Source organism: Robertmurraya mangrovi, from assembly GCF_034427655.1.
Taxonomy (GTDB): domain Bacteria; phylum Bacillota; class Bacilli; order Bacillales; family Cytobacillaceae; genus Robertmurraya_A; species Robertmurraya_A mangrovi.
Window position 1 is genome coordinate 1 of record NZ_JAXOFX010000002.1, and the last position, 57,671, is coordinate 57,671.

General features: G+C 36.9%; 51 protein-coding genes, 1 tRNA gene, 1 riboswitch and 2 other annotated features (1 of these 55 running past the window's edge). Of the genes, 47 read left to right on the top strand and 5 right to left on the bottom strand.

What is annotated here, in order from left to right:
- Positions 1–349: 349 nt before the first annotated feature.
- From SM124_RS03105 to SM124_RS03115, 3 genes are read left to right on the top strand one after another with little or no spacing between them, the layout of a single operon-like run.
- Entirely contained in the window at positions 350–562 is a 213-nt protein-coding gene (locus SM124_RS03105) for a helix-turn-helix transcriptional regulator (RefSeq protein ID WP_322445279.1), read from the top strand.
- A complete protein-coding gene (locus tag SM124_RS03110) occupies positions 555–1,004 on the top strand; it encodes a hypothetical protein (protein WP_322445280.1) in 450 nt (149 codons plus the stop codon). Before SM124_RS03105 ends, SM124_RS03110 begins: the two co-directional genes overlap by 8 nt.
- A 12-nt stretch (positions 1,005–1,016) precedes the next feature.
- Complete coding sequence (locus SM124_RS03115; protein WP_322445281.1) at positions 1,017–1,466, top strand: small multi-drug export protein; 450 nt, start codon at positions 1,017–1,019, stop codon at positions 1,464–1,466.
- Positions 1,467–1,592: 126 nt separating this feature from the next.
- On the opposite strand, the gene sspI is transcribed toward SM124_RS03115, so the two are convergent.
- A complete protein-coding gene (sspI, locus tag SM124_RS03120) occupies positions 1,593–1,799 on the bottom strand; it encodes a small acid-soluble spore protein SspI (RefSeq protein WP_322445282.1) in 207 nt (68 codons plus the stop codon).
- A 190-nt stretch (positions 1,800–1,989) separates the two neighbouring features.
- Between sspI and SM124_RS03125 the strand changes: the two genes are divergently transcribed.
- From SM124_RS03125 to pheT, 3 genes are all read left to right on the top strand, one after another.
- On the top strand, positions 1,990–2,742 hold the full coding sequence (locus tag SM124_RS03125) for a TrmH family RNA methyltransferase (protein WP_322445517.1): 753 nt from the start codon (positions 1,990–1,992) through the stop codon (positions 2,740–2,742).
- Positions 2,743–2,849: 107 nt separating this feature from the next.
- Positions 2,850–3,090, top strand: a binding site (T-box leader).
- Between the two features lie 298 nt (positions 3,091–3,388).
- Positions 3,389–4,426: a phenylalanine--tRNA ligase subunit alpha gene (gene pheS, locus SM124_RS03130; protein ID WP_322445283.1), complete on the top strand. Its 1,038-nt coding sequence runs from the start codon at positions 3,389–3,391 to the stop codon at positions 4,424–4,426.
- A gap of 23 nt (positions 4,427–4,449) precedes the next feature.
- A complete protein-coding gene (gene pheT / locus SM124_RS03135) occupies positions 4,450–6,864 on the top strand; it encodes a phenylalanine--tRNA ligase subunit beta (RefSeq protein WP_322445284.1) in 2,415 nt (804 codons plus the stop codon).
- A gap of 81 nt (positions 6,865–6,945) precedes the next feature.
- Here the strand turns inward: pheT and rnhC are convergent, their stop codons facing one another.
- Positions 6,946–7,872: a ribonuclease HIII gene (gene rnhC / locus SM124_RS03140; RefSeq protein WP_322445285.1), complete on the bottom strand. Its 927-nt coding sequence runs from the start codon at positions 7,870–7,872 to the stop codon at positions 6,946–6,948.
- 163 nt (positions 7,873–8,035) lie between these two features.
- Here rnhC and zapA point away from each other — a divergent pair, with 163 nt between their 5' ends.
- From zapA to SM124_RS03205, 13 genes are all read left to right on the top strand, one after another.
- Positions 8,036–8,311 (top strand): cell division protein ZapA, encoded by a 276-nt coding sequence (zapA, locus tag SM124_RS03145; RefSeq protein ID WP_407691372.1) that lies wholly within the window; start codon positions 8,036–8,038, stop codon positions 8,309–8,311.
- 11 nt (positions 8,312–8,322) lie between these two features.
- Entirely contained in the window at positions 8,323–8,862 is a 540-nt protein-coding gene (locus SM124_RS03150) for a CvpA family protein (protein ID WP_322445287.1), read from the top strand.
- Between the two features lie 159 nt (positions 8,863–9,021).
- Complete coding sequence (gene polX / locus SM124_RS03155) at positions 9,022–10,737, top strand: DNA polymerase/3'-5' exonuclease PolX (RefSeq protein ID WP_322445288.1); 1,716 nt, start codon at positions 9,022–9,024, stop codon at positions 10,735–10,737.
- Positions 10,738–11,005: 268 nt separating this feature from the next.
- Positions 11,006–13,366: an endonuclease MutS2 gene (locus SM124_RS03160; RefSeq protein ID WP_322445289.1), complete on the top strand. Its 2,361-nt coding sequence runs from the start codon at positions 11,006–11,008 to the stop codon at positions 13,364–13,366.
- A gap of 32 nt (positions 13,367–13,398) precedes the next feature.
- The gene (locus SM124_RS03165; protein WP_322445290.1) at positions 13,399–13,806 is read left to right on the top strand and encodes a DUF350 domain-containing protein; all 408 of its coding nucleotides are present in this window, start codon (positions 13,399–13,401) and stop codon (positions 13,804–13,806) included.
- 292 nt (positions 13,807–14,098) lie between these two features.
- Positions 14,099–15,802 carry a long-chain-fatty-acid--CoA ligase gene (locus SM124_RS03170; RefSeq protein WP_322445291.1) on the top strand — a complete coding sequence of 568 codons (1,704 nt, stop codon included), beginning with the start codon at positions 14,099–14,101 and terminating at the stop codon, positions 15,800–15,802.
- Between the two features lie 217 nt (positions 15,803–16,019).
- Entirely contained in the window at positions 16,020–16,604 is a 585-nt protein-coding gene (fadR, locus tag SM124_RS03175) for a fatty acid metabolism transcriptional regulator FadR (protein ID WP_322445292.1), read from the top strand.
- A 64-nt stretch (positions 16,605–16,668) separates the two neighbouring features.
- Positions 16,669–17,442 carry an enoyl-CoA hydratase gene (locus SM124_RS03180; protein ID WP_322445293.1) on the top strand — a complete coding sequence of 258 codons (774 nt, stop codon included), beginning with the start codon at positions 16,669–16,671 and terminating at the stop codon, positions 17,440–17,442.
- 121 nt (positions 17,443–17,563) lie between these two features.
- A complete protein-coding gene (locus SM124_RS03185) occupies positions 17,564–18,337 on the top strand; it encodes an electron transfer flavoprotein subunit beta/FixA family protein (RefSeq protein WP_322445294.1) in 774 nt (257 codons plus the stop codon).
- 109 nt (positions 18,338–18,446) lie between these two features.
- Positions 18,447–19,424 (top strand): electron transfer flavoprotein subunit alpha/FixB family protein, encoded by a 978-nt coding sequence (locus tag SM124_RS03190; RefSeq protein ID WP_322445295.1) that lies wholly within the window; start codon positions 18,447–18,449, stop codon positions 19,422–19,424.
- 404 nt (positions 19,425–19,828) lie between these two features.
- Complete coding sequence (gene trxA / locus SM124_RS03195) at positions 19,829–20,143, top strand: thioredoxin (protein ID WP_322445296.1); 315 nt, start codon at positions 19,829–19,831, stop codon at positions 20,141–20,143.
- A gap of 265 nt (positions 20,144–20,408) precedes the next feature.
- A complete protein-coding gene (gene uvrC, locus SM124_RS03200) occupies positions 20,409–22,181 on the top strand; it encodes an excinuclease ABC subunit UvrC (RefSeq protein ID WP_322445297.1) in 1,773 nt (590 codons plus the stop codon).
- A 63-nt stretch (positions 22,182–22,244) separates the two neighbouring features.
- Positions 22,245–22,425: riboswitch (Lysine riboswitch) on the top strand.
- A 249-nt stretch (positions 22,426–22,674) separates the two neighbouring features.
- A complete protein-coding gene (locus SM124_RS03205; protein ID WP_322445500.1) occupies positions 22,675–23,901 on the top strand; it encodes an aspartate kinase in 1,227 nt (408 codons plus the stop codon).
- 313 nt (positions 23,902–24,214) lie between these two features.
- On the opposite strand, the gene SM124_RS03210 is transcribed toward SM124_RS03205, so the two are convergent.
- The gene (locus SM124_RS03210) at positions 24,215–24,652 is read right to left on the bottom strand and encodes a YslB family protein (protein WP_322445298.1); all 438 of its coding nucleotides are present in this window, start codon (positions 24,650–24,652) and stop codon (positions 24,215–24,217) included.
- Between the two features lie 385 nt (positions 24,653–25,037).
- Here SM124_RS03210 and SM124_RS03215 point away from each other — a divergent pair, with 385 nt between their 5' ends.
- The 4 genes from SM124_RS03215 to SM124_RS03230 all read left to right on the top strand — a co-directional run bounded on the left by SM124_RS03215 (position 25,038) and on the right by SM124_RS03230 (position 28,791).
- Positions 25,038–25,646, top strand: coding sequence for a succinate dehydrogenase cytochrome b558 subunit (locus SM124_RS03215; protein WP_322445299.1), 609 nt, complete (start codon positions 25,038–25,040; stop codon positions 25,644–25,646).
- Between the two features lie 87 nt (positions 25,647–25,733).
- A complete protein-coding gene (sdhA, locus tag SM124_RS03220; protein WP_322445300.1) occupies positions 25,734–27,494 on the top strand; it encodes a succinate dehydrogenase flavoprotein subunit in 1,761 nt (586 codons plus the stop codon).
- Positions 27,495–27,496: 2 nt separating this feature from the next.
- Positions 27,497–28,258, top strand: a complete 762-nt coding sequence (gene sdhB / locus SM124_RS03225) for a succinate dehydrogenase iron-sulfur subunit (protein ID WP_322445301.1) — start codon at positions 27,497–27,499, stop codon at positions 28,256–28,258.
- Positions 28,259–28,401: 143 nt separating this feature from the next.
- Entirely contained in the window at positions 28,402–28,791 is a 390-nt protein-coding gene (locus SM124_RS03230) for a hypothetical protein (RefSeq protein WP_322445302.1), read from the top strand.
- Positions 28,792–28,794: 3 nt separating this feature from the next.
- Here SM124_RS03230 and SM124_RS03235 read toward each other — a convergent pair whose 3' ends face one another.
- Positions 28,795–29,952 (bottom strand): CAP domain-containing protein, encoded by a 1,158-nt coding sequence (locus tag SM124_RS03235; RefSeq protein ID WP_322445303.1) that lies wholly within the window; start codon positions 29,950–29,952, stop codon positions 28,795–28,797.
- 361 nt (positions 29,953–30,313) lie between these two features.
- Here SM124_RS03235 and SM124_RS03240 point away from each other — a divergent pair, with 361 nt between their 5' ends.
- The 23 genes from SM124_RS03240 (at position 30,314) to yihA (ending at position 55,694) form a co-directional block, all read left to right on the top strand.
- Positions 30,314–30,781, top strand: coding sequence for an acyl-CoA thioesterase (locus SM124_RS03240; protein WP_322445304.1), 468 nt, complete (start codon positions 30,314–30,316; stop codon positions 30,779–30,781).
- A gap of 179 nt (positions 30,782–30,960) precedes the next feature.
- Positions 30,961–31,185: a spore germination transcription factor GerE gene (gene gerE / locus SM124_RS03245; protein ID WP_322445305.1), complete on the top strand. Its 225-nt coding sequence runs from the start codon at positions 30,961–30,963 to the stop codon at positions 31,183–31,185.
- A gap of 208 nt (positions 31,186–31,393) precedes the next feature.
- The gene (locus SM124_RS03250) at positions 31,394–31,846 is read left to right on the top strand and encodes a MarR family winged helix-turn-helix transcriptional regulator (RefSeq protein WP_322445306.1); all 453 of its coding nucleotides are present in this window, start codon (positions 31,394–31,396) and stop codon (positions 31,844–31,846) included.
- Positions 31,847–31,856: 10 nt separating this feature from the next.
- Complete coding sequence (gene racE, locus SM124_RS03255; protein ID WP_322445307.1) at positions 31,857–32,669, top strand: glutamate racemase; 813 nt, start codon at positions 31,857–31,859, stop codon at positions 32,667–32,669.
- Positions 32,670–32,805: 136 nt separating this feature from the next.
- Positions 32,806–33,858, top strand: coding sequence for a GerMN domain-containing protein (locus SM124_RS03260; RefSeq protein ID WP_322445308.1), 1,053 nt, complete (start codon positions 32,806–32,808; stop codon positions 33,856–33,858).
- A gap of 200 nt (positions 33,859–34,058) precedes the next feature.
- On the top strand, positions 34,059–34,835 hold the full coding sequence (rph, locus tag SM124_RS03265; RefSeq protein ID WP_322445309.1) for a ribonuclease PH: 777 nt from the start codon (positions 34,059–34,061) through the stop codon (positions 34,833–34,835).
- Entirely contained in the window at positions 34,832–35,428 is a 597-nt protein-coding gene (locus tag SM124_RS03270; protein ID WP_322445310.1) for an XTP/dITP diphosphatase, read from the top strand. Before rph ends, SM124_RS03270 begins: the two co-directional genes overlap by 4 nt.
- Before the next feature lie 33 nt (positions 35,429–35,461).
- Entirely contained in the window at positions 35,462–35,983 is a 522-nt protein-coding gene (locus SM124_RS03275) for a metallophosphoesterase (protein WP_322445311.1), read from the top strand.
- Positions 35,984–36,124: 141 nt separating this feature from the next.
- Positions 36,125–36,201, top strand: a tRNA-Arg gene (locus tag SM124_RS03280).
- 522 nt (positions 36,202–36,723) lie between these two features.
- The gene (gene ilvE, locus SM124_RS03285; protein ID WP_322445312.1) at positions 36,724–37,629 is read left to right on the top strand and encodes a branched-chain-amino-acid transaminase; all 906 of its coding nucleotides are present in this window, start codon (positions 36,724–36,726) and stop codon (positions 37,627–37,629) included.
- Between the two features lie 16 nt (positions 37,630–37,645).
- Positions 37,646–37,897: a binding site (T-box leader), on the top strand.
- 120 nt (positions 37,898–38,017) lie between these two features.
- Complete coding sequence (ilvB, locus tag SM124_RS03290) at positions 38,018–39,736, top strand: acetolactate synthase large subunit (RefSeq protein WP_322445313.1); 1,719 nt, start codon at positions 38,018–38,020, stop codon at positions 39,734–39,736.
- The gene (ilvN, locus tag SM124_RS03295) at positions 39,733–40,251 is read left to right on the top strand and encodes an acetolactate synthase small subunit (protein WP_322445314.1); all 519 of its coding nucleotides are present in this window, start codon (positions 39,733–39,735) and stop codon (positions 40,249–40,251) included. The genes ilvB and ilvN overlap by 4 nt, the downstream gene beginning before the upstream one ends.
- A gap of 52 nt (positions 40,252–40,303) precedes the next feature.
- Positions 40,304–41,326 carry a ketol-acid reductoisomerase gene (gene ilvC, locus SM124_RS03300; protein ID WP_322445315.1) on the top strand — a complete coding sequence of 341 codons (1,023 nt, stop codon included), beginning with the start codon at positions 40,304–40,306 and terminating at the stop codon, positions 41,324–41,326.
- On the top strand, positions 41,313–42,854 hold the full coding sequence (locus tag SM124_RS03305) for a 2-isopropylmalate synthase (protein ID WP_322445316.1): 1,542 nt from the start codon (positions 41,313–41,315) through the stop codon (positions 42,852–42,854). The genes ilvC and SM124_RS03305 overlap by 14 nt, the downstream gene beginning before the upstream one ends.
- A gap of 73 nt (positions 42,855–42,927) precedes the next feature.
- Positions 42,928–44,040: a 3-isopropylmalate dehydrogenase gene (gene leuB, locus SM124_RS03310; protein WP_322445317.1), complete on the top strand. Its 1,113-nt coding sequence runs from the start codon at positions 42,928–42,930 to the stop codon at positions 44,038–44,040.
- 84 nt (positions 44,041–44,124) lie between these two features.
- Entirely contained in the window at positions 44,125–45,534 is a 1,410-nt protein-coding gene (gene leuC / locus SM124_RS03315) for a 3-isopropylmalate dehydratase large subunit (protein WP_322445318.1), read from the top strand.
- Positions 45,535–45,552: 18 nt separating this feature from the next.
- A complete protein-coding gene (gene leuD / locus SM124_RS03320; protein ID WP_322445319.1) occupies positions 45,553–46,134 on the top strand; it encodes a 3-isopropylmalate dehydratase small subunit in 582 nt (193 codons plus the stop codon).
- Between the two features lie 113 nt (positions 46,135–46,247).
- Entirely contained in the window at positions 46,248–47,297 is a 1,050-nt protein-coding gene (locus tag SM124_RS03325; protein WP_322445320.1) for a tetratricopeptide repeat protein, read from the top strand.
- Between the two features lie 126 nt (positions 47,298–47,423).
- Positions 47,424–48,710 carry a trigger factor gene (tig, locus tag SM124_RS03330; protein WP_322445321.1) on the top strand — a complete coding sequence of 429 codons (1,287 nt, stop codon included), beginning with the start codon at positions 47,424–47,426 and terminating at the stop codon, positions 48,708–48,710.
- A 490-nt stretch (positions 48,711–49,200) separates the two neighbouring features.
- Positions 49,201–50,469, top strand: coding sequence for an ATP-dependent protease ATP-binding subunit ClpX (clpX, locus tag SM124_RS03335; RefSeq protein ID WP_322445322.1), 1,269 nt, complete (start codon positions 49,201–49,203; stop codon positions 50,467–50,469).
- Positions 50,470–50,761: 292 nt separating this feature from the next.
- On the top strand, positions 50,762–52,429 hold the full coding sequence (gene lonB, locus SM124_RS03340) for an ATP-dependent protease LonB (RefSeq protein WP_322445323.1): 1,668 nt from the start codon (positions 50,762–50,764) through the stop codon (positions 52,427–52,429).
- A gap of 359 nt (positions 52,430–52,788) precedes the next feature.
- Positions 52,789–55,116, top strand: coding sequence for an endopeptidase La (gene lon / locus SM124_RS03345; protein ID WP_322445324.1), 2,328 nt, complete (start codon positions 52,789–52,791; stop codon positions 55,114–55,116).
- On the top strand, positions 55,113–55,694 hold the full coding sequence (yihA, locus tag SM124_RS03350; protein WP_322445325.1) for a ribosome biogenesis GTP-binding protein YihA/YsxC: 582 nt from the start codon (positions 55,113–55,115) through the stop codon (positions 55,692–55,694). Before lon ends, yihA begins: the two co-directional genes overlap by 4 nt.
- 424 nt (positions 55,695–56,118) lie before the next feature.
- Here yihA and SM124_RS03355 read toward each other — a convergent pair whose 3' ends face one another.
- On the bottom strand, positions 56,119–56,604 hold the full coding sequence (locus SM124_RS03355; protein ID WP_322445326.1) for a LiaI-LiaF-like domain-containing protein: 486 nt from the start codon (positions 56,602–56,604) through the stop codon (positions 56,119–56,121).
- A gap of 301 nt (positions 56,605–56,905) precedes the next feature.
- Here SM124_RS03355 and hemA point away from each other — a divergent pair, with 301 nt between their 5' ends.
- Positions 56,906–57,671, top strand: partial view of a glutamyl-tRNA reductase gene (hemA, locus tag SM124_RS03360; RefSeq protein WP_322445327.1) — the 5' portion only. The gene runs 581 nt beyond the window's last position; 766 of the gene's 1,347 nt are visible here — the first part of the coding sequence; its start codon is at positions 56,906–56,908; its stop codon lies off the right edge, out of view.

The following is a 57,671-nucleotide window of genomic DNA, read 5'->3' on the forward strand; positions in this document are numbered from 1 at the left end:
TGGTAGTAAGCTAAAGAAGGAGATCATTTAGCCTAAAGGCTCATAGCTTAACTTAGTAAAGAAGCCGAATATAGCTTCTCTTATTAAAGATGCCTAAAAACAACCTATATACCAATGTTGAGTGGGGCCTTGACAGTTTCGTTCATATCAGGAGGCTCGACTTCCTCCCCGAGGAAAGCAAGTGCCTGGACCGGAAATCAACGGACAAAATTACAAGAACGAAAAAATACCAGCAGCAGATCCCTTTATTATTGAAGTAAACCATACCAAACAAAATGTTAAGTAAACTTGACATTTTGTTTAGTATGGTTTACATTATAATTACTAATAATTGGAACAGGAGGTTTATATGTTAAAAAATCGTGTCCGTGAGCTCAGAGCCCGTTTCAATTTAACTCAAGGGGATTTAGCAAAAGAAATGGGAGTTACAAGACAAACGGTTGGTTTTATTGAGAAAGGTGATTATGCACCATCCATTACACTGGTATTAAAAATGGCTGAAGTTTTCAATGTAAGTGTCGAAGAAATATTTTGGTTAGAAGAGGTGAATAAAGATGAGTGAAAAGGTGTTACGCTCGCCTATTTGGTCTTTAATGTTTATCTGGCTTGCAGGATCCATCTATCTTTTTTTAACAATCTATGAAATAACTGAACTATCAAACCTTGCCATTGGAATCCTTTCTATATTTAGTTTACTAGTGCTGATCTTTACACTAGTGTGGTTCGCTTTAATTGCTAAATTTAATAAAAAGAATCCAAAAAGGAAGATTTCTATCTTTTCTATTGTTCCTGTGGAGTTTAGAGAAGAAGATGAGGGAATGCAGTGGTTAACGAATCGAGCATGTAGGAAGGTATATATGTTTTTCTACTCAGCATTACCGCTCAGCTTTCTATTACTCTTTTTCCTTGATGATATTAAAGGTTTACCGGTAATTATTATCATTGGTTTAGCTACAGGTCAGTATATTATTTATTGGTCTGAAATTCGAAAAGCCAATTCTTAAGTGAGGTGCTCTATGGTTTGGGAATATGTATTGGTCTTTGTATTGGCTGCCATTCCTTGGATTGAGATCGCTGCTGTTATCCCGTTAGCCATTATTAAAGGATTACACCCGTTTTGGGTAGCTGTACTATCTTTTACTGGAAATTTTATCACGGTACTGTTATTCGTATTGCTCTTTGACCGTTTTAAAAAATGGCGTGAAAGAAAGAGAGAAAAAAGTCAGGAAAAAACGTCCTCCCGTTCAGAACGAGCACGAAAAATTTGGAATAAGTACGGACTGCCTGGTTTGGCTCTGGCCGCACCGCTTCTAATTGGAACCCATATTGCGGCTGGTATCGGTATGTTTCTTGGTGCTAAAAAACAATGGACGACGATTTGGATGACAATTAGCTTAGCTTTATGGAGTAGTATATTAGCCATTGGCTCCTACTATGGTTTAGGTTTTATCGATTTTATTAGATAGCGGAGGAAAAAGAAATGAGTTGGTATATGTGGATAGCTATATTAGTGCCCATCATTGCTGGTACATACCAATCTTCAAAGAAATTCAAGAAAAACTAGCTGCCCTAATATTAGAGCAGCTTTTCTTTTACTTTAATCCACTTGCAAGAGTTTGAAGCATTTCTTGTTTATTATCTTCGGAAGAATTGTTCCAAATGACCTCAAATAATACGCCTAAACCTGGTAACATTTTTTCTTCACCATTTTGAATAGCATCTACGATCGTGTCTTTAAGCTCATCTTGTGAATTGCCACTAACATTCTGGATAATTGCATTTCTTAAATTTAAGTTCACTTCATCTGCACCCCTTATCTATTTACTGAAAGACTCTTTAGTTACCTTTGAAATATACTCTCTCTACACAAATTGAAAGAGTTTCGTTAATATCTTTTCTATTTTTGGATTTATTATGTATATGAGTTAGGCTATAATAAGAAAATTGATTATATGTAAAATGAAATGTATTGGTAAAGGAGAGAAGATGTTGAAACACATTACCTCTGCGAAAAATCCTCAAGTAAAAGAGTGGAAAAAATTATTAACGAAAAAAGAAAGAGACAAAACGGAAACTTTTTTAATAGAGGGTATTCATTTAGTGGAAGAAGCACTAAAGGCAGATAAAGTATTAGAAATTATCATAAGTGAACAGAGCCATTTCATTCAAAAGATTAATTTTGGTGATACACCGGTAACTACTGTCACAGAAGAAATTATTAAGACATTATCCGATACAGAGTCTCCTCAAGGGGTATTTGCTGTTTGTGAACAAGAAAAAATAAACCTGAATGAAATTACAGGAAAGACATTCTTACTACTAGATGCTGTCCAAGATCCAGGTAACTTAGGAACGATGATACGGACAGCTGATGCAGCAGGAGTGGATGTTGTTGTCGTGGGCCAAGGTAGTGTGGATCATTACAACCCTAAAGTACTTCGTTCGGCACAAGGAAGTCACTTTCACTTGCCTGTTTTAAAGGGAGATTTATCGGAGTGGGTGGAAAAGTTAAAAGATGAAGGAACACCCGTTTATGGGACTGCATTAGAAAATGGTCAAGTATATACGGAAACTACTCCTAGTCCCACGTTTGCCTTACTAGTTGGTAATGAAGGGAACGGTGTAAATAAAGAATTACTGGATCAAACGACTAAAAATTTATATATACCGATCCATGGAAAAAGCGAATCACTTAATGTTGCAGTTGCTGCAGGAATTTTGTTATATTACTTAAGAGCATAAAAATGGGCTATAAATTTTGTAAAAGCGTTTGATATGAAGGGAATTATATAATATAATTTATTCAATTTCACAATTGCATTTATGCAATAAACGCAAAAATTGCATACGAAAAGACTAAGACGGAGAAAAGTAACTTACTGTATTTTTAAAGGGAGAAAATGCCTAGACTGAAAGCATTTTCATTAAGAAAGTAAGCGAAGTTCACCTCCTGAGTCGGCATCGGGACCATTCTTGTAATGTAAAGATGCATCGGAACAATCCGTTATCCAAATGAAGTGAGCACATCAACATTCTTTTTGTTGTGTGTTAATAAGGGTGGTACCGCGAAAACAAAACCTCGTCCCTTTTTTGGGATAAGGTTTTTTTTATTTGTCTATTTTAAGATGGTTGTTGATGATTTAGTTATTATATTAACCATCTGAGTTGATTGGAGCGGAGGGCACTTGACTCCTGCGGGAAGTAGAGGGAATGGGAGACCCCACAGGCGGTAACGCCGAGGCTCCCATCCAGGAAGAATTCGCCTTTTGAAAAAATCGGCTTCTGGATTTTTTCTTTAATTCTTCCAACTCCCCGCGGAAAGCAAGTGCCTGGAGCGGAAATCAACGGGTCACTTTAACGAACCCAAAGAATAAAGGAGGAAAAAACCATGCAAGATCGTTTAAAAGAACTTCAACAAGAAGCACTTAATAAAATCCAACAAGCGTCTGACCTTAAAGAATTGAACGACGTACGTGTTTCTTACTTAGGGAAAAAAGGACCCATCACAGAAGTATTAAAAGGAATGGGAAAGCTTTCAGCTGAAGAACGTCCTAAAATGGGAGCACTCGTCAATGAAGTAAGAGACGAAATTTCCGCAGCTATCGAACAAAAACAGCAAGTATTAGAAGCAGAAGCGGTAGAAAAGCAACTCGCTGGTGAAACCATTGATGTTACCCTACCAGGCCGCCCTGTTAGCAAAGGTAACCATCACCCACTAACTCGAATTATCGAAGAAATTGAAGATCTATTCATTGGAATGGGCTATACGATTGCAGAAGGTCCTGAAGTAGAAAAAGATTATTACAACTTTGAAGCATTAAACCTACCTAAAGGTCACCCTGCTCGTGATATGCAAGACTCATTTTACATTACAGAGGAAATTCTTCTTCGCACACATACATCGCCTATGCAAGCTAGAACGATGGAGAAAAACGAGGGTAAAGGCCCAGTAAGAATTATCTGTCCTGGAAAAGTGTATCGCCGTGATAACGATGATGCGACACACTCACACCAATTCATGCAAATTGAAGGATTGGTCGTTGATGAAAATATTCGCATGAGTGATTTAAAAGGTACATTAGACGTATTTGCGAAAAAAATGTTCGGAGAAGACCGTGAAATTCGTCTTCGCCCAAGTTTCTTCCCATTCACTGAGCCTTCTGTAGAAATGGACATTTCTTGTAAGATTTGTAGCGGAAAAGGCTGTAGCGTATGTAAAGGTACTGGCTGGATTGAAATTTTAGGTGCAGGAATGGTTCATCCGAATGTACTTGAAATGGCTGGATACGATTCGAAAAAGTACACAGGATTTGCGTTTGGTATGGGTCCAGAGCGAATTGCGATGTTGAAATACGGTGTAGATGATATTCGTCATTACTATACGAATGATGTACGTTTCTTAAAGCAATTTCACATTCACGAATAAGGGTTAAGATAGGAGGAATAAACATGTTTGTTTCATATAAATGGCTACAAGATTATGTAGACTTATCAGGAATTACAGCAAATGAGTTAGCTGAAAAGATCACCAAAAGTGGGATTGAAGTCGAAGGTGTAGATGTACTAAATGAAGGCATGAAGGGTTTAGTTATAGGACACGTATTAGAACGTGAACAACATCCAAATGCTGATAAACTAAATAAATGTTTAGTTGACGTAGGAGACGAAGAACCTGTTCAAATTATTTGCGGTGCACCAAACGTCGATAAAGGCCAAAAGGTTGTTGTTGCAAAAGTTGGAGCTGTGTTACCTGGTAATTTTAAAATTAAAAAAGCAAAGCTACGTGGTGAAGAGTCAAACGGAATGATTTGTTCTCTTCAAGAGTTAGGAGTTGAGAGTAAGCTAGTAGCTAAGGAATTCTCTGAAGGAATCTTTGTTTTTCCGAATGAAGTGACCGTTGGGGAAGATGCTCTAGCTGTACTTAACAGAGACGATCAAGTTTTAGAATTAGGTTTAACACCTAACCGTTCGGACTGCTTAAGCATGCTAGGAGTTGCTTATGAAGTAGCAGCTATTTTAGGGAGAGAAGTGAAGCTTCCTCAACCGGAAGTCGCTACATCAAATGAAAAGGCTTCTGACTATATTGAAGTAAAAGTGGAAGCATCTGAAGATAATCCATTATATGTGGCAAAAGTGATTAAAAACGTTAAAATTGCTCCATCACCAGTATGGATGCAAACAAGATTGATGGCAGCAGGTATCCGTCCTCACAATAATGTGGTTGATATCACAAACTATATTTTGATTGAATACGGTCAGCCATTACATGCATTTGATTACGATCGTCTAGGCTCAAAGGAGATTTTAGTTCGCCGTGCTCAAGCTCGTGAAGAAATGGTTACTTTAGATGACGCAAAACGTGTGTTATCGGAGGACCACTTAGTGATTACAAATGGTCAAGAGCCAGTTGCTCTAGCAGGTGTAATGGGTGGAGCAAACTCAGAAGTTCAATCTGATACAACAACGGTTCTATTAGAGTCAGCGTACTTTAAAGGTGCAACCGTTCGTAAAGCTTCAAAAGACCATGGCTTAAGAAGCGAAGCAAGTACTCGTTTTGAAAAGGGAGTAGATCCTGATCGCGTTCGTGCTGCTGCTGAGAGAGCGGCTGAATTACTTGCTCTTTATGCAAATGGTGAGGTGCTAGAAGGTTCAGTTGAGGTTGATACTTTAACGGTAGAACCGGCTGTGGTTTCTATTACTTTAGAAAAAATTAATCGCGTACTTGGTACGAACATCACTACTGATGAAGTTAAATCTATTTTCAACCGTTTACAGTTTGAAGTGAGTGTAGAAAGTGATGAAGTTACGGTAACAGTCCCAACTCGTCGTGGCGATATCACAATCGAAGAGGACTTAATTGAAGAAGTGGCACGTATTTATGGCTATGACAATTTACCAATGACATTACCGATTGGGGCTTCAACACCAGGTGCTTTATCTGAATACCAAAAGAAACGTCGTGTCATTCGTCGTTACTTAGAGGGTGCCGGCCTTTACCAAGCTGTGACTTACTCTCTAACTAGTGAGGCAAAAGCGACTCAATATGCGATTGAAAAGCGTGAGCCAATTCGCTTAGCAATGCCAATGAGTGAAGATAGAAGCATGCTGCGTTTAAGCATTGTGCCACAATTACTTGAAGTACTTAAGTACAATGTTGCTCGTCAAATGGATAGTGTAGCTGTTTATGAAACAGGTACGGTATTCTTATCGACGAATCAAGATGAGTTACCTGAAGAGCGTGAGCATTTAGCTGCAGCAATTACAGGGCTATGGCATCTACACCCATGGCAAGGAGAAAAGAAAACCGTTGATTTCTTCGTGTTAAAAGGAATATTAGAAGAAATGTTTGCCACTCTTGGATTAACCAATTTAGTTGAATACAAACAAGCTTCTATTGATGGTATGCACCCTGGTAGAACAGCAGAAGTATATCTTGCAGGTCAAAACATTGGGTTCATTGGTCAAGTACACCCAACGGTTCAAAAAGACTTAGATTTGAAGGAAACTTATGTATTCGAAATCTCGCTAAAAGCTCTGTTAGAAACAGAAACAGCTCCATTACAATATGAAGCCATTCCTAGATATCCTTCTATTACAAGAGACATTGCTTTAGTGGTTAGTAAGGAAATTGTCTCTGGAGAATTAAAAGGAATTATTGTTGAAGCAGGCGGAGATTTATTGAAAGAAGTTTCTGTGTTCGACCTTTATGAAGGTGAACGTATGGAAGCGGGTAAAAAATCAATTGCCTTCTCATTAAGATACTACAACCCTGAGAAAACTTTAACAGATGAAGAAGTAACGAAAGCACATGATAAAGTGTTAAAAGCGGTTGAAGAAAAAACAGGTGCGGTTTTAAGAGGATAAAGCAATTAGGGACTCTCATTTTATGGAGAGTCCCTAAATTTTTCGAAATTAGAAATTAAGGGTGCATTTTTTATTATAAATTTATCTCCTAACTAATTTCATCGCTTTTTCCGTATTAGCAAAATGAAGTTTAACGAAATTGGGTAGCACTGCTTCGCCTTTTTCTTTAATTAATCTTGCTGCGGCAACATCTACTTGCGCACCAGCTCCTTTAGGTAAAGTAAACCCAGCATTTTTAGATAGATTTTCAAAGTGACGGACAAAAGCATACCTTGCAAGAATGGAAGCAGCAGCGACGGAGAGATGGACTCCTTCTGCTTTTGTACTAAAATAAACGTCCTCTCTTTGAATACTCTTTTGTCCCTTTAAGTATCCATAATAGACGTCTTTCTGAGCAAATTGGTCAATTAAAATGGCTTCAGGCTTTACAGGTTTAATTTTATTTAATACGTGTTCGATCGCTTGGTTATGTAAAAGTGCCTTAAGCTTTCCTTGAGACATCCCTGATTTTTGGAGTTTATTATATTTTTCATTATGTAGAGTCAATAAGCTATGTGGAACAATGTCCTTTATTTGTTTGGCTATTGAAATAATTTTTTCATCATTTAATCCTTTAGAATCCTTTACACCTAGTTCTTTCAGTAAAGGAATGTCTTCTTTTTTTACGTAAGCTGCTACTACAGTTATAGGGCCAAAAAAGTCTCCAGTCCCTACTTCATCTGAACCAACAACAGACAAGTTTGCAAAATTAGCAGGAAGCTGATTTTGAACTGCTTTGGTTTTCTTAGTTTCTTGAGACGTTTCAGTTGTCCCCCATCTGCTTGCTTCAGCTTCACTTCCTCCCCCTTGAAATAATACTTTTCCTGATTTATAAGCTGTAATGGAACAGTTGGAAGTCTTAGCTGCAAAAACCGCTCCAGGTGGCAATTTACTGATTAGACTGTTTTGATAAGAAACCTTCATTTTTTCAATTTCATTCGTCGTTAATTTTAAAACTACATGACTCATTTTTTTTTGTACACCCCAATGTTTATAAATTTTTAAACAGACAACTCATGCATGACTTAAAGATTAGATCCGCAGTCCTCAAGCAAAATCTGATGATTTTTGACATCCTTTGACTTCCCACTATAGTATGTTCATGTTATGATTATGTTTAGGATTCGTTTGAATGGGGGCAAAGGGGTTGACAGAAATAGATAAAACGCGCACAACTGTTGATATTTACGGACAGCAATATGCGATAATAGGCACTGAAAGTTCAAGTCATGTTCGACTTGTAGCCTCTTTGGTCGATGATAAAATGCGTGAAATAAGCTCTAAGAATCCTTCGCTCGATATAACGAAATTAGCCGTTTTAACAGCTGTTAATGCTGTAAATGATTATATAAAATTAAAGCAACATTATGAACGGCTTGAAAGCGAATTAAAAAGAGTAAAGGACTGAAAATAAAAGTCATGCTAGATCTCGCCATCATCATTATTTTATTTTTTGGATTTTTAATAGGTTTAAAAAGAGGGTTTATCCTCCAGTTTATCCATCTTGTTGGATTTATCATTTCTTTTATTATAGCTTATATGTATTACGATAAGCTTGCTCCAAAGCTTACCCTTTGGGTGCCTTACCCGAATATCGGGAATGACTCAATAAAATTACTTTTTGAAAATACTAACTTAGAAGATGCTTATTATCGTGCAATTGCATTTGTTGCTATCTTTTTCGTTGCAAAAATTGCACTTCAAATTATCGGAAGCATGTTAGATTTCGTTGCTCACTTACCAATATTAAAAACATTGAATGTTTGGGCTGGTGGAATTTTAGGGATTATTGAAGTATATCTAATCATCTTTATTTTACTATATATTGCAGCGCTGCTTCCAATTGGAGCCATTCAAGTATACTTAAATGATTCAACCTTAGCAAAAGGAATTATTGAACATACTCCCATTATGTCAAATCAAATTAAAGAACTATGGTTTGAATATATCGCTGCCTAAAACTTCTCTTTAAAGAGAAGTTTTCTTTATGAGCATAGGTTTTTAAGTTGAATTGAAAACCTTTTAAAATCCTAAACGTATATATGGACATACTAGAAGCTAACTGAGTTAATAGAGTAGATGACTTTTATATTGTAATCACAGGCAGGTGTGAAATAGATGAATATAAACAAAAAAGATGTAATCCGTTTATTAGAAACAATCGCGATCTATTTAGAATTAAAAGGGGAAAATACCTTTAAGGTAGCTGCGTTTAGAAAGGCGGCCATTGCTCTTGAAACAAATGAAAATAGTTTGGCTGAAATAAATGATTTTACTACGATATCAGGGATTGGGAAGGGAACGGCAGCTGTAATTCAAGAGTTTATAGATGAGGGCACGTCTACTGTATTAAAAGAACTACAGCAAGAAGTACCACAAGGTTTAATTCCGTTACTTCAGCTTCCTGGCTTAGGTGGTAAAAAGCTTGCAAAGTTAAACCAAGAACTTGGAGTAGAAGACATAGCTGATTTAGAAAAAGTATGTCGTGAAGGAAAAGTTCAGCAACTAGCTGGGTTTGGAAAGAAGACCGAAGAAAAAATCTTAGCAGCTATTATGAATGCTGGGACTAGACCGGAAAGACTTCCTTTAGCTTATATGTTACCAGTGTCTGAGATGATTGAAGATGTCATTAAAGATATGAAGGATATTGACAAATTCTCTCGTGCAGGTAGCCTAAGAAGAATGAAGGAAACGATAAAGGATTTAGATTTTATTATCTCTACAACTAATCCAGCTTCGGTAAAAGATCAGCTACTTGAGCTGGCTAATATTAAAGAAGTGATTGCTGCTGGAAATACAAAAGTTTCTGTTACCCTTGGTTTGGACTATGATGTTTCCGTCGATTTTCGTATTGTTACACCAAAAGAATTTGCTACTACCCTTCATCATTTTACTGGATCCAAGGATCACAATGTTCGAATGAGACAACTGGCAAAAGAACGTGGGGAAAAAATAAGTGAATATGGTGTGGAGAATACGGAAACTGGAGAGGTAAAAACTTTTCAATCGGAAGAGGAGTTTTACCAATATTTTGGTTTGCCATTCTTTCCACCGGAAATTAGGGAAGACGGAAGAGAAGTTGATGACTACAAAACCGATATGGAACTAATCTCCATTGAACATATAAAGGGAGACCTTCATATGCATTCTACTTGGAGTGACGGTGCTCACACGATAGAAGATATGGTAGAAGCATGCCGGAAACGAGGATATCGTTATATGGCCATTACCGATCATTCACAATTTTTAAAAGTGGCAAATGGGTTAACTCCAGAAAGGCTAAGAAGACAAAAAGAGGAAATTAGAATATTAAATGAGAAATATGATGATATCACCATTTTATCAGGTGTAGAAATGGACATTCTCCCCGATGGTACGTTAGACTATGATGATGAATTATTAGCAGAATTAGATATTGTCATTGCTTCTATTCACTCATCTTTCTCCCATTCAAAAGAGAAAATAATGGAGCGCCTCAAAACTGCTTTGGTAAATGCTCATGTCGACATCATCGCCCATCCAACGGGTAGAATCATTGGTAGAAGAGAAGGCCATGAAACGGATATTGATATGCTAATTGAGCTAGCAAAAGAAACAAACACAGCACTAGAACTGAATGCTAACCCATACCGCTTAGACTTAGCCCCTGAATACTTAAGAAAAGCTCAGGAGGCGGATGTAAAGATTGTAATTAACACAGACGCCCACAAACTTGATACACTAGTACATATGGAAATAGGTGTATCCAGTGCTAAAAAAGGCTGGATCAAAAAATCCTCCGTCTTAAATGCCATGGAAACGGAAGAATTGTTGGAGTTTTTACATCGGAGATAACAAAGTCTTTAATTGAGGCTGAATAATAAAGCTTTTTGGCAACCTGACTATAGATTACTGAGTTGATTGGAGCGGAGGGCACTTGATTCCTGTAGGGATAGATGGTACGGGAGACCCCACAGGCGGTAACGCCGAGGAGGCTCCCGGCCATCCCTACGGAAAGCAAGTGCCCGGAGCGGAAATCAACGGGCAAAAATTAAAAGTTATTAAATATAGACAGTATTTTTATATAGAGCATTAAAGTGTTAAATGAAAGGGAGGGACCTCCATGCAAGAACGTGTTTTAAAAGTATTGGAGTTCATAAAAGTTAGAGAACAGCTTCTTGAACATGTTTCTTCATCATTAGGAAGGGATAAAGCCTCAAAGCTTTTACCATCAACTAACTTTGAAGAAGTCGTCCAAAGACAAGAAGAAACAGACGAAGCAGCAAAAGTACTACGAATAAAAGGAAATGTTCCCTTAGGTGGAATTTTCGATATTAGACCACAAATAAAAAGAGCTTCCATCGGTGGAATGTTATCCCCACACGAATTAATGCAAGTGGCGAGCACCATCCACGCAAGCCGTATGATAAGAAAATTTATTGAAGATTTATCTGAACAAGGTATGGATGTTCCCATTTTAGTTGGATTCGCTGACCGCATCATTGTTCTAGCAGAATTGGAGCAATCCATCAGAATAGCCATTGATGACAATGGAGAGGTTCTAGACTCTGCAAGCATCACATTACGTTCTATTCGTAACCAACTCCGTACAAAGGAAGCAAGAGTAAGAGAAAAACTTGAAAGCATGATTCGCTCTTCAAATGCACAAAAAATGCTTTCTGATGCCATTGTAACAATTCGAAATGACCGTTTTGTTATACCGGTAAAACAAGAGTATCGGGCACATTATGGCGGTATCATACATGACCAAAGTTCCTCTGGACAAACTTTATTCATTGAACCTCAGGCAATCGTCGAGTTAAATAATGACTTACAAGGTTTACGTATGAAAGAACAAGAAGAAATTGAAAAGATTCTTGTTGAGCTTTCCGGAAAAGTTGGAGAGTGGAACGGAGAACTTGAAACCATTGTTGAAGTACTGGCTGAACTTGATTTTATGTTTGCAAAAGCACGATACGGAAGTAGAATAAAAGCTTCAAAGCCAAAAATGAATAATGAGGGTAGGATTGTCCTTTTCAAGGCGAGACATCCTTTAATTTCAATTGATGAAGTGGTTCCAAATGACATCGTTTTGGGTAAAGATTTTTCAACGATTGTCATTACCGGTCCAAATACGGGTGGTAAAACGGTAACATTAAAAACGGTTGGTCTGTGTACATTGATGGCACAAGCAGGATTACATATTCCTGCCTTAGATGGCTCTGAAATGGCTGTATTTAGCTCCGTATATGCTGATATTGGTGATGAACAATCGATTGAACAAAGTTTAAGTACGTTCTCCTCTCATATGGTTAACATTGTTGATATATTAAATAAGGTTGATTTTGAAAGCTTAGTTTTATTTGATGAGCTAGGAGCAGGAACAGATCCTCAAGAAGGAGCAGCGCTTGCTATTTCCATATTGGATGAAGTTCATAATAGAGGGGCAAGGGTCATTGCTACCACACACTACCCTGAACTAAAAGCTTATGGCTACAATCGTGAAGGGGTTTCAAATGCGAGTGTAGAATTTGATATTGAGACATTAAGTCCAACCTATAAACTTTTGATAGGTGTACCAGGTCGAAGCAACGCTTTTGAAATTTCCAAACGACTTGGATTGAAAGATAAAGTAATAGATAAAGCACGAACTTATATTGGTGCAGATAGTAACGAAGTAGAAAGTATGATTGCTGCTTTAGAAGATAGTAAACGTCAAGCTGAAAAAGAACTTGAAGAAGCGCATGATTTCTTGAAACAAGCAGAAAAGCTGCATAAAGACCTTCAAAAACAAACAGTGGAATACTATGATAAGAAGGATCTTTTACAAGAAAAAGCAGAACAAAAAGCATCAGAAATTATTGAAAAAGCTAAAGCTGAAGCGGAAGAAATCATCCGTGAGTTAAGAAAGCTAAGAATCGAGAAGAATGCTGAAGTAAAAGAACATGAACTAATCGATGCAAAAAAACGTTTAGAAGAAGCCGTGCCAAAAACGACAAAATCGAAAAAAACTGTAGGTAAACAAACATCACAAAAACGTACTCTAAAACCTGGAGATGAAGTAAATGTCTTAAGTTTTGGCCAAAAAGGACATTTAGTGGAAAGAGTGTCTGACAGTGATTGGCAAGTACAAATCGGAATTTTAAAAATGAAAGTAAAAGAATCAGATTTAGAATTTATCAAGAGTGAAAAAGTGGTTGAAACTAGACCAATGGCAACTGTGAAGGGGAAAGACTTCCATGTTAATCTTGAACTTGACTTAAGAGGAGAAAGATTTGAAGATGCTCTCTCAAGAGTAGAAAAATACGTGGATGATGCACTGTTAGCTGGATACCCAAGAGTTTCCATCATACATGGTAAAGGAACGGGGGCTTTAAGACAAGGCGTTCAAGAATATCTACGTAACCATCGTTCTGTCAAAAAGATTCGCTTTGGAGATGCCGGAGAAGGTGGGACAGGGGTTACCATCGCTGAGTTAAAATAAGATGATAAATATTTATAAATAGGGAGAAAACGATGATGAATTTTTGGGAGAATGAGTTCATTCAAACAGCCGCTTACTGTAGCGTCGTGATTCTTTGTATGATAGTTTTCTTAGCCATTTTTGAACTTGTTACAAAGTATAAAAATTGGGATGAAATAAAGAATGGAAATGTTGCTGTTGCTATGGCGACCGGCGGAAAAATCTTTGGGATTGCCAATATCTTTAGACATTCTATTTTGCAGCACGACACGTTATTAAACATGATTAGTTGGGGAGTATTTGGATTCTTTTTATTGTTAATTGCCTATTTCATATTTGAATTTTTAACACCAAAATTCAATATTGATGTAGAAATAGAAAATGACAACAGAGCGGTTGGTTTAATATCCCTAATCATCTCGATCGGACTATCGTTTGTAATCGGAGCGGGAATTTCTTAAGGAGAGAACTCGATTGGAAAAGTTAGCTAAAATTTTGCTCATCCTATGTGGGGGATTTTTTGCCCTTGGTTTAATATATTTGCTCTTTTTTGCATAAGAGAAGGAGTCTCGGCAAAAAAACATATTACAAAAAGTCGCTAGTATTCAATTGGCGACTTTTTTCTAATTAGTTAGTCCTAAACCGAATAGATAAATCGTATCAGGTTGTGATTGTAACAAATTGTTCACTATATTATAATAAAAAGAGAACAGTTTGAATGTTCTAAAAATTATCTAAAAAGGGGGTTAATCAATGTCAGATTTAAAACCATGGCTGAAAAATTATCCGGATGAAATCCCTGCTACGTTATCCTACACAAATGAGCCGGTGCAAAAGTATTTAAAAAACACAGCCGAAGAGTTTCCAAATAAAGTCGCTATTCACTTTATGGGGAAGGAATACACGTATCAAGAGGTATATGAGCAGTCATATAAGCTTGCTGGGTATCTTCAAGATCTTGGAATTGAAAAAGGAGACCGAGTAGCTATCATGTTACCGAACTGCCCTCAAGCTGTTGTAAGCTATTATGGAATACTGATGGCTGGTGGAATCGTTGTTCAAACCAATCCTTTATATATGGAACGAGAGCTTGAGTATCAAATGAAAGACTCTGGAGCGAAAGCCATTGTAACGATGGATATCTTATTCCCTAGGGTTACAAAGGTGATGGCTAACACCGAACTTAAACACGTAATTGTAACCGCTATCAAGGATGCCCTTCCATTCCCAAAAAATTTAATTTACCCTTTTATACAGAAAAAGCAGTACGGCATATCTGTTACGGTCAAACATGAAGGAAATCATCATCTACTAACGGAAATCTTAAAACAACCTAATCGAAAATTAAAAGAATTAGAGTTTGATTTTGAAGAAGATTTAGCTCTTTTACAATATACAGGAGGAACAACTGGTTTTCCTAAAGGAGTAATGCTTACACATAAAAACTTAGTAGCGAATGCTACGATGTGTAATGCTTGGCTTTATAAGTGTAAAAAAGGTGAAGAAGTGGTCTTAGGAATTCTTCCATTTTTCCATGTATATGGAATGACAACGGTGTTAATCTTATCCGTTATGCAAGCACAAAAAATGGTCCTTCTTCCAAAGTTTGATCCAACGACAACACTAAAAACCATTCAAAAACAGCGTCCAACTTTATTTCCAGGGGCACCTACTATTTATATCGGTCTACTTAATCATCCAGATTTACAAAAATACGATCTATCTTCTATAGATTCATGTATCTCAGGTTCAGCTGCACTCCCAGTAGAAGTTCAACAAAAGTTTGAAGAAGTGACAGGTGGTAAGCTTGTTGAAGGATATGGTTTGACAGAATCATCCCCAGTTACTCATTCGAACTTCCTATGGGACCGTCCAAGAATAAAAGGTAGTATTGGAGTACCTTGGCCAGATACGGAGGCAGCCATATTTTCATTAGAAAATGGCGAACGACTGCCTGTTGGTGAAATTGGTGAAATTGCTATAAATGGTCCGCAAATCATGAAAGGTTATTGGAATAGACCTGAGGATACAGAGCAAACACTAAGAGATGGATGGTTGTTAACGGGTGATCTCGGTTATATGGATGAAGAAGGTTATTTTTTCGTAGTAGACAGAAAGAAAGACATGATTATCGCTGGTGGCTATAATATCTATCCGCGTGAAATTGAGGAAGTCTTATACGAACATCCTGATGTACAAGAGGTAGTGGTAGCGGGTATTCCTGATCCGTACAGAGGTGAAACGGTTAAAGCGTATGTTGTTCTAAAAGAAGGGGCAAAATTAACAGAAGATGAATTGAATAAGTACGCACGAAAGTATTTAGCAGCGTATAAAGTACCAAGATCTTATGAATTTAGAGAAGAGCTGCCGAAAACCGCTGTAGGGAAAATTTTAAGAAGAGCATTAGTAGATGAAGAAAAGAAAAAGTTGCAAAATGATGAAGAGAAACGGGCTTAAACTTTATGGTAGAGACCGATTCAATCGGCTCTAATTTTTTGTGCAAAATAAACTTGTCCTAGATGGCCGGTAATGACATAATGAGTATAGTTTTTATATGAATCTCTCCTTGACAGATAGGGGTTGTAATACTATTATAAAAATATGAATGACGATTCATTCATTTCAACTCAAAATATCATAAAGCTCCCAAAGTTCTTGAAAGGAGGGACAGAACTTGAAGAAAAATAAACCTAAGTATAAGCAAATTATAGATGCAGCGGTTATCGTTATCGCGGAAAATGGCTACCACCAAGCACAAGTTTCCAAGATTGCAAGACAAGCTGGAGTTGCTGATGGTACCATCTATCTCTACTTTAAGAATAAGGAAGACATACTTATATCTCTCTTTCAAGAAAAAATGGGAAACTTTGTTGAAAAAATAGAAGAAAAGATTGCAGGAAAAGATACAGCGGCAGAGAAATTATTAATGATGGTTGAAACGCACTTTCACATGCTGTCAGAAGATAAGCACCTGGCAATCGTAACCCAGCTTGAATTAAGACAGTCCAATAAGGATTTACGTTTAAAAATCAATGATGTTTTAAAAGGATATCTAAAACTAGTAGATAGCATCTTAATTGAAGGAAAAGAAAGTGGAGAATTCTCTGAAAATCTAGATGTTCGCTTAGCTAGACAAATGATATTTGGAACAATGGATGAAACCGTAACATCATGGGTTATGAACGAACAAAAGTATAATTTAACTGCTTTAGCAGGCTCTGTTCACCGTTTGTTATTAAACGGGTGTGGAAAAGGATAGCAGCAGTGTTTCTATCTCAGGGGGATTTTTTAGACAAAGCCTTTATCTAATAGGAGGGATAAAAGTGGAATATTTGAAATGGTCCTATAAGGATTTGATAGCTACAATCACAATTGAACGTCCACCAGCGAATGCTTTATCAAATGGTTTACTGAGAGAAATTTCAGCTGTACTGGATGAGGTAGAGAATAACGACGAAATTCGTGTTATATTAATTCATGGGGAAGGCCGATTCTTCTCTGCTGGAGCGGATATTAAGGAATTCACTACAGTACAATCGGATGAGGAATTCTCTAAACTTGGTGAATATGGTCAAAATCTTTTCGAAAGAATGGAAAAATTCCCAAAACCTATTATAGCAGCGATTCATGGTGCAGCACTTGGAGGCGGTTTAGAATTAGCAATGGCTTGCCACTTCCGCTTAGTCACAGAAAGTGCTAAACTTGGATTACCAGAGCTTCAACTTGGATTAATTCCAGGCTTTGCTGGTACACAACGCCTGCCTAAATATGTTGGTGTGGCTAGAGCAGCAGAAATGCTATTTACGAGCGACCCAATTTCAGGACTAGAAGCTGTTCAATACGGGTTAGCAAACCACGCTTTCCCTGAAGAAGAACTTCTAGACAGAGCATATACAATGGCGGCAAAAATAGCGAAAAAGAGTCCTATTTCCATTAAGGCAACTATTGAGCTATTAAACTACTCTAAAAACGAAGAGTTCTATCAAGGTGTAAAAAGAGAAGCTCAACTTTTTGGAGAAGTATTTGGATCAAATGACGGCCAAGAAGGAATCTCTGCTTTTATCGAAAAAAGAGAGCCTAACTTTACTGGCAAGTAAATGATTAATCTACCTGAATTTAAAGAGAGCTTACAAAAAGTTCTATGTGGGCTTTCTTTAAAATAAATTTTTTTAATCTTTCGAACTGAAGAAATGTTTGATTATTTAGGAGGGGAAATACATGAACATCTATGTTTTAATGAAAAGAACTTTCGATACTGAAGAAAAAATCACTATTTCTGGCGGGAAAGTTAATGAAGACGGTGCAGAATTCATCATCAACCCTTACGACGAATATGCAATCGAAGAAGCAATCCAAGTTCGTGATGCACAAGGCGGAGAAGTAACTGTTATTTCTGTAGGTAACGAAGAAACAGAAAAACAACTTCGTACAGCATTAGCAATGGGTGCAGATAAAGCAGTATTAATTAACACAGAAGATGATCTTGATTATGCAGATCAATTCACTACAGCGAAAATTTTAGCTGAATACTTAAAAGATAAAGATGCTGATTTAATTATTGGCGGTAACGTAGCAATCGACGGCGGTTCTGGTCAAGTTGGACCTCGCGTAGCTGAGCTATTAGATATCCCTTATGTGACTACTATTACAAAGCTTGAAATCAACGGAAGCACAGCAACAGTTGTTAGAGACGTAGAAGGCGATTCTGAAGTTATCGAAACTAGTCTACCTCTTTTAGTAACAGCTCAACAAGGTTTAAACGAGCCTCGCTATCCTTCTTTACCAGGGATCATGAAAGCGAAGAAAAAACCTCTTGATGAGTTAGAGCTAGATGATCTTGATCTTGAAGAAGATGATGTTGAAGCAAAAACGAAAACAATCGAAATCTACTTACCACCTAAAAAAGAAGCTGGAAGAGTACTTGAAGGTGAATTAGCAGATCAAGTGAAGGAACTAGTAAATCTACTTTATACTGAAGCTAAAGTTGTTTAATTTAAGAGTTTAGGATTTTAATAAAGACCTATTATCAAAAATTAATTGCACTCGGGGCAATATCTTATGCGAATAGAGTCGTGAATAATTACGCAGGGGGTAAAACAAAATGGCTAGAAAAGTATTAGTGTTAGGCGAAGTACGTGACGGTTCATTACGTAATGTGTCTTTTGAAGCAATTGCTGCTGCAAAAACAGTTGCTGAAGGCGGCGAAGTTGTAGGTGTTTTACTTGGAGAAAGTGTAAGCGCTTTAGGAACTGAGCTAATTCAATTTGGTGCGGACCGTGTGGTTGTTGTTGAAGATGCAAAATTAAATCAATATACTTCTGATGGTTATGCTCAAGCATTAGTAGCTGTCATTGATAGTGAGAGCCCAGAAGGATTAGTATTTGGTCACACTGCACTTGGTAAAGATCTATCTCCAAAAATTGCAGCTAAATTAAATTCTGGTTTAATTTCAGATGCTACAGCTGTAGAAGAAGCTGGTGGAAACGTTGTGTTCACTAGACCAATCTACTCTGGTAAAGCTTTCGAAAAGAAAATTGTTACTGAAGGATTAATCTTTGCTACTGTACGTCCAAATAATATTGCTCCTTTAGCAAAAGATGAGTCAAGAACAGGCGATGTATCTTCATTATCAGTAGACATTAAAGATCTTCGTGCCATCATTAAAGAAGTAGTTCGTAAAGCTAGTGAAGGTGTAGACCTTTCTGAAGCGAAAGTTGTTATTGCTGGTGGCCGTGGTGTGAAGAGTGAAGAGGGCTTTGAACCATTAAAAGAGCTTGCTCAAGTACTTGGTGGTGCAGTTGGAGCTTCTCGTGGTGCATGTGACGCAGAATACTGTGACTACTCACTACAAATCGGTCAAACAGGTAAAGTTGTTACTCCAGACCTTTACATTGCTTGCGGTATTTCAGGAGCGATTCAGCATTTAGCTGGTATGTCAAACTCAAAAGTAATCGTAGCAATCAACAAAGACCCTGAAGCGAACATCTTTAAAGTAGCTGACTACGGTATCGTTGGTGACTTATTCGAAGTAGTTCCAATGTTAACGGAAGAATTTAAAAAATTAAAAGTTAATGCTTAATTGATAATAACGAGCGGTTTTGCTACCGCTCGTTATCTTTTTGTTATGTATGTCGAATAATGTTTATTTGTGTCGAATAAACGATATATTGAGAAATTCGATGATATATTACTCAAATTCGATGATATATTTTAAAAAAAGATGATATATAAACCAAATCCGATGATATATGCAAAAGTGAATGTATCTATTGTAATGAGAAAAGGTCATAACTCTAGATTTCAGAGTAAATTATAAGTAAAGAGCAATATTTTTGTAAAAAAATCAGTCCTATGCTAATTTTTAAACGTATAGATATCTTATAAAAGGTAAAAATACGTTCGAAACATATTATTAGCATGATTTAACAATCGATGATATACTGACGTTAGATTTTTAGTAATTATTTAGGAGGCATGTGTATTATGGCTATTACAAACGCTACTGATCAAACATTCTCAACTGAAACTGGTTCAGGTTTAGTTCTTGCAGACTTCTGGGCTCCATGGTGTGGTCCTTGTAAAATGATCGCTCCAGTTCTTGAAGAGTTAGATGGAGAAATGGGAGATAAAGTTAAAATCGTAAAAATCGATGTTGACGAAAACCAAGAAACTGCTGCAAAATTTGGAGTTATGAGCATCCCAACTCTACTTGTAATGAAAGATGGAGAAGTGGTTGATAAAGTGGTAGGTTTCCAACCTAAAGAAGCTTTAGCTGACCGTTTAAATTCTCACCTATAATAAATCACTCTATGATCTGAGAAAACCTCCCAACATTTGGTTGAGAGGTTTTTTTATTTTAAGAGTTCTTCCCTCTCAAATAAGCTCCCTAAATTGTTAGATGATTCTTGTTTTCAAAAGTAGGATGTTTAGATTAAAATAAACACTAGACTCTTGATGGTAGATTTCAGATGGATTGATACCATTTTTATATAATAAAATGATTTAAAAAGTTTTTAGCCTGAAGATCAATATAGCAAAGGGTAACAGGGGGTGTAAAATACACATGAATGATACGATTAAAAATAAGTTAGCTTTTCTCCCTGATCAACCAGGGTGCTATTTAATGAAGGATAGACAAGGAACGATTATATATGTAGGGAAAGCAAAAGTGTTAAAGAATCGTGTGCGTTCCTATTTTACTGGCTCACATGATGGAAAAACGCAAAGATTAGTAAGTGAAATTGAGGATTTCGAGTATATTGTCACCTCTTCCAATATAGAAGCACTTATTCTTGAACTTAATCTTATTAAAAAACATGACCCGAAATATAATGTCATGTTGAAGGATGATAAGACTTATCCGTTTATTAAGTTAACGGCAGAACGTCATCCTAGATTAATCACAACTCGTAAAGTAAAAAAAGATAAAGCGAAATATTTTGGTCCGTATCCAAATGTTACCGCAGCAAATGAAACGAAAAAGTTACTAGACCGTATTTATCCGTTAAGAAAATGCTCTACTCTTCCAGACCGTGTTTGTCTTTATTATCATCTTGGTCAGTGTCTCGCTCCTTGTGTGAAAGAGGTGGAAGAAGCCACATATAAAGAAATGGTCGAAGAAATAACTAAATTTTTAAATGGCGGCTATAAAGAGATAAAAAAAGAGCTTACGGAAAAAATGGGAAAAGCAGCAGAAGAATTAGATTTTGAACGCGCGAAAGAATATCGTGATAAAATTGCTCACATTGAAGCAACGATGGAGAAGCAAAAAATGGCTACAACTGACTTTACTGACCGTGATGTATTCGGCTATGCGGTCGATAAAGGCTGGATGTGTGTCCAAGTCTTTTTCGTAAGGCAAGGTAAACTAATTGAACGCGATGTCTCCATGTTTCCTATATACGATGAGCCAGATGAAGAGTTTTTAACATTTCTCGGGCAATTTTATGAAAAAACGAATCACTTTAAACCGAAGGAAATTCTACTTCCAGCAAATGTAGATGAATCTGTAGCAGAGGAATTTTTACAAGTAAAAGTGATAAAGCCTCAAAAGGGGAAAAAGAAAGATTTAGTAAGCTTAGCTGAAAAAAATGCTTCAATCGCCCTTAAAGAGAAATTCTCACTAGTTGAAAGAGACGAAGAACGTACGATTAAAGCTGTCGAGCAACTAGGGACACAGCTAGGAATCTATACACCCCATCGTATTGAAGCTTTCGATAACTCAAATATTCAAGGGACAGACCCTGTATCGGCAATGGTTGTATTCATTGATGGGAAGCCCGCAAAAAGAGAATATCGAAAATATAAAATTAAATCAGTTAAAGGTCCTGATGATTATGAATCAATGCGCGAGGTTGTCAGAAGACGTTATTCTCGTGTTTTAAAGGAAGAGTTACCCATTCCCGATTTAATCATGATTGATGGGGGAAAAGGACATGTAGAAGCAGTGAGAGATGTTCTTGAGAATGAGCTAGGTTTAGATATTCCATTATCAGGATTAGTAAAAGATGACAAGCACCGTACATCTCAGTTGTTATATGGAAATCCACTTGAGATTATTCCTCTTGAGAGAAATAGTCAGGAATTTTATTTATTACAAAGAATTCAAGATGAAGTTCACCGCTTTGCGATTACGTTCCATCGACAGTTAAGAGGAAAAAATGCCTTTCAGTCCATATTGGATGACGTGGATGGAATCGGAGAAAAGCGTAAGAAACTTCTATTAAAACACTTTGGTTCAATTAAGAAAATGAAGGAAGCCAGTTTAGAAGCCTTAACTGACTTAGGTTTACCAAAAAATGTAGCTGAAGAACTATTAAGAAAATTACAAGAATAGCATTGTCACTCGAAATAGGCTATGCTATAATGAATGAAAATTTCATATTCACTTTTAAGTTAAAGTGAAGGTAGAGGTGCGAACACCAATAGTAATAGCTTGGAGAATGATGAGATTCTGCGAAGAGCTGTCAAAGGGGATGTTTGCCGAAGTGGAGATAGAACTCATATCTAACTCTGCTGGTTCTGCATTGAATAAATGTAGGATTGTCAAGACAAGGCCGTCTTGGAGAGCTATCTCACTGTGTGAACGTACTATTGTATTTTTTTACGTTTTTAAGCACAGCAATGAGATAATTCTCATTGCTTTTTTTGTGTTCATTTAAATTTTTTGTTCACGTTTGATATTAGTGCTTATTAGATTTAATTTGCTTGTTCATTTTGTAGGTCTTCTAAGGACACTATAAATATATAGCAACAAGTTGTTTATCAGGGTACAACGAACGCTACATAAAAGACGGCCAATCATGAGATTACAGAAAGAAGGGGAAACTGTGGGAATAATCGTCCAAAAATTTGGTGGAACATCAGTTGGAAGTGTAGAGAGAATTTTAAATGTAGCAGAAAGAGTAATCGAAGAAAAGAATAGAGGCAACAATGTTGTTGTCGTTGTATCAGCTATGGGGAAAACAACGGATCAGCTAGTAAGCTTAGCAAAAGAAATTTCTTCTAGTCCAAACAAGCGTGAAATGGATATGCTTCTTACAACAGGGGAGCAAGTGACTATTTCTTTATTAGCAATGGCATTACTAGAAAAAGGCCATGATGCTGTTTCCTATACTGGCTGGCAAGCAGGGATTAAAACAGAATCGGTGCATGGAAATGCTCGAATTTTAGATATAGATCCTACTCGTGTTCAAAGCGAATTAAATCAAGGAAGAATTGTCATTGTTGCAGGATTCCAAGGACTTACAGAGAGCGCGAACATTTCCACTTTAGGGCGCGGAGGTTCTGATACTACCGCTGTCGCATTAGCAGCTGCTTTAAAAGCGGATAAATGTGATATTTACACCGATGTAACAGGGGTTTACACGACTGATCCTAGATATGTGAAAACGGCAAGAAAGCTACTATCCGTTTCATATGATGAAATGCTAGAACTAGCGAATCTAGGTGCAGGTGTCCTACATCCAAGAGCCGTAGAATTTGCAAAGAACTATTCATTACCGCTTGAGGTTCGCTCAAGTATGGAGAGAGAAACGGGTACAATCATCGAGGAGGAAGTTAAAATGGAACAAAATTTAGTTGTCCGTGGAGTGGCATTTGAGGATGAAATTACAAGAGTAACGGTACTTGGATTGCCTCATTCATTAACAAGTCTTTCAACCATCTTTACCACTTTGGCTAAAAGCCATTTAAACGTAGATATTATTATTCAAAGCACGACGAATGAAAAAACAAATTTATCATTCTCTATCAAAAGTGAAGATTTAGAAGAAACTTTAGCTGTTCTAGAGAACAATAAAGAGAGTCTACAATACGAAGGCATTGAATCTGAATCTAACTTAGCAAAAGTATCAATTGTCGGATCTGGAATGATATCCAATCCAGGAGTAGCAGCTGAAATGTTTGAAGTTTTAGCGAACAATGACATCCAAGTAAAAATGGTAAGTACTTCAGAAATTAAGGTCTCAACCGTTGTTGAAGAAAGCAAAATGCTTCAAGCAGTAGAAGCTCTTCATGAAGCATTCGAATTATCTGGAAAAGCGGTTCATTCTTAAAAAGTAATTATTCTACAAGGTACTTTTTTGATGAAAATTGTTGTTTGTAAAAAATTTTGAAACACTGAGTGGATTGTAGCGGAGGGCACTTGACTCCAGCAGGAAATAGAGGAAAGGTCGAGACCCCACAGACGGAACGTCGAGGAGGCTCGACTTCCTCCCTGCGGAAAGCAAGTGCCCGGAGCGGAAAGGAACGGACAACATTCAGGGGGAAATTATAATAAGTTTGCTTTATTATAAATAATCAATTTTACTTTTAACCAAAACAAAAAGCTTTCAGTTATAAGTTGAAAGCTTTTTGTTCTTAATCAAATTAACCTAAGTGATCCTTATTATCCCATTTAACTGTAAAAGTGACTTTTTTAGAACGCTTTTTTGGATGCTCATAAGCTTCTGAAATAACATTGCGCTGCATTTCAATTTGCTGAGCCAAAAATCCAGCCTCCAATTGGAAATGAGCTTCTTGGTTTTCCTTAAGTCTACGCGTAATGTATTCACCAGTTAATTCACATTCTAATTCATTCTTTAATTCATTTTCGAATATAAGAGTTCCCCAGCCTGCTTTTTGGAAAAAATCAATAATTTGATCATGGGATTCTAAAGGGTATTTTCGCGCAAGGCTTTTACCAGCCCAATATAAAATAGATGAAGTATCTTTTCCAAGTATATCAGGAATGAGTACATCTCTTATCAGCTCATATCCAAATGCCGAAACAGTAGCAGTTGGTTCTTTTATTTCATTAGAGTTCATATGTAAAATAATCTCCCCTCTTTCTACTATTCTATTATATACAATTAATAAATTTTTACGCATAGTAATGAGAAAAAAAGAGGCGGACAAACGATAGTAAAAATTGTTATTTCAATATACTTCAATTTGTGGTTTCATTAAGTAGAGCACCATGTTGTTTACTTTTTTTGTAATATCAATATATCAAAAAAATTTAAATTTTATATAACATTTTATGTATCCGTTTTCTTGACGGTAAGTAATGTTGGGAGTAAAATGAACATGTCACATAATTGTAAGAAAATGTTGAACGTTTTTCTTAACTGATGAGTTAGTGTATCTTCTGTAATGGGTAATGGGGAGGAGAACGAGCGCATCTGTTTTAATTTTTGAGGGGGGTAAATATATGGCAGGTAATCGAGAGTTTTTTTATCGCAGATTGCATTCTTTGCTAGGGGTTATTCCAGTAGGTTTATTCCTAGTACAACATCTTGTAATCAACCATTTTGCTACAGGAGGAGAGGAGTCTTTTAATAAAGCTGCACACTTTATGGAAAGTCTACCATTCCGTTATGCTTTAGAAATTTTTATTATTTTCTTACCTTTATTGTTCCACGCAATTTATGGGCTTTATATCGCTTTTACTGCTAAAAACAACACTAGTAAATTTGGATTCTTTAGAAACTGGATGTTTAGACTTCAACGTATATCAGGTGTTATTACATTAGTGTTTGTAACTTGGCACGTTTGGGAAACACGTATTGCTGCAGCATTTGGAGCTGAAGTGAACTATCAAATGATGGAGAACATATTAGCTAATCCAATTATGTTCTGGTTCTATGTGCTTGGTGTTGTTTCTACTATTTTTCACTTTGCTAACGGACTATGGTCATTCATGGTTAGCTGGGGAATTACAGTATCACCTAGAGCTCAAGTGATTTCAACTTACGTAACAATCGGTATCTTTATTGCACTTTCATTTGTTGGTATTCGTGCATTATTAGCGTTCGTATAAGAATGATAGAAATTAAGTTTTATAGATAAATATTTCTAGAAATGATCGGAAAATTTGATGGACTAAGGATTAAAGGAGTGAGTCACGATGGGTAAAGGAAAAGTTATTGTAGTCGGTGGCGGTTTAGCCGGCTTAATGGCGACGATTAAAGTGGCAGAATCAGGACATCCGGTAGAGCTATTCTCTTTAGTACCGGTAAAACGTTCTCACTCTGTTTGTGCCCAAGGTGGTATTAATGGAGCGGTAAATACAAAAGGTGAAGGTGACTCTCCATGGGAGCACTTTGACGATACAGTTTATGGTGGAGATTTTTTAGCAAACCAACCACCTGTTAAGGCTATGACTGAAGCAGCACCTGGAATCATTCACTTATTAGACCGTATGGGAGTTATGTTCAACCGTACTCCAGAAGGACTATTAGACTTCCGTCGCTTTGGTGGAACACAGCATCACCGTACAGCATTTGCTGGTGCGACAACTGGTCAACAGCTTCTTTATGCATTAGATGAGCAAGTTCGTCGTCATGAAGTGGCTGGTCTAGTGACGAAGTATGAAGGTTGGGAATTCTTAGGTTCTGTTGTAGACGATGAAGGTGTCTGCCGTGGTGTCGTTGCTCAAAACTTAACTTCAATGGAAATTAAATCATTCCCTGCTGATGCAGTAATACTTGCAACTGGTGGTCCTGGTATCATCTTTGGTAAGTCTACAAACTCAGTTATCAATACGGGTTCTGCTGCATCCATTGTGTACCAACAAGGTGCATATTATTCTAATGGTGAGTTCATTCAGATCCACCCTACAGCGATTCCTGGTGACGATAAGCTTCGTCTAATGAGTGAATCAGCTCGTGGTGAAGGTGGACGTGTATGGACATATAAAGACGGTAAGCCTTGGTACTTCCTTGAGGAAAAATATCCTGCGTACGGAAACCTAGTACCTCGTGATATCGCAACTCGTGAAATCTTTGATGTATGTGTTAATCAAAAATTAGGTATTAACGGCGAAAACATGGTTTACCTTGATTTATCTCATAAAGATCCTAAAGAGCTTGATATTAAGCTTGGTGGAATCATTGAAATTTATGAGAAGTTCATGGGTGATGACCCACGTAAATTACCAATGAAAATCTTCCCTGCTGTTCACTACTCAATGGGTGGATTATGGGTAGATTACGATCAAATGACGAACATTCCAGGTTTATTTGCTGCTGGTGAGTGTGATTATTCACAACACGGTGCAAACCGACTGGGCGCTAACTCATTATTATCTGCTATCTATGGTGGTATGGTTGCTGGACCGAAAGCACTTGAGTATATTAGCGGACTTAAGAAGAGTGTTGATTCTATTTCATCTTCTTTATTCGATCGTTTTGTTAAAGAAGAAGAAAACAAATGGAACAAGGTTATGTCGCTTGATGGAAATGAAAATGCATATGTACTTCATAAAGAGCTTGGTGAGTGGATGACTGATAACGTTACTGTTGTTCGCCACAATGACAAGCTATTAAAAACAGACGAGAAAATCGTTGAGCTTTTAGAGCGTTATGAAAACATTAACATTAACGATACAGCTAAATGGAGTAACCAAGGTGCAATTTTCACTCGCCAATTACAAAACATGCTTCAATTAGCTCGTGTAATTACAATCGGTGCTTACAATCGTAATGAAAGCCGTGGAGCCCATTATAAGCCTGAATTCCCTGATCGTAATGACGAGGAATTCTTAAAAACTACAATGGCTAAATTCGTAGATGCTAAATCAGCACCAGCATTCCACTACGAGGAAGTTGATACTGGTTTAATTGCACCACGTAAACGTGATTACTCTAAAAAGAAAGGGGATAACTAAAAATGTCTGAAAACAAAACAGTACGTTTTATCATTACACGTCAAGATAGTCCTGACGCTGCCCCTTATCAGGAAGAATTCGAATTAGCTTATCGTCCGAATATGAACGTAATCTCTGCTTTAATGGAGATTCGTCGTAATCCGGTAAATAAATCAGGTAATAAAACAACTCCAATCAACTGGGACATGAACTGTTTAGAAGAAGTTTGTGGTGCATGTTCAATGGTTATTAACGGAAAGCCGCGTCAATCTTGTACAGCGCTAGTTGATCAGTTAGAGCAACCAATTCGCTTAGAGCCAATGCGTACATTCCCAGTTGTTCGTGACTTACAAGTAGATCGTAGTCGTATGTTTGATTCACTTAAAAAGGTTAAAGCATGGATTCCAATCGATGGAACTTATGATTTAGGACCTGGACCACGTATGCCTGAGAGAAAACGTCAATGGGCATATGAGTTATCTAAATGTATGACTTGTGGAGTATGTTTAGAGGCTTGTCCGAACGTTAACAGTAAATCTAACTTTATTGGACCTGCTCCATTATCTCAAGTTCGCTTATTCAACGCACATCCAACTGGTGAAATGAACAAGCCAGAACGTCTACAAGAGATTATGGGAGATGGAGGACTTGCGAACTGCGGTAACTCTCAAAACTGTGTTCAGTCTTGTCCAAAAGGTATTCCTTTAACAACGTCAATCGCTGCTCTTAACAGAGATACAACAATCCAAGCTTTCAGAAACTTCTTTGGAAGCGACCAAGCATAAAACAACAAAAGCCTCCTACTTATGGAGGCTTTTGTTGTTTTCAAAAAGCAAATTCTCAGAAAAATATATATGATTATAAGCTTGTCTAATAATTTTTTGTTTTTAAGAGAAAATATAACTAGTCTAACTTGGAGGGAGTACACATGAGAACCTTCACTATAGGTATGTTACTTTTGTTTTCTCTTAATCTATGTACAGTTGAAGCTATTTCAAATAAACAGGTTAATTCTGAGGATCTCAAAGAAGTATTATTGACCCAATTTCATCATGAAATTTCTGAATCCATTAAGACGTCGTATAAGGTACAAATTCCTCAATATGAAAAAGAAAATATTATTTCAATAAAGAAAAATGTAGTTCCTGAACCTTCCGAAGAAATGAAACCAGGAACTACGTACGAAATAGAAATATCGGTTGAAGTGTTAACTAATACAGAAGAACGGGAATTATTTACTTTATTACTGAGTAACGATAATATTCAAGGTGAATTCAAAGTGATAGATACAGACCGAAAAAAGTTAGGAGGTAGGTAATAATTATTTCGTAAAGTACTTTTGCGTATAATAAGGCTGGGATTTAGAATTAAAGGCAACACCAACACCTAAGTTTTCGAAGCCAGGCTTGAGTATGTTTTTTCGATGGCCAAGAGAATTCATTAAACCTTCGTGAGCAAAGATACTGCTAAATTGACCGGTAGCTAGGTTTTCTCCAGCTAGTGTAAAAATGATATTATCTTCAGTCATGCGATCAAAAGGAGATTGCCCCTTTAGGTTCTTATGGTCAAAGTAATTATTTTCTGCCATGTCATTACTATGTCTTCTGGCAGTCATTTTAACATGCTCATCCCAATTTAATATACCTAATTGGTGTTTAACCCTAGTTGCATTCGTTAGGTCAAAAAGTTGAAATTCAAAACCCTCTTTTAGTTTCGTACTAGCTTTAGTATAAAATTCCCTCTTATTAGCTTCTAAATGTTCATCAACAATTTGAATGGCCGTAACGGTATTGTCTTCGTGTTTATCATAAAATACGGTTACATAGCTCCCTACTAGTCGGAACATATCATAATCTCTGTTTTGTTGAAATTGATAATATATTAGTCCCTTTTGGATCTTCGATAACGGCTCACCTAAAATGTTTAAAACCTTGTCTTTCTCTGTCCCAAGGCTAATTCCTTTTGTAGAAGTGACCAAATCATTATTCGTATATAGTGCGGCAACCTTCCCCTTTTTATTATAGGCGACCATCATGAAGTTTTGATAATTTTCATGGTAAGCATACCACTTAACACCATATTCATTAAATGATTCTCGCTTCGGTTTTCCTATTTGCTTTTCAACATCCCTTCTTAAATCTCCAAGCTCAATATTATAAATCGAAAAAGCCTGTTTATCAGGTGCTTTTAATTTAGGTTTTTCTACACTGAATAGGATTTCAGGTTGATCTTTACTTAATTTATCTGTCTTCGTTTCTAGCTGTTGTACCAAACTAATCATTCGCATATCCAATGATTGAAAGAAATCAGTTATATTTTCGTTTTTCTTTAGTGAATCTAAATCATCTTTTATTGTTATAAGTGCTGTTTTAATTTCAGAGTAACTGGATGGTTTACCGTAGGCAGACCAAGAAGAGTAAGATATAAGTAAAATAATAGCAAAAAGAAATAAACGTCTCAGGAAACCATCTCCCTTCAAACCAGATGCTTCTAACTATAATAAGTTTTCTTTCTCAATTTTGTTCTTTGATACTTAGTCAATAAATGGAACCATCCAAGAATCTGCAATATGTCTTACTATAAAATCTCTTCACTAGAATGGACAGTAATCCTATTGATTAAACCAGTAGCTTTAACAAAAGATCCTTATATAATTTATAACATAATTTATATAAAAATAACTAAATATTCTTAATATTTTTATAAATAAGTATCTAGGGGTTTCTAATTCTATAAATAATTTGTCGATTTTAAGTTTCTTTGTTTTCAAACTATTCAAAAATAATTTATAATAAAAGAATGAATAATCATTCATTACATATATGATTGGAGGATATAGTGTGAGCAGAGTAAGTTATATTCAAGACTTCACCTCTTGGGTAAATGAATTTGAATTCTATCACTCGGTTAAGGTTAGATTTTCTGAAACGGATATGTTTGGGCACTTAAACAATACAGTCCCTTTTGTATATTTTGAGGAAGCGAGAATTGAATATTTTAAGAATAAAGGATTTATGCAAGAGTGGGTCCATCCTGCAAACGAGACCATCCCTGTTGTGGCAGACTTACAGTGTGATTACTTAAAGCAAGTTTTCTTTGATGAACATTTAAAGGTTTATGTAAAGGCAGAAAAAATCGGAACATCCTCCGTAGATATTCATTATATGGCTAAGAGGGAAAATGGAGAAGTATGCTTCGTTGGCCGGGGAACAATCGTACAAATTTCAAAGCTAACGGGTAAGGGAGTACCTTGGAGTGATGAAATGAAGGATTTATTAGAAAGTGACAAGGTCGTTAGCATATCATAACCTGAATTAATCTCAGGGTTGAAGTAAATGTAAAGGTAAAAAAAGCACATTTTAAAATAAATATTTCTCCTATCAAGAAATTCAGTCACTTCAGTACTTTTATTCACATAAGATATGGTGACTAAATATATACCCATCCCGCTGTTCATAGCTGGCGAAGGCAAGGAGGGTTACAATACTTGAAGGAGAATGACTTTAATCACAAGCCGTTACTCACCAAACGTGAAAGAGAAGTGTTCGAACTGTTAGTCCAAGATAAGACGACAAAAGAGATCGCGAGTGAGTTATTTATTAGCGAAAAAACGGTTCGAAATCATATTTCCAATGCCATGCAAAAGCTTGGTGTTAAGGGGCGATCACAAGCAGTTGTAGAGCTCCTTCGAATGGGAGAGCTAGAACTTTAATCCTGACCGGCTATCCTTTATGGTGGCCGGTTTACCATTAATTTGAAGAAATTAGAATAAGTACTATCCAATATAGTGATAATTAGTAATCCCTATATTTCCTGCTTGATATTTAAGTGAAAAAAGTAGAAAATAGAGCAAAGAACCTTATTAGAATAAGTGGTTATGAACGGAAAAATTAGACTTGCTTAATTAGGAGCTGTTGTTTATGAAAATAGAGGAAGTTAAGAAAGACTTAGATATTTTTGGAGATATAGAGAAAGACTTACGATACATATCCGGTATCATTAAACAAAAGGGTCGTGAAATTTTAAGCAACTACACCATTACTCCACCTCAGTTTGTTGCTTTACAATGGTTATTTGAAGATGGAGATATGACGATTGGTGAATTGTCTAATAAAATGTTCTTAGCTTGCAGTACAACAACGGACCTAGTTGATCGTATGGAAAAAAATGAACTAGTTATGAGAGTAAAAGATCCTAATGATCGTAGAGTCGTTCGAATTCACCTTTTAGAAGAAGGCGAGCGTATTATTGAAGAAGTTATTAAAAAGCGCCAAATGTACCTACAAGAAGTTTTGAAAAATTTCACAAGCGATGAAATCGTTCTTTTAAAGAACAACTTAACGAAACTACACCAAGAAATGCGAGAAGATTGAGGCGAGAAGTTTGGAACAACCAATTGGCGTGATTGACTCGGGAGTTGGAGGTTTAACGGTTGCGCGAGAAATTATGCGACAGCTTCCAAATGAACAAATTATATATTTGGGTGATACGTCCCGATGTCCTTATGGTCCAAGACCTAGTGAAGAAGTAAAAACTTTTACGTGGCAGATGACACGTTTTCTATTAAAAAAAAATATTAAAATGCTTGTTATTGCCTGTAATACGGCAACGGCAGTCGTACTTGAGGAAATACAAAATTCTCTTTCAATACCAGTGATAGGTGTGATTAATCCTGGGGCAAGAAGTGCGATTAAAGTTACAAAGAATTTTCATATTGGAGTATTAGGTACAATTGGTACCGTAAAGAGTAATGCGTACGAAAATGCATTAAAGTCCATTAATAGTAGTACTGTTGTTAAGAGCCTTGCTTGTCCAAAGTTTGTTCCATTAGTAGAAAGCGGGGAATATGAAGGACCAGTTGCAAAAAAAGTAGTCGCAGAAACTTTATCTCCATTAAAAAATCAAGGCCTAGATACGTTAATTTTGGGATGCACTCATTATCCGTTATTAGAAAATATTATTAAAAATGTTATGGGAAAGAAAGTGACCGTCATCAGTTCAGGTGAGGAAACAGCCCGTGAGGTTAGTACGATTTTGCATTATAACAAACTGTTATCTAAGAGTAAGATCGAACCTAAACATGAATTTTACACAACTGGTTCAAGTACCATTTTTACACGTATTGCTTCTAAATGGTTGGATAAAAAAGTCAGTTCAGTAAAAACGATAAAATTAGACAATGACAGTCTCCGATAAGGGGGCTATTTTTTTTGTCCAATATATCGTTCCAAAAAAATAAAAATAGGAATGTCCAAATTTTTTTAACTATTACGGTCTAATTTTGAAATAGGCTCGTATACATGTAGTACAAACTGTCTTTGGAGGGGTTTACATGTCCAAAAATAAAAAAATCGTTTCAGCTGTTATTGTGTCATCTGTATTATTATCTGGTTGTGGTTTATTAGGTGGAGAAAAGAAAGAAAAAATTGATCCACCGCAGTCTGTCACTTATACGGATGATGGAACTTCCGTTGAGACAACTGGTAAGGAAGCTGGGGAGAATGAAGCAGTTGAAAGCTCTTTAATGACTGAACTATACCTAGTGGATAAAAACGGTTATGTGGTGCCTCAAACGGTAGCTCTTCCGAAAACAAACTCTGTAGCTAAACAAGCTTTAGAGCACTTAGTCCAAAACGGCCCAGTTACAGAAATGTTACCTAATGGATTTGCAGCTGTCATTCCATCTGATACTTCGATTAGCGTAGACATTAAAGACAAGGTGGCAGTAGTAGATTTTTCAAAGGAATTTAAAAACTACAAGCCAGAGGATGAAATGAAAATTCTACAATCTGTTACTTGGACATTAACGCAATTTGATTCTATCGATTCTGTGAGATTAAAGTTGAATGGACATGAACTAACAGAGATGCCTGTAAATGGTACACCTATTAGTGATAATCTAACGAGAGCAAATGGAATTAACTTAGATACTTCTGATGTTGCTGATGTTACTAATACAAAAGCAGTTACCGTATATTATCTTGGTGGAGAAGAAGGTAATTACTATTACGTCCCAATTACACGAAGAGTTAGCAACTCAACAGATAACAATATCGTTGCCGCTGTTAACGAATTAGTAAAAGGTCCAAGCTATACTTCTAACTTAGTAAGTGATTTCTTACCAGATGTAAAACTTCTAGAGGAACCAAAAGTGGAAGATGGAAAAGTAACGCTTAACTTTAACGAGTCCGTATACGGAAGCTTTGAAGAAAAAATTATTTCACAACACTTATTAAGTACTTTAGTCCTTTCTTTAACGGAACAGACAGGCATTGAAAGTGTCGCTGTTACTGTAAACGGAGAAGCTGATTTAGTTAATGAAGAAGGCGATAAGTTAACTGAACCAGTTACAAGACCAGAAAATGTGAACACAGGTAGTTTTTAAAAAATCTTTTTTGATATACTATAGATAGGTGTAAAGATGAGGAGGCAATAAGCCGCCTCTTTCTTTATTGTGTAGCTTTTTTCATCTGATTTTGTGAAAATAGCCGATAAAAATCATACATATAGCTCACTAAAGAATCTTACATAAGGGTTTTAAACATTTACTTTAGTGATAATGGCAATAATTTAGGAGGTTTTTTTGTGAGAGTAGATGAAAGACAACCGATTGAGTTAAGAACGATTGATATTGAAACCAATTATTTAATCCACCCAGAAGGTTCTGTTCTAATTACGGTTGGGGATACGAAGGTCATTTGTACTGCGAGTATAGATGAGCGTGTTCCTCCTTTTATGAGAGGCGAAGGAAAAGGCTGGATTACAGCTGAGTATTCTATGCTTCCTAGAGCGACTCAGCAGCGTAATATTAGAGAATCTGCAAAAGGTAAAATTACCGGTCGAACAATGGAGATTCAACGACTAATTGGACGTGCACTTAGAGCAGTTGTTAATTTGGAGGCTATTGGAGAAAGAACTGTATGGATTGATTGTGATGTGATTCAGGCAGATGGGGGAACTAGAACGGCATCCATTACGGGTGCATTTGTAGCCATGTCATTGGCATTGCACAATCTTTATTTAACAAAGAAATTAGCTAAGTATCCTATTAATGATTTTCTAGCTGCTACAAGTGTTGGAATTTTAGAGGATAACCAAGTCGTTCTTGATTTAAATTACATTGAAGATTCAAAGGCCCATGTTGATATGAATATTGTTATGACGGGTAATGGTGAGTTTGTTGAGTTACAAGGAACTGGTGAGGAATCTACTTTCTCATATAATCAGCTTCAAGATCTTCTAAAATCCGGTCAAGAAGGAATTATGGAGTTGTTCGAATATCAAAAATCAGCTTTGGGTGAGGAGATTTCTAATCTGATTACTCAAACTAAATCAAAGAATGAGGAGCAATCTTCAAAATGAAAGAAATAATTATTGCAACAAAAAATAAAGGCAAGGCAAAAGAATTTGAACAAATGTTTTTGCCACTTGGCTTTGAAGTAAAGACATTATTAGACTATAACGATATTGGTGACATAGAAGAGACCGGTAGCACATTTGAAGAGAATGCGATTATAAAAGCAGAAGAACTATCCAAGCTTCTAAATCAAATTGTCATAGCCGATGATTCTGGATTAATGGTAGATGCTTTGGATGGTGCTCCAGGTATTTATTCGGCAAGATTTGCAGGAGAAGAGAAAAATGACGAAGCGAATATAGACAAAATACTACAACTTCTTCAAGGAGTGCCCGACGAGAAAAGAACGGCAAGATTTTATTGTGCACTAGCAGTAGCCATTCCTTCAAAATCGTCTCAGACTGTTAGTGGGGAGTGTGAAGGAAGAATTCTACACGAGCGAAGAGGTAGTTATGGATTTGGCTATGATCCTATTTTCTTTGCAATCGAAAAAGGAAAGGCTATGGCTGAGTTAACACCAGAAGAAAAAAGCCAGATTAGTCACCGTGCTAAAGCGTTAGAAAAACTGAAAGAGAATCTAACTGCAATATTTGAATAAATTAAAAACCAGTTGATATTGGATGTTGATGATATGTCAAAAGTGCTAATTGTAAGTGATAGTCATGGGTTAACAAAGGAATTAGAGGAATTAAAGAAAAAGCTTGCTGGTGAAGTGGATCTCATGATTCACTGCGGAGATTCAGAGCTACCTTTTGATCACCAGGCTATTTCAGGCTTCGTTACGGTTAGAGGAAATTGTGATTATGAGACCCGCTACAAAGAGGATATTGTCCAAAAAGTAGGGAATTTCAATATTTTTGTCACTCATGGTCATCTTTATTCTGTGAAAACATCTCTAATGGGTCTTCAATATCGTGCACAAGAGTTGAATGCAAACATAGTCTGTTTTGGTCATTCACATATTCTTGGAGTCGAACAGGTTGGAGACATACTGTATATTAATCCTGGCAGCCTAAGATTACCTAGAAGGCGCCATGAAAGAACATATGTTGTATTAGAAATGATTGAAGAAAATATTTCTCTACAAGTATTTGATTTTGATCAAGGGGAAATAATGAGTTTACGACAAAATTTCCTACTTCCCAAAAAATAAGATTCAGAATATAATACTGAAGGGAAGGCTTGCCTTCCCTATACAGTTATTATGTTAAAAGAGTAATTAAAAGCAGTTGACTTTCTTTCCATAAGATTATATAATAATAAATGTCTTAAGAGAACATTATTCTTTTATATTGTCCCAGTAGCTCAGCAGGATAGAGCAACGGCCTTCTAAGCCGTCGGTCGGGAGTTCGAATCTCTCCTGGGACGCCATTTAACACACACACCATAATGTACATATTCCGCTACAAAAACGTTCGCCGTTTTTATAGCGGTTTTTTTATTGTCTTTTTTCTTAGAAAAATTTTTCGTGAAGATTGTTTTACTACCGCAACAATTGAAGCACTGAGTGGAGCGGAAAGGAACGGGTAGAGCACTAAAGAGAACGCTTTCTTTGATGTGAGAAAAACTAACATTAAAACTAAGTTTCTTCTATTAAAAATAAATTTTGAATTTTTTTCTTTGGAAGTAATTGTGAATATATCAACAATGTAAGCGTATACAATAAATCTGATTAGTCTAAATTATCAAACAATTCACAAAAATGATGTTGACGAAGCAAAAAAATGAGCGTAAGATAGTCCTCAATATAAGGTTTAGGCAAATACCAAAACAGTTGACTCTAGTTTAAAAACACGTAAATATCTAAAAACTAGATCACTGTCCTGAAAAATTTTTAACTTAAAAATTTAATCATTTAAAGCGTCTAATTAGTAAATTAAAGAGGTGTTTTTCGTGTCGGAACAATGGATCTTCTTAAATGGCGAATATGTCACAAAGGAAAATGCCAAGATTTCAGTTTATGACCATGGCTTTCTTTATGGAGATGGAATCTTTGAAGGCATTCGGGTGTACAGTGGAAATATCTTTCGCATGAAAGAGCATATGGCAAGGCTTTATGACTCTGCTAAATCAATCATGCTGAACATTCCTTACACTAAAGAAGAGTTTACCGATTTGATTGTTGAAACCGTTGAGAGAAATAAATTTGATGATGCTTATATTCGAGTGGTTGTTTCAAGAGGAGTGGGGGACTTAGGTCTGGACCCGTATAAGTGCCCGAAAGCAAATGTCGTCGTCATTGTAGAACCTTTATCCATTTTCCCGAAAGAGCTTTACGAAACAGGGTTGGAAATTATTACGGTTGCTACGAGAAGAAATCGACCAGATGTTTTGAGTCCAAAAGTAAAATCGCTCAATTATTTAAATAATGTATTGGTTAGAATTGAAGCTCACCTAGCAAATGTAAGTGAAGCGCTTATGTTGAATGACCAAGGGTATGTAGCGGAAGGTTCCGCCGACAATGTATTCATTATTAAAAATGGGTGTTTCTTAACCCCACCTGGATACGTAGGAGCTTTGGAAGGAATAACAAGAAATGCTGTTATCGAAATTGCCAAAGAGCAAGGATATGAAGTAAAAGAAGAACCTTTTACAAGGCATGATGTTTATACGGCTGATGAGGTATTTTTAACAGGAACGGCTGCAGAAGTCATTGCGGTTATTAAGGTAGATGGAAGAGTCATTGGCGATGGAGTTCCTGGAATTCATACAAGAAAATTATTAGAGAAGTTTAGAGAAAGGGTAGTAGCAGAGGGAGTGAAGGTTTACGCTCATAAAGCTACCTCCCAAGTTGGATAAATTTCATTTTCATATAAGGAAAGCGTAGAAGAGGATAAGTAGTTTTATATAAAGTAATCCACAGAGAGCCGGTGGTGCTGAGAACCGGCGATTACCATATAAAATGAACTCACCTCAGAGCACTGTCTTGAAAGTTTATCAAGTAGGGACAGTCGAGTGTATGCACTCGTTATCAAAAATGATCGGTTATAGATCAAGAGCGCACGCTAAACTAGCGTGAACAAGGGTGGTACCGTGGAGAGGACTTAAAAGCCTTTTCATCCCTTTTACCTAGGTGTAGTAGGTGGATTTGGGGGTGAAAGGGCTTTTTATATTTTTAAGAGCTTTGTCTTACCAAGTTAGAGAGTTAATTGAGTCGAAATTAGTTTAAAAGAGGAGGTCCAAACAAATGTTGCAGGAAACTGCCTTTACTAGAATGAAGGCTGAAAACAAGCCAATCAGCGGTGCAGAACTAATGCTTGAGGCTTTACAGAGAGAGCAAGTGGAAGTGATTTTTGGTTATCCAGGAGGTGCGGTCCTACCCATTTATGATAAACTGTATGACTCCAAAATTGTCCATGTACTCCCTCGCCACGAACAAGGTGGAATACATGCTGCAGAAGGTTACGCACGCATTACTGGTAAGCCAGGGGTTGTCATTGCAACATCAGGTCCTGGGGCTACGAACATTGTAACAGGTTTAGCAGATGCCATGATGGATTCGCTGCCTTTAATTGTTTTTACAGGTCAAGTACCTACAGGAGTAATCGGAACAGATGCTTTTCAAGAAGCTGATATATTAGGAATCACCACACCAATAACAAAATACAATTACCAGATTCGCAACGCTGAAGATATCCCTCGCATCATAAAAGAAGCCTTTTATATCGCTACTAGCGGTAGACCAGGGCCAGTCGTCATTGATATTCCTAAAGACATTGCTGCCATTGTAACAGAATCACCTAATGAACAAGAAATGAAACTGCCAGGCTACCAGCCAAATGTCCAGCCAAATTATCTACAAATTAGAAAATTAACCGAAGCCGTTAGTCGAGCAAAGAGACCAGTTATTTTAGCAGGTGCTGGGGTTCTACATTCCAATGCAGCTTCTGAACTAAAAACATATGCCGAACAACAAAAACTACCTGTCGTACATACACTCCTTGGTTTGGGTGGTTTTCCAGCAGAACATGAATTGTTTGCAGGATTAGCTGGGATGCATGGTTGTTATACAGCAAATATGGCTTTGTATCAAGCGGACCTTCTTATCAATGTTGGGGCAAGATTTGATGACCGGTTAACCGGTAACTTAAAACACTTTGCACCAAAAGCAATCGTTGCACACATTGATATCGATCCAGCAGAAATCGGAAAGAATGTTCCAACAGCCATCCCTATTGTTTCAGATGCGAAAGAAGCACTTAAACAATTAATTAGTCAAGAAGGAAGGCCACCTGAGCATAAAGAGTGGCTTCAAACACTAGAGGGTTGGAAAAAAGAATATCCGTATTTCTATGATAGTGAATCAAAGAAACTTAAGCCGCAGCGAGTAATGGAAATGCTTTACGAAAAAACAAATGGAGAGGCTATTGTTGTAACCGATGTAGGCCAACATCAAATGTGGGCAGCACAGTATTACAAATTTTCGAAAGCCAACAGATGGGTCACTTCTGGTGGATTGGGAACGATGGGGTTTGGACTCCCAGCAAGCATCGGGGCACAGCTGGCTGAGCCTGATGCCTGTGTACTATCCATTTCTGGAGATGGCGGTTTCCAAATGTGCACACAAGAGCTGGCTGTTATCCGGGAGCTAAATCTTCCGATAAAGATTGTCATCTTAAATAACTCTTCATTAGGAATGGTAAGACAATGGCAAGAAATATTCTATGAATCTCGCTTTTCACATAGCAAATTCTCCTGTCAGCCTTCCTTCGTCAAACTAGCAGAGGCTTTTGATATAAAAGGTTTTGTTATTAATAACGAAGAAGAAGCTGAAAAAATACTAGATGAAGTCCTTCATACAAACGAACCAGTTCTATTAGATTTTAGAATTGATCCAGATGAAAATGTATACCCAATGATTGCTCCTGGTAAAGGGTTGCATGAAATGGTAGGAGTGAAGCCATGAAACGTATCATTACATTAACCGTTATGAATAGGCCTGGTGTTTTAAATCGAATCACTAATCTATTCTCAAAAAGGAACTATAACATTGAGAGTATTACAGTTGGTCATTCGGAACAAGAAGGGATCTCAAGAATTACTTGTGTCGTTCATGTTGAAAACGATGGAATTGTAGAACAAATAACGAAGCAGCTTAATAAGCAAATTGATGTTATTAAAGTTACAGATATAACCGAACAGTCTATTGTTGCTAGGGAACTTGCACTCGTCAAAGTATTATCAACTAGTAGTACGAGAAGTGAAATTTATTCATTAATCGAACCTTTTAGGGCATCTGTCATAGATGTCAGCAAGGAAAGTATTGTCATCCAAATTACCGGGGAATCAGATAAAATCGAGGCTTTCATTGAGTTAATTAAACCATATGGAATAAAAGAACTAGCACGAACCGGTACAACAGCATTCCTTAGAGGTACTCAGCGTTCAAGCAACCAGTCAAAAACCTATTCAATAGTTTAGGTGAATTTTTAAAAATTAAAAATAAAAAACGTATAAGAGAGGGAGATAAAACATGGCGAAAATGTATTATAACGGAGATGCAAATAAAAATTACTTAAACGGGAAAACAGTAGCGGTTATTGGATATGGTTCACAGGGTCATGCTCATGCATTAAACATGAGAGATAGCGGAGTAAATGTAGTAGTTGGTCTAAGGAAAGGAAAGTCATGGGAAAAAGCAGAACAGGATGGGTTAAAGGTTTATTCTGTAGGAGAGGCAACTGCTCAGGCAGATGTGGTTATGGTACTACTACCAGATGAAATGCAACCTAAAGTTTATAAAGAAGAAATTGAACCGAATTTAACCAATCAAGCATTAATGTTTGCTCACGGCTTTAATGTTCATTTTAACCAGATTGTACCTCCTAAAGAATCGGATGTGCTATTAGTTGCACCAAAAGGACCTGGACATCTAGTTAGAAGAACATATCAAGAAGAGGCTGGAGTTCCTGCTTTATTTGCCATCTATCAAGATGTAACAGGGGAAGCGAAGGAACTAGCATTATCTTATACCCAAGCAATTGGTTCTTTAAGAGCAGGTGCACTTGAGACTACATTTAAAGAAGAAACAGAAACAGATCTATTTGGTGAGCAGGCTGTCCTTTGTGGTGGTTTAACTTCCCTAGTAAAAGCAGGATTCGAAACACTTGTAGAAGCGGGATATCAACCAGAGTTAGCTTATTTCGAATGTTTACATGAACTGAAGTTAATTGTTGATCTCATGTATGAGGGCGGTCTCGAAGGAATGCGTTACTCCATTTCAGATACAGCTCAATGGGGAGATTTTGTAAGTGGCCCGAGAGTGGTTAATGACGATGTTAAAAAAGAGATGAAAGCTGTTTTAAAAGATATTCAAGAAGGTAGATTTGCAAAAGGCTGGATCTTAGAAAACCAGGCAAACCGTCCAGAATTTAATGCGATTAATGAGAGAGAGAAGGAACATCCAATTGAGCTAGTAGGAAGAGAGCTTCGCAAAATGATGCCTTTTGTCAACAAAGACAAAAAGAAAGAAGTGGTCGCTAGTGCATCGAATTAAAATCTTTGATACGACGTTAAGAGATGGTGAACAATCAGCAGGTGTCAATTTAAATTTTTCTGAAAAGTTTGAAATTGCAAAGCAACTAGAAAGATTGAATGTCGATATTATTGAAGCTGGTTTCCCGGCAGCGTCTAAAGGAGATTTTTATTCCGTTCAGCAAATAGCGAATCATATTCGAAATTGTTCCGTAACTGGATTGGCCCGTTCAGTCAAAGGAGACATTGATGCAGCTTGGGAGGCACTAAAGGAAGGCGCAGAACCAAGATTACATGTATTCCTTGCTACCTCACCAATCCATCGAGAATTTAAATTAAAACAAACAAAGGAACAGGTTATAGAAACAGCGGTTCAAGCGGTTCAATATGCAGCTACTAAATTCCCAATCATTCAATGGTCAGCAGAAGATGCTTGTCGAACAGAATTACCCTTTTTAGCCGAAATTGTAGAAAAGGTGATTCAAGCAGGAGCTCAAGTCATAAATATTCCAGATACGGTTGGATATATATCACCAAAAGAATACGGTGAAATCTTTCAGTATTTAAAAAAACACGTTCCTTCTATTAGTAAAGTTTCTTTATCCGCTCACTGTCACGATGATCTAGGGATGGCAATTGCCAATTCCCTAGCGGCAGTCGAAAATGGGGCCACACAAGTGGAAGGAACGATTAATGGTATTGGTGAACGTGCAGGAAACGCTGCCCTTGAGGAATTTGCAGTGGCTCTATATATAAGAAAGGATCATTACCAGGTTGAGACAAGATTAAACTTAAAGGAAATTAGCAGAACGAGTCGGTTAGTAAGTAAATTGACAGGTATGGTGGTGCCGGCAAACAAGGCAGTTGTTGGCAGGAATGCATTTGCTCATGAATCAGGTATTCATCAGGACGGAGTATTAAAAGAAAAAACCACATATGAAATCATTTCACCAGATTTAGTAGGATATCAATCAAATTCTATGGTGTTAGGAAAACACTCAGGAAGACACGCATTCCGTAACCGTCTGGATGAACTAGGATTATCGATTTCAGATGAAGACGTTAATCATTTATTCTCTGTTTTTAAGGATTTAGCAGACAAAAAGAAAGAGATGACAGACGACGATTTGGCTGCCATTGTGCTTGAAGAAAAGCTATCAAAAGAACAAAGATTTTATGAACTCATTCATATTCAAGTTCAATACGGTACGAATCAAATTCCTACAGCAACCGTTACGTTGTCAGGTAGAAATAATGAAGTGATCCAAGAAGCATCTACTGGATCTGGAAGTATTGAAGCTTTATACAATACTCTCGAAAAATGTGTAAATGGAACGGTTAATCTATTAGATTATCGAATTCAATCAGTTGGTGCAGGAAGAGACGCCTTAGCACAAGTGTTTGTAAAATTAAGATATCAAGGGGTAGAAACGAGTGGTCGTGGATTAGCCCAAGATGTTCTAGAAGCTTCAGCAAAAGCATACTTGAATGCCGTTAATCGAGTGATTTATATAAAAGAAAAGACAACAACAGTAGTAACAGGAAAATAAGTAGCTATATGGGGATGTTAGCTGCTAGATAAAATAGGTTTAAGACACCAATAAATAAATGGAGGGGTAAACGATGAAGAAACGTATCGCAGTTCTACCGGGGGATGGGATTGGAAAGGAAGTTACAAGAGGAGCGGTAGATGTACTAAAGGCTATCGGAGAACGCTTTGGTCATCAATTTTATTTCTCCTATGGAAAAATTGGTGGAAGTGCAGTAGATTCCTTTGGGACGCCGTTGCCAGATGAAACAGTAGAGCTTTGTAGAGAGAGCGATGCAGTGCTTTTAGGGGCGGTCGGGGGACCAAAATATGACCAATTACCTGTTCATCTACGCCCTGAGAGAGGTTTATTAAAAATTCGAAAAGAGTTAGGTTTATATGCTAATTTAAGGCCTACATTATATTATTCTAGTCTTGCAGAGTCTTCACCACTTCGAAAAGAGATTATTGAAGATGTAGATATGGTAATGGTTCGAGAATTAACGGGTGGATTATATTTCGGAAAGCCAAGTGAACGTTCCACACAAAATGGTCAAGATGTGGTGGTAGATACGTTATTTTACCAGAGAGAGGAAATGACTCGGGTTATTAAACTAGCATTTGATTTAGCTCGACAAAGAAAAGGGAAAGTAACTTCTGTCGATAAAGCTAACGTTCTAGAATCAAGTAGAATGTGGAGAGAGGTTGCGGAAGAAGTGTCTAAAGCTTACCCAGATGTGACACTTGAACACGTGTTAGTGGATAATGCAGCCATGCAGCTTATTAAAAATCCGAGGAAATTTGATGTAGTTGTAACGGAGAATATGTTCGGTGATATTTTAAGTGATGAAGCATCAGTATTAACGGGCTCATTAGGAATGTTACCATCAGCTAGTTTATCTGAAAAAGGGCCATATTTATATGAACCGATTCATGGTTCGGCTCCTGATATTGAAGGTCAAAACGTTGCTAACCCACTGGCTTCTATTTTATCAGCTGCGATGATGTTAAGACTTTCTTTTGGATTAGAAGAAGAAGCAAAAGCAGTAGAAAATGCTGTAAACGAAGTTCTAAATGCGGGGTATCGTACGAAGGATATTTCATCATTCGGTAAGAAGCAGGTATCAACAACAGAAATGATCGAGGAAGTAAAAGCGACCATTTTAGATCATGAAACGATCTTAAATATCATGGGTGCCTATGCATAATTTTTATAGGTTATATTTTGGCTCTGAGCACTCTAAAAAGTACTCAGAGCTTTCATTTAAAGGCGAATAAAGGGGGAATATCAAGTGGGGAAATCAATTATCGAAAAGATATGGGAAAAACATGTTGTACATAGAGAAGAAGGAAAACCAGATTTACTTTATATTGACCTACACTTAGTACATGAAGTTACCTCACCTCAAGCTTTTTCAGGTTTACGTTTGAAAAACCGCAAAGTACGTAGACCTGATAAAACATTTGCTACAATGGACCACAATATTCCAACCATCAATCGTAAGGTCATTGAAGATACAGTGGCTTTAAATCAAATTACTACATTAGAGAAGAACTGCAAGGAATTTAATGTTACCTTAGCTGGATTAGATAGCCCCGATCAAGGGATTGTGCATGTTATTGGGCCTGAGTTAGGGCTAACTCAGCCTGGAATGACGATTGTTTGCGGAGATAGTCATACCTCCACACATGGAGCTTTTGGAGCACTGGCTTTTGGAATAGGAACGAGTGAAGTAGAACATGTTTTAGCCACACAAACACTTTGGCAGAGTAAGCCTAAAACGTTAAAACTTGAGATAAATGGACAACTAGCTAAAGGAGTTACAGCAAAAGATGTCATTTTATTCATCCTATCAAAGTATGGAATCCAATTTGGAACGGGCTATGTGATTGAGTATGGTGGAGAAGTTATTAAGAATATGACTATGGAAGAGCGGATGACCATTTGTAATATGTCTATTGAAGGAGGAGCTAGAGCTGGTCTCGTTAGTCCTGACGAAACTACTTTTCAGTATTTAAAAGGTAGAAAGTATGCGCCTAGTCAAGTGGAATTCGACGAATATAAAGATAATTGGAGTGACTTGGCATCTGACCAAGATGCCACCTATGATCATGTGATTCAAATTGATGGCAAAGATATAGCGCCAATGGTCAGTTGGGGAACAAATCCGTCGATGACAGCTAAAGTAGATAGCCAAATTCCTAAGAGCTTGGATTGCAAGACAGGGCTAGAAAAAGATTCACTTGAACGTGCATTAACCTATATGGGATTAGAAGAAGGGCAAAAAATAAAAGATATTCAAATACAGCATGTTTTTATCGGTTCTTGTACGAATTCAAGATTAGAAGATTTACAAGTCGCGGCTGAAATGGTTAAAGGGAAAAAGGTGCATCCACAGGTTAGAGCCATGGTTGTCCCTGGTTCACAAAGAGTAAAAAGATTGGCAGAAGACCAAGGCCTAGATCAAGTATTTATCGAAGCAGGATTTGAATGGAGAGAATCAGGCTGTAGCATGTGTTTAAGCATGAATAACGATGTCGTTCCAAGTGGTGAACACTGTGCATCTACCTCTAATCGCAATTTTGAAGGAAGACAAGGTGCTGGTGCGAGAACTCACTTAGTTAGTCCTGCTATGGCAGCAGCTGCAGCCATATATGGGCATTTTGTCGATGTGAGAGAATTATATAAAGTAGAAGTATAAGCTAAAGGAGGGGTTGTTATGGCAGAGTTTAAGCAATTGAAGGGCAAAGCAGTTGTGCTTAACAGAGCTAACGTTGATACGGATCAAATAATTCCAAAGCAATTTTTAAAGAGGATAGAAAGGACTGGATTTGGCCAGTTTTTATTTTACGATTGGAGATATCTTCCGAATGGTGAATTAAATAGAGAATTTGAACTTAATAGACCAGATAATATAGGTGGAACGATTTTAATTACGAATGAAAACTTTGGTTGCGGATCATCGAGGGAGCATGCGCCATGGGCTCTTTTAGATTATGGATTCAAAGTTATTATTTCTCCTTCGTTTGCTGATATTTTTTATCAAAACTGCTTAAAAAATGGCATGCTTCCTATCCAGTTAACAGAAGGTGAAATTCAATATTTGCTGAAAAAAGGAGAGGAACAGTCATTTTCCCTTGAGGTGAACTTAGAAGAGCAATCCATAAATGATGAAAGTGGATTTGTAGCTAATTTTCCTATTCACACCCACTGGAAAACATTGTTGATGAATGGTTGGGATGAAATTGAAATTACTCTGCAGTTAGAAGATAAAATAGCTGCATTCGAACAACTTGCTTAAGTCATAGTGAATAATAACAAGAGATTCACAGGCTGAACCTAGTGGATCTCTTTGTTTTTTTAAGTACTTCATGCTACACTTACGTCAATAATGAGCATAAGGGCGGTATACATATGAAAAAACGGGAACGAAAAAAGAAGGTCGGTAATGTTGTTTTTTTTCCCGATATAGAAAAACGGTTGCTTGAAAAAGGACTCGAACAGTTACAAAATAAGGACTTTAAACAAGCAGTTACTCTCTTTGAGGAAGCTAGAAAGTTAGATCACGAAAATTCCGATATCCATATTGGGCTTGTACTATCTTATTACGAAGCGGGATACCTTCAAGAAGCAAAAAAAGTGGCAAAAGAGATGCTGAAGGAAGGGATTGGTGACTATATTCAAGCCGTTGACCTGTATTTAATGATTTTAGTACAACTGCATGAGTATGATGAGATTGTCACTACAATTGAAGTCCTTCTGGAAGAAAGAGAAGTTCCTATTGAAAAATATGAACATTTTTCAAGAATGCTTGAGTTTAGCAGAAGGATGGCTGAAGGAAAAGCAGTGGAGGATGGTCAGGTAGATGTAATGGATGAAGTTAATGAATTTACTGAAGCAAGTAGACCGTTACAACTCGATTTATTTACTGAAGGTGATCCAAGAGAGTTAATGTTAACCATTGCACAGCTTTCGAATGTAAATATAAGGCCTTATCTTGATCAAATCAAACAATATTTAAAGTCGTCAGAAGGGCACCCATTCTTAAAAACCATGCTTATTAATGTTTTAATGGAACATGAGTATGATAAAGAAGTGGTCATTGAAAAGTTCAATAGGCAGCAAACAGTAGAACCAACCCAATTACCAAATATTCATGATAATCCACAAAAACTGGAAATAGCTAACATGTTAAATACCCAGCTTGAACATGAAGATCCTGTGCTGCTTGAGCATATCATGAGTTTAGTAGAACGACATCTCTTTTTAATGTATCCGTTTGAGTTATCTCCTGGTGAGCCAAGGGACTGGGCAGCAGCTTATCATTTGGTTGCTGTTAACTATCACGGGTATGAGAGAACCGCTAGGGATGTATGTGAAGTATATGATTCTAATGAAGAAAATGTAGAAAATGCCCATGCTTTTATTACGAAAATAGAAGAAATTTCTTATCCTATTATTTAGCTTCTAGGTTGAAACAGAGAGAACGTGTGTTATAATGTAGTGGTTGTAATGTGTAAAAATGTCATTTACATATTTAAAATTAGTATGCAAATTACTACTTAATAGATTTTTGGAGGGAAATTCAGTATGTCTGCAAATTTTGAAAAGTTAGAAGGGAACCGCGGGGTTCTTACAATTGAAGTAGATGCAGAGAAAGTAAACCAAGGTTTAGATGCTGCATTTAAAAAAGTCGTTACTAAAGTAAACGTACCAGGATTCCGTAAAGGAAAAATGCCTCGTGCTATGTTCGAAAAACGTTTTGGCGTAGAATCTTTATACCAAGATGCTATCGATATCTTATTACCAGATGCTTATGCTAACGCAGTAATCGAAACAGGAATCGAGCCAGTTGACCGTCCTGAAATCGATGTTGAGCAAATCGAACAAGGTAAGAGCCTAATCTTCAAAGCTACTGTTACAGTTAAGCCTGAAGTTAAACTTGGTGAGTACAAAGGATTAGAAGTACCAGCAGTTGAAACTGAAGTAACAGAAGAAGATGTTGCTAACGAATTAAAAACTCTTCAAGAGCGTCAAGCTGAGCTTGTTGTTAAAGAAGACGGTAAAGCTGAAAATGGTGATACAGTTGTAATGGATTTCGAAGGTTTCGTTGATGGTGAAGCTTTTGAAGGCGGAAAAGCAGAAAATTACTCTCTTGAATTAGGTTCAGGTCAATTCATCCCAGGTTTTGAAGACCAATTAGTTGGTTTAGCTGCTGGAGAAGAAAAAGACGTAGAAGTATCATTCCCTGAAGAGTACCATGCTGCTGAGCTTGCTGGTAAACCAGCTGTATTCAAAGTAAAACTTCATGAAATTAAAGGGAAAGAACTTCCTGCATTAGATGATGAGTTTGCTAAAGATGTGGATGAAGAAGTAGAAACTTTAGACGCATTAAAAGAAAAAATCAAAACTCGTTTAGAAGATAGCAAAAAGCATGAAGGTGAGCACCTTGTACGTGATACAGTAGTTGAGAAAGCTGCTGAAAACGCTGAAATCGATGTTCCTGAAGTTATGGTAGACACTGAAATCGACCGTATGATGCAAGAATTCGAGCAACGTTTACAAATGCAAGGGATGAACCTTGAGCTTTACTTCCAATTCTCAGGTCAAGATGAAGATGCTTTACGTGGTCAAATGAGTGAAGATGCTGCTAAGCGTGTACGTGTAAACTTAACGCTTGAAGCAATTGCTAAAGCAGAAAACCTTGAAGTTTCTGAAGAAGAAGTAAACGAAGAGTTAAACAAAATGGCAGAAATGTATAACATGACTGTTGATAATATTAAACAAGCAATCGGTAGCCTTGAAGGATTAAAAGGTGACCTACAAATTAGAAAAGCAGTTGAGTTTCTTGTTGAAAACAGCAAAACTGTAGCTTAACTTTTTGGACAAGGCACGATGATTCGTGCCTTGTTTTACACTTACACTCGTAACATAAATAAATTTGTATTTACATATGATAATTTTAAGCTACTTAAAGAGTAGTGTGTTTTTATATTAGGAGTCTTTAACTTCTTTATCATTTTTAGTAGTGAAAAACCTTTATAATAATGGTTTTACCTTAATTTTACTGAACAAAAAACAACATGAAATTTCGCAATTAGTAAAAACTTCCGATTTAATCTCACTATTAATGGTTAAGCTTAATTAATACATAACTATTTCTCTGCGGATCAACAACTACATACAAAAGGTAATTAAATCTTTAGAAAATTAAAGAGTTATCATTACCAGTCGAATTAGAAAATGTGATACAATGCAATACATAACTATTGATGAATAATTAAAAATTGAATATTAAATAATTAAATAAACATAAAGATCCGCAGCTAAATATCTAGTATCAGAAGTTTTTCAAGGGGTGAAGGTATTGTTTAAATTTAATGATGAAAAAGGGCAATTAAAATGTTCTTTCTGTGGTAAAACGCAAGATCAAGTTCGTAAATTAGTTGCCGGTCCAGGTGTATATATATGTGACGAATGTATCGAGTTATGTACAGAAATCGTTGAAGAGGAGCTTGGTACAGAGGAAGAAGTAGAGTTCAAAGATGTACCAAAGCCAAAAGAAATTCGTGAAATTTTAGACGAGTATGTAATCGGTCAAGACCAAGCGAAGAAAAACTTAGCGGTAGCTGTTTATAACCACTACAAACGTATCAATTCAAATAGTAAAATTGACGATGTTGAGCTTGCGAAAAGTAACATCGCCATGATTGGACCAACAGGTAGTGGTAAAACATTACTAGCTCAAACGTTAGCTCGTATTCTTAATGTACCATTTGCGATTGCAGATGCGACTTCGTTAACAGAAGCTGGTTATGTTGGGGAAGATGTTGAGAACATTCTTCTTAAGCTTATTCAAGCGGCAGATTATGACGTAGAAAAAGCGGAAAAGGGTATTATCTATATTGATGAGATTGATAAAATCGCTCGTAAATCAGAAAACCCTTCTATTACAAGAGATGTATCAGGTGAGGGTGTACAACAAGCCCTTCTAAAAATTCTTGAAGGTACCGTTGCTAGCGTACCACCACAAGGCGGACGTAAGCATCCACACCAAGAATTCATCCAGATTGATACAACGAATATCCTATTTATCTGTGGTGGGGCATTCGATGGAATTGAGCCAATCATCAAACGTCGTTTAGGTCAAAAAGTAATCGGTTTCGGTTCAGATGCGAAGAACAAAGAAATTGAAGATAAAGATCTTCTTTCAAAAGTACTTCCTGAAGACTTATTACGATTCGGATTAATCCCTGAGTTTATTGGTCGTTTGCCAGTTATCGCAAGCTTAGCACCATTAGATGAAGATGCATTAATTGAAATTTTAACAAAGCCTAAAAATGCTCTAGTGAAGCAGTATCAAAAAATGTTAGAGCTTGATGATGTAGAATTAGACTTTGAAGACGATGCGCTTGTTGAGATTGCTAAGAAAGCAATTGAACGTAAAACTGGTGCACGTGGTCTACGTTCGATCATTGAAGGAATCATGCTTGACGTAATGTTTGATTTACCTTCACGTGAGGATATTACAAAATGTATCATCACAAAAGATACAGTAGTAAATAATGGTGTACCAAAGTTAATATTAGCTGATGGTACAGTTGTAGAAGCTGAAGAGCGTAAAACATCAGCATAATTTCTTAAATATGAACGTTAAGGTCAGTCTGAATAAGACTGGCCTTTTTATGTATAAGTTTTCTAAAGTTAGACAACTGTCTTGCTCCACAAGAAAAGGCTGCGGATGGGTACCTCGCACGAAGGAAAGTGGTTTTCTTTCCGAGGGGCACCCAGCGACTAGTGTACTTCGCTAACAAGGGCACTTGCGCTTTTCTGTCCGGAAAGTTTTCTTTGAAATTCTTGTTTATTCCAACTCAGTCAAGGAGATACTAGCATATAACAACGAGAAAGAGATGCAGGAGGGAAAACTGATGAGTTGGACAGGAATTGCCTTATTTATTCAGCTGTTTTTCGGAATAATTATAGGGCTTTATTTTTGGAATTTACTTAGAAATCAACGGACACAGAAGGTATCTATAGACAGGGAATCAAAGAAAGAAATGGATCAGTTGAAAAAAATGAGATCGATTTCATTGACAGAACCGTTATCTGAAAAAGTTCGCCCTTCTAGCTTCAATGACATTGTTGGTCAAGAAGACGGAATTAAATCATTGAAGGCAGCATTATGTGGGCCAAACCCGCAGCATGTGATAATTTATGGACCACCAGGTGTTGGTAAGACGGCTGCAGCAAGATTGGTCTTAGAGGAAGCAAAGCAAAATCCAAAATCCCCTTTTCAGAAGTCATCTATATTTGTTGAGTTAGATGCAACTACTGCGCGTTTTGATGAAAGAGGAATTGCAGATCCATTAATTGGTTCGGTGCATGATCCAATCTACCAAGGTGCAGGAGCAATGGGACAAGCCGGGATTCCACAACCAAAACAAGGTGCCGTAACAAATGCCCATGGTGGTGTATTATTTATTGATGAAATCGGTGAATTACATCCTATTCAGATGAATAAATTATTAAAGGTGTTAGAAGATCGAAAAGTATTTTTAGAAAGTGCCTATTATAGTGAGGAAAACACCCAAATTCCTAACCACATTCATGATATTTTCAAAAACGGTTTACCTGCTGACTTTAGATTAATCGGTGCAACAACTAGAACACCAAGTGAACTGCCACCGGCAATTCGGTCTAGATGTATGGAAGTATTCTTTAGAGAATTAACACAAGAAGAAATTTCAACAGTAGCGAATAAAGCAGCTAAGAAAGTAAATTTAGCTATTAGTGAAACGGGTGTTGAGACGCTTGCATCTTATGCAAGAAATGGTCGTGAAGCAGTAAATATGATTCAAATCTCAGCGGGGTTAGCGATTACGGAAGATCGAGATTTTATTAAAGACGAAGATATTGAGTGGGTGATTCAATCTAGTCAGCTTACTCCTCGGATGGAAAGAAAAATTCTTCCTGATTCAAAAGTTGGTTTAGTAAATGGGTTAGCTGTTTATGGACCTAACTCAGGTGCCCTATTAGAAATCGAAGTTACTGTTATTCCAGCAAAAGAAAAAGGTACCATTAATATTACTGGAATTGTGGAAGAAGAGAGTATCGGTGGACAAGGAAAATCAATTCGTAGAAAAAGTATGGCAAAGGGTTCCATTGAAAATGTAATAACCGTTTTACGATCCATGGGAGTTCCTGCGGATGAGTATGATATTCACGTTAACTTCCCTGGAGGTGTTCCGATAGATGGACCTTCAGCGGGGATTGCGATGGCTACTGGTATTTACTCTGCTATTTATAATCACCCTATTGACCACCAAGTGGCCATGACTGGTGAAATCAGTATACACGGGAATGTTAAGCCGATTGGCGGAGTGTATCCTAAAGTAAAAGCGGCTAAGAAGGCTGGAGCGAAAACGGTCATCATCCCACAGGAAAACGTACAATCTATTTTAAATGAAATTGACGGAATTAATATTATTCCTGTCACTCACCTATCTGAAGTTTTTGAAATTGCATTGAAAAAGGATTATGCAGAAGAACATGCCATTACCGCTTCAATTGAACTAGGAAAAAAAGAAAGTATTTAGGTGGTAATAAAACTTCGGTTTCAAGGAAAGTTAACCGAAGTTTTTTACTGCTTTAAAAGGGGATTTTTGGATACTTTAAATCCTAAAAATAAACATAAAATTGGTTTCAAAACATGATACTAAGAGTGCGATGAATTTGTGTCTAGCTCCAGCGCCTAGTCCCTCGAGTCAAATAACCTTCCATCCTAAAAGTCAAAAATCAGACTTTTAGGATGGAAGAACATTTGCTTGTCGGGGCTGACCAAGGCGCTTCCGCTTTTCTTGATAATAGACACACTATGTTAAATAAGTTAGAATTGTACAAAGATTAATAAATCACAAAAAGTAAATGGAAGTTTTGCATTTGGAGGTGCAAAGTCATGGCGAATCAATCAGAGATTATTGTTCCCCTCCTGCCACTACGAGGACTGCTAGTATATCCTACAATGGTCCTTCATTTAGATGTAGGGCGTGAAAAGTCAGTTCAAGCCCTTGAAAAGGCAATGGTAGATGACAGTATCATTTTTTTAACCACTCAAAAGGACATTTCTATCGATGATCCGGGTGAGGATGATTTATACCGTATCGGAACCCTTACAAAAGTTAAGCAAATGTTAAAACTGCCTAATGGAACGATTCGTGTATTAGTAGAGGGTTTAAAAAGAGCAGAAATTACTTCATTTATTGATGAAGATGATCATTATTTAGTAAGCTTAATTACTTACGAAGATAGAGAAACAAAAGATGCAGAAGATCAAGCCTTCATGAGAACGATGCTCGAATATTTTGAACAATACATAAAACTGTCGAAAAAAATCTCGGCTGAAACGTATTCAACAGTGGCAGACATCGAGGAACCAGGAAGGTTAGCAGATATTATTGCTTCACACTTACCACTTAAGCTGAAAGAGAAGCAAGAAATCTTAGAAACGATCGATGTAAAAGAAAGAATCAACCGAGTGATTGAAATTATTAATAACGAAAAAGAAGTATTAAATCTTGAGAAAAAAATTGGCCAGCGAGTAAAGAAGTCGATGGAAAGAACGCAAAAGGAATACTATTTGCGTGAACAAATGAAGGCCATCCAAAAAGAACTAGGTGATAAAGAAGGAAAAACAGGTGAAGTATCTGAATTAACCGCGAAAATCGAAAAGGCTGGAATGCCGGAAAATGTGAAAAACACAGCTATGCGAGAGTTAGAGCGTTACGAAAAAGTACCATCTAGTTCGGCTGAAAGCTCTGTTATCCGTAACTATATCGATTGGTTAATCTCTCTTCCTTGGACTAATGCAACGGAAGACGATTTAGATATTGAAAAGGCTGAAGGAGTATTAGACGAAGATCACTACGGTCTTGAAAAAGTAAAAGAACGTGTTCTTGAATACTTAGCTGTACAGAAAATGACGAATTCTCTTAAAGGACCGATTCTTTGTTTAGCTGGCCCTCCTGGAGTAGGTAAAACAAGTTTAGCACGTTCCATTGCTACATCATTAAATCGTAATTTTGTTCGAATCTCTCTTGGTGGAGTACGTGATGAGTCAGAAATTAGAGGACACAGACGTACTTATGTAGGGGCAATGCCTGGTCGAATTATTCAAGGAATGAAAAAAGCTGGGACCATTAACCCTGTATTCCTTTTAGACGAGATTGATAAAATGTCTAGTGATTTCCGTGGAGATCCATCTTCAGCAATGCTTGAAGTACTAGATCCTGAGCAAAACCATAACTTTAGCGATCATTATATTGAAGAAACGTATGATTTATCGAAGGTTATGTTTATTGCAACAGCTAATGATTTAAGTACGATTCCTGGACCGCTTCGAGATCGTATGGAGATTATTACAATTGCTGGCTACACTGAGCTTGAAAAAATTCATATTGCAAAGGACCATCTTTTATCTAAACAGGTTCAAGCACATGGTTTATCAAAAGGACAGCTTCAAGTTCGTGATGATGCGATTCAAAAGGTTGTTCGTTATTATACTCGTGAAGCAGGTGTTCGTAGCCTAGAACGACAACTGGCAACGATTTGTCGTAAAACGGCTAAAATCATTGTTTCTGGCGAGAAGAAGAAAGTAATTGTTACGGAAAAAAATGTAGAGGAATTTTTAGGGAAGCCTAAGTTCCGTTATGGTCAGGCTGAACTAGAGGATCAAGTTGGAGTGGCAACTGGTCTTGCATATACTTCTGTTGGTGGAGATACGCTTCAGATTGAAGTTTCTTTATCACCTGGTAAAGGAAAACTTGTTTTGACAGGTAAGCTTGGAGATGTGATGAAGGAATCTGCGCAAACGGCATTTAGTTTTGTGCGATCTAAATCAACTGAGCTTGGAATCGAGCCTGACTTCCACGAGAAAAATGATATTCACATCCACGTACCTGAAGGAGCCGTTCCTAAGGATGGTCCATCTGCTGGTATCACAATTGCGACAGCTCTCGTATCAGCATTAACTGGTAAACCAATTCATAAAGAAGTGGGAATGACTGGTGAAATTACCCTTAGAGGTCGAGTTCTACCAATCGGTGGATTAAAAGAAAAAACGTTAAGTGCTCATAGAGCGGGCTTAACAAAAATTATTATTCCAAAAGACAATGAAAAAGATATTGATGACATACCAGATAGTGTAAGAGATGAGTTGAAATTTGTTCTCGTTTCTCATGTTGATGAAGTCCTCAATCATGCTATAAATGGTGGTGCGCAACAATGAAGGTAACGAGTTCAGAAATAGTAATCAGTGCGGTAAAGCCCGACCAGTATCCTGGCGAGGCTTTACCTGAGTTTGCTTTAGCAGGAAGATCAAATGTAGGGAAGTCTTCTTTCATTAATACGATGCTCAATCGAAGAGGGTTAGCGAGAATTTCCTCTAAACCAGGAAAAACGCAAACGTTAAACTTCTATCTAATTAATGAAATTCTCCATTTTGTCGATGTTCCCGGTTACGGCTATGCAAAAGTATCTAAATCCGAGCGAGCAGCTTGGGGGAAAATGATAGAAACATATTTAACAAATAGAGAACAGCTAAAAGCCGTACTCTTGATTGTAGATTTACGTCATCCTCCTTCAGAAGATGATATTATGATGTACGATTTTCTAAAACACTATCATATTCCATGTATTGTCATTGCCACAAAAGCGGACAAAATCCCTAGAGGCAAATGGCAAAAGCATTTGAAAGTTACAAGGGAAACATTAGATTTAGTACAGACAGACACGATTATCGTATTTTCTTCTGAAACAGGAGAAGGTAAAGATAAAGCTTGGTCTGTAATCCAAAGTTATATGTAAGAGGGGGGCTTAGTAGCTATAGTTACTGAGCCTTTTTTAGTGTGTGCATGGAGGTGTGTTTGTCGAAAAAACGATATATTCGAAAATTCGATGATATATGTAGGAAAAACGATGATATAACAGTAAAAAACGATGATATCTGAAGCGAAATCGATGATATCTGAACCAAACACGATGATATCAAAGCAAAACATAAAAAAATGCTGACATAATTAACAGAAACTAAATATTATTTCATCAAAAAACGCTGACATAACCTCCAGAATCATGATTTAAGCAGCAGAATCGTTGATATAGCTGCACGAAGAAAGGATAGTTCAATTAAACGCTGTCAGAATAAGCTTGATTTCAATAGAAAATCGGTACAATTAGATAAAAAATCACAAAAAAGAGACAGTTGCCTTAACCTGTCTCTTAACTACTATTACTTTTTCTTAAAAAACAATAAATAAGCACCAATGACAATCAGCACTACCGGCCAGAATCTCCAAATAATATTTACTCCGTTTTCCAACAACCCCAGCCATTCCACCACTTTGTCATAAAATAGTAGTAAAACTGCTAATACTAAAAATAAAATTCCTTGGAATAAACCCGTACCAACTTTTTGATAGCGCAGTAAAAAACCTAAAGCAATGATTAAAATAAAGGTACCAATATGATCTGGCCAAACTTGAAAATGTTTAATCACATGAAAATGGATGCCGAAGCCAGTCAAAATGACTCCAGGTAGAATGGCTTCATAGTCCTTCGCAATATAGGCTTGAAATAAAAATGCTAATCCGACGATGGCTAGTAACGTAGGCCACGTATAAAACTGCTGGAAAATTTCAATCTTAGATTGTTGTAAAAAGAAATAAGTGCCGAAGCCAATGAGGATAAATCCAGGGAATATGCGTTGGTTTTTCATTTGTTATCACTTCCAGTAAGGTATACTTGAATCATTTTGTTTTTTTTGGTACTGTACATAAGGGAAGACTTGTCGATTCATGACAAGTTAAATATTTGTATATATTTTGTTAAGAATTGTTTACAGATTAAAACATGTTAGTATAACAGTAAAGCAGTAAGTGTTTACTCGTGCTTTTCAACTATACATTTTATCACATGTGTTCATTATCTGTTCACATTTTCATTAAAATATGAAAATCTGACATGTTATAATATTTATTAGTGTCATTATGCTATTAACTTGGGGGTGTCATGATAATATGCATATTCTAGTTGTCGGTCTAAATTATAAAACTGCCCCTGTCGAAATTCGTGAACGTTTGACGTTTAACCCTTCGCAGTTAGGGGATGCCATGAAGAAACTGAGCGGCAAAAAAAGCATCCTAGAAAACGTCATTTTATCAACGTGTAACCGTACTGAAATCTATGCGGTTGTGGATCAACTTCACACTGGCCGTTATTATATTAAAGAATTTTTATCAGAATGGTTTAATATAGAGCAAAACGAATTTTCTCCGTATCTTTTCATCTATGAACAAGATGGGGCTATTAATCATTTATTTAATGTTTCTTGTGGACTGAACTCCATGGTTCTTGGAGAAACACAAATTTTAGGACAGGTGCGTTCAAGCTTCTTATTAGCACAGGAAGACGCAACAATTGGGACGGTGTTTAACCAATTATTTAAACAAGCCATTACTCTAGCAAAACGTGCTCACTCGGAGACAGACATCGGTGCGAATGCCGTATCTGTTAGTTATGCAGCCGTTGAGTTAGCGAAGAAGATTTTCGGTTCACTAGAAAAGAAGCATGTTCTTATTTTAGGTGCCGGAAAAATGGGCGAGCTTGCGATACAAAATCTTCATAGTAACGGTGCAAGCAAAGTAACGGTTATTAATCGTACTTTTGAAAAAGCACAGAATTTGGCTGAGCGTTTTTCAGGAGAAGCAAAAACATTACAAGAACTACAATGTGCTTTAGTGGAAGCAGATATTTTAATCAGTTCTACTGGTGCGAAAGAGTTTG

Excerpts from the sequence above, each read along its gene's own strand:
- SM124_RS03105 (WP_322445279.1), top strand. The coding sequence starts at position 350 with ATGTTAAAAAATCGTGTCCGTGAGCTCAGAGCCCGTTTCAATTTAACT.
- SM124_RS03110 (WP_322445280.1), top strand. The coding sequence starts at position 555 with ATGAGTGAAAAGGTGTTACGCTCGCCTATTTGGTCTTTAATGTTTATC.
- SM124_RS03115 (WP_322445281.1), top strand. The coding sequence starts at position 1,017 with ATGGTTTGGGAATATGTATTGGTCTTTGTATTGGCTGCCATTCCTTGG.
- pheS (WP_322445283.1), top strand. The coding sequence starts at position 3,389 with ATGCAAGATCGTTTAAAAGAACTTCAACAAGAAGCACTTAATAAAATC.
- pheT (WP_322445284.1), top strand. The coding sequence starts at position 4,450 with ATGTTTGTTTCATATAAATGGCTACAAGATTATGTAGACTTATCAGGA.
- rnhC (WP_322445285.1), bottom strand. The coding sequence starts at position 7,872 with ATGAGTCATGTAGTTTTAAAATTAACGACGAATGAAATTGAAAAAATG.
- zapA (WP_407691372.1), top strand. The coding sequence starts at position 8,036 with ATGGGGGCAAAGGGGTTGACAGAAATAGATAAAACGCGCACAACTGTT.
- SM124_RS03150 (WP_322445287.1), top strand. The coding sequence starts at position 8,323 with ATGCTAGATCTCGCCATCATCATTATTTTATTTTTTGGATTTTTAATA.
- polX (WP_322445288.1), top strand. The coding sequence starts at position 9,022 with ATGAATATAAACAAAAAAGATGTAATCCGTTTATTAGAAACAATCGCG.
- SM124_RS03160 (WP_322445289.1), top strand. The coding sequence starts at position 11,006 with ATGCAAGAACGTGTTTTAAAAGTATTGGAGTTCATAAAAGTTAGAGAA.
- SM124_RS03165 (WP_322445290.1), top strand. The coding sequence starts at position 13,399 with ATGATGAATTTTTGGGAGAATGAGTTCATTCAAACAGCCGCTTACTGT.
- SM124_RS03170 (WP_322445291.1), top strand. The coding sequence starts at position 14,099 with ATGTCAGATTTAAAACCATGGCTGAAAAATTATCCGGATGAAATCCCT.
- SM124_RS03185 (WP_322445294.1), top strand. The coding sequence starts at position 17,564 with ATGAACATCTATGTTTTAATGAAAAGAACTTTCGATACTGAAGAAAAA.
- SM124_RS03190 (WP_322445295.1), top strand. The coding sequence starts at position 18,447 with ATGGCTAGAAAAGTATTAGTGTTAGGCGAAGTACGTGACGGTTCATTA.
- trxA (WP_322445296.1), top strand. The coding sequence starts at position 19,829 with ATGGCTATTACAAACGCTACTGATCAAACATTCTCAACTGAAACTGGT.
- uvrC (WP_322445297.1), top strand. The coding sequence starts at position 20,409 with ATGAATGATACGATTAAAAATAAGTTAGCTTTTCTCCCTGATCAACCA.
- SM124_RS03210 (WP_322445298.1), bottom strand. The coding sequence starts at position 24,652 with ATGAACTCTAATGAAATAAAAGAACCAACTGCTACTGTTTCGGCATTT.
- SM124_RS03215 (WP_322445299.1), top strand. The coding sequence starts at position 25,038 with ATGGCAGGTAATCGAGAGTTTTTTTATCGCAGATTGCATTCTTTGCTA.
- sdhA (WP_322445300.1), top strand. The coding sequence starts at position 25,734 with ATGGGTAAAGGAAAAGTTATTGTAGTCGGTGGCGGTTTAGCCGGCTTA.
- sdhB (WP_322445301.1), top strand. The coding sequence starts at position 27,497 with ATGTCTGAAAACAAAACAGTACGTTTTATCATTACACGTCAAGATAGT.
- SM124_RS03230 (WP_322445302.1), top strand. The coding sequence starts at position 28,402 with ATGAGAACCTTCACTATAGGTATGTTACTTTTGTTTTCTCTTAATCTA.
- SM124_RS03250 (WP_322445306.1), top strand. The coding sequence starts at position 31,394 with ATGAAAATAGAGGAAGTTAAGAAAGACTTAGATATTTTTGGAGATATA.
- SM124_RS03260 (WP_322445308.1), top strand. The coding sequence starts at position 32,806 with ATGTCCAAAAATAAAAAAATCGTTTCAGCTGTTATTGTGTCATCTGTA.
- SM124_RS03270 (WP_322445310.1), top strand. The coding sequence starts at position 34,832 with ATGAAAGAAATAATTATTGCAACAAAAAATAAAGGCAAGGCAAAAGAA.
- SM124_RS03275 (WP_322445311.1), top strand. The coding sequence starts at position 35,462 with ATGTCAAAAGTGCTAATTGTAAGTGATAGTCATGGGTTAACAAAGGAA.
- ilvB (WP_322445313.1), top strand. The coding sequence starts at position 38,018 with ATGTTGCAGGAAACTGCCTTTACTAGAATGAAGGCTGAAAACAAGCCA.
- ilvN (WP_322445314.1), top strand. The coding sequence starts at position 39,733 with ATGAAACGTATCATTACATTAACCGTTATGAATAGGCCTGGTGTTTTA.
- ilvC (WP_322445315.1), top strand. The coding sequence starts at position 40,304 with ATGGCGAAAATGTATTATAACGGAGATGCAAATAAAAATTACTTAAAC.
- leuB (WP_322445317.1), top strand. The coding sequence starts at position 42,928 with ATGAAGAAACGTATCGCAGTTCTACCGGGGGATGGGATTGGAAAGGAA.
- leuD (WP_322445319.1), top strand. The coding sequence starts at position 45,553 with ATGGCAGAGTTTAAGCAATTGAAGGGCAAAGCAGTTGTGCTTAACAGA.
- SM124_RS03325 (WP_322445320.1), top strand. The coding sequence starts at position 46,248 with ATGAAAAAACGGGAACGAAAAAAGAAGGTCGGTAATGTTGTTTTTTTT.
- tig (WP_322445321.1), top strand. The coding sequence starts at position 47,424 with ATGTCTGCAAATTTTGAAAAGTTAGAAGGGAACCGCGGGGTTCTTACA.
- lonB (WP_322445323.1), top strand. The coding sequence starts at position 50,762 with ATGAGTTGGACAGGAATTGCCTTATTTATTCAGCTGTTTTTCGGAATA.
- lon (WP_322445324.1), top strand. The coding sequence starts at position 52,789 with ATGGCGAATCAATCAGAGATTATTGTTCCCCTCCTGCCACTACGAGGA.
- yihA (WP_322445325.1), top strand. The coding sequence starts at position 55,113 with ATGAAGGTAACGAGTTCAGAAATAGTAATCAGTGCGGTAAAGCCCGAC.
- SM124_RS03355 (WP_322445326.1), bottom strand. The coding sequence starts at position 56,604 with ATGAAAAACCAACGCATATTCCCTGGATTTATCCTCATTGGCTTCGGC.